This window comes from Streptomyces sp. NPDC048523 (assembly GCF_043199815.1).
Classification (GTDB): Bacteria; Actinomycetota; Actinomycetes; order Streptomycetales; family Streptomycetaceae; genus Streptomyces.
This window is the reverse complement of the sequence record NZ_JBICWQ010000010.1, coordinates 163,276-218,709: the sequence shown is the minus strand read 5'-3', so window position 1 is coordinate 218,709 and position 55,434 is coordinate 163,276. Positions and strand designations below refer to the sequence as shown.

Sequence of the window (55,434 nt, the reverse complement as noted above, 5' to 3'; positions counted from 1 at the left end):
GGTGGTCACACGGGAGCCGGCGACCTTGCTGCGGCAGGAGGCGCCGAACAGCTCCGACGCGGCGGCGCCGGGCTCCGCCGCGCGTGCGTGCGACATGGCTTCGTACGGCAGGTACATCACGAGACAGACGGCTGCGGTCACTGAGGCCAGACTGCGGGACAGGCGCACAAGGGGACCTCCTCGGCCGTGCTGGGGAGGGAATCGCGGGTGAACGCGTAATCCAGCGTGCCCAGTTGTGGCAGGTGCGCGCCCGGCCTGGTGGGCCGAACGGGTGAGGGCCCGCGTCCCGAAGGACACGGGCCCGGCACTTCGCGAGAGGTGCGGTGTCAGGCGCCGATGGCGTGCAGGCCGCCGTCCACGTGGATGATCTCGCCCGTGGTTTTCGGGAACCAGTCGCTCAGCAGGGCGACGATGCCCTTGCCGGCCGGCTCCGGGTCCTTGAGGTCCCACTCCAGCGGGGAGCGGTTGTCCCACACGGCGGCCAGGTCGCTGAAGCCGGGGATGGACTTGGCGGCCATCGAGGCGAGCGGGCCGGCGGAGATGAGGTTGCAGCGGATGTTCTGCTTGCCCAGGTCACGCGCGACGTAGCGGCTGGTGGCCTCCAGGGCGGCCTTCGCCGGGCCCATCCAGTCGTACTGCGGCCAGGCGTACTGGGCGTCGAAGGTGAGGCCGACGACCGAGCCGCCGTTCTGCATCAGCGGCAGGCAGGCCATGGTGAGCGACTTCAGGGAGTACGCCGAGACGTGCATGGCCGTGGCCACGGACTCGAACGGCGTGTTCAGGAAGTTGCCGCCGAGCGCGTCCTGCGGCGCGAAGCCGATGGAGTGCACGACACCGTCGAGGCCGCCGAGCTCCTCGCCGACGAGGTCGGCCAGCCGGCCGAGGTGCTCGTCGTTGGTCACGTCGAGCTCGATGACCTTGGTGGGCTTGGGCAGCTTCCTGGCGATGCGCTCGGTCAGCGTGGGCCGCGGGAACGCGGTCAGGATGATCTCGGCGCCCTGCTCCTGGGCCAGCTTGGCGGCGTGGAAGGCGATGGAGGACTCCATCAGCACACCGGTGATCAGGACGCGCTTGCCCTCGAGAATTCCGCTCATGGTGTTCAGTGACCCATTCCCAGTCCGCCGTCAACGGGGATGACGGCTCCAGTGATGTACGAGGCGTCGTCCGAGGCCAGGAACCGCACCGTGGCGGCGACCTCCTCGGGCTGCGCGTAACGACCGAGCGGCACCTGCTTGACGATGCCCGCGCGCTGCTCGTCGGTGAGCACCTTGGTCATGTCGGTGTCGACGAAGCCGGGCGCGACGACGTTGAAGGTGATGTTGCGCGAGCCCAGCTCACGGGCGAGCGAGCGGGCGAAGCCGACCAGGGCGGCCTTGGAGGCGGCGTAGTTGGACTGGCCGGGGCCGCCGTAGAGGCCCACGACCGAGGAGATCAGGACGACCCGGCCCTTCTTGGCGCGCAGCATGCCGCGATTGGCGCGCTTGACCACGCGGAAGGTGCCGGTGAGGTTGGTGTCGACGACCGAGGTGAAGTCGTCCTCGGACATCCGCATCAGGAGCTGGTCCTTGGTGATGCCGGCGTTGGCGATCAGCACCTCCACCGGACCGTGCTCGGCCTCGATCTCCTTGTAGGCCTGCTCCACCTGCTCGGTGTCGGTGATGTCGCACTTGACGGCCAGGAAGCCGGCCGGCGGCTCCCCCGAGCGGTATGTGATGGCGACCTTGTCGCCGGCCTCGGCGAACGCGCGGGCGATGGCGAGGCCGATGCCCCGGTTGCCTCCGGTGACGAGAACCGAGCGGCTCAACGGATCACCCTTTCCCTTGGGGTCTGACACACCCGCCCGAACACCCTGGATGGCAGGCGGCTTCTCCGAAAACCTATCGGGCCGGTCGCTGTCACGGACATTCGGGCACCGACAGTGGCTTACGGGACTCGCTGTCGGGTCCCTACAGAAAGATGCCGGCAGGGTCCCAAACGTGTGGTCCGGGCACCGGTCGTCGCGACATGATCGGAGCAGCCGTCGCCCACCCTCATGCCGACAGGAAGAGACCCAGGTGCCTCATACCATCGACGAAGCCTTCACAGCGCTTCCCCTACGTGCCCTCGCCGACGCCGCGCTGGCACGCGCGCGTGCGCTCGGCGCCGAGCACGCGGACTTCCGGTTCGAGCGGGTGCGCAGTGCGTCCTGGCGGCTCAGGGACGCCAAGCCGTCCGGGTCCTCGGACACCACCGACCTCGGGTACGCGGTGCGGGTCGTGCACGGCGGCACCTGGGGCTTCGCGTCGGGCGTGGACCTGACACTGGACGCCGCCGCCAAGGTCGCCTCGCAGGCCGTGGCCATGGCGAAGCTCTCCGCCCAGGTGATCCGCGCGGCCGGCTCGGACGAGCGGGTGGAGCTCGCCGACGAGCCCGTGCACGCCGACCGTACCTGGATCTCGTCGTACGAGATCGACCCCTTCTCCGTGCCCGACGAGGAGAAGGCGGCGCTGCTCGCGGACTGGAGCGCGCGACTGCTGGGGGCGAGCGGCGTCAACCATGTCGACGCCTCGCTGCTCACCGTGCACGAGAACAAGTTCTACGCCGACACCGCGGGCACGGTGACCACGCAGCAGCGGGTCCGGCTGCACCCGCAGCTGACCGCCGTGTCGGTCGACGAGTCCAGCGGTGAGTTCGACTCCATGCGGACCATCGCGCCGCCGGTCGGACGCGGCTGGGAGTACCTCACGGGCACCGGCTGGGACTGGGAGAGCGAGCTCGAGCAGATCCCCGAGCTGCTCGCGGAGAAGATGCGGGCGCCGAGTGTCGAGGGGGGCCTGTACGACCTCGTCGTCGACCCGTCCAACCTCTGGCTGACCATCCACGAGTCCATCGGCCACGCCACCGAACTGGACCGCGCCCTCGGCTACGAGGCCGCCTACGCCGGCACCTCCTTCGCGACCTTCGACCAGCTCGGCAAGCTCAGGTACGGCTCCGAGCTGATGAACGTCACCGGCGACCGCACCGCCGAACACGGCCTCGCGACCATCGGCTACGACGACGAGGGCGTCGCGGGCCAGTCCTGGGACCTGGTGAAGGACGGCACCCTCGTCGGCTACCAGCTGGACCGGCGGATCGCGAAGCTGACCGGGTTCGAGCGGTCCAACGGGTGCGCCTACGCCGACTCCCCCGGGCATGTCCCGGTGCAGCGCATGGCCAACGTGTCGCTCCAGCCGGACCCGGCGGGCATGTCGACAGAGGATCTCATCGGCAGCGTGGACCGCGGCATCTATGTCGTCGGCGACCGGTCCTGGTCGATCGACATGCAGCGCTACAACTTCCAGTTCACCGGCCAGCGGTTCTTCAGGATCGAGAACGGGCGGATCACCGGGCAGCTGCGGGACGTCGCCTACCAGGCGACCACCACCGACTTCTGGGGCTCGATGGCCGCGGTGGGCGGCCCGCAGACCTATGTCCTCGGTGGCGCCTTCAACTGCGGCAAGGCCCAGCCGGGCCAGGTCGCCGCCGTGTCGCACGGGTGCCCGTCGGCCCTCTTCAAGGGCGTCAACATTCTGAACACCACGCAGGAGGCCGGTCGATGAGCCCGCGCACCAACAATCCGTACGAGATCGTCGAGCGGGCCCTCTCGCTGTCGCGGGCGGACGGCTGTGTCGTGATCGCCGACGAGCAGTCGACCGCCAACCTGCGCTGGGCGGGCAACGCGCTCACCACGAACGGCGTCACGCGCGGGCGCACGCTCACCGTCGTCGCGACCGTCGACGGCAAGGAGGGCACCGCCTCCGGTGTGGTCTCCCGGTCCGCGGTGACCACGGACGAGCTGGAGCCGCTGGTGCGGGCCGCCGAGGCCGCCGCACGCGGTGCCGGGCCCGCCGAGGACGCCCAGCCGCTGGTCACGGGTGTATCGGAGTCCCCGGACTTCACGGACGCGCCCGCCGAGACCTCCTCGGCCGTCTTCGCCGACTTCGCGCCGGCGCTCGGCGAGTCCTTCGCACGCGCGCGTGCGGGCGGCCGCGAGCTGTACGGCTTCGCCAACCACGAGCTCGTTTCGACGTACCTGGGCACCTCCACGGGGCTGCGGCTGCGTCACGACCAGCCCAACGGCACGCTGGAGCTGAACGCCAAGTCGCCGGACCGTACCCGCTCGGCCTGGGCGGGGCGCTCCACGCGGGACTTCAAGGACGTCGACCCGGCGGCGCTGGACGCCGAGCTCGCCGTACGCCTGGGATGGGCCGAGCGGCGCATCGAGCTGCCCGCCGGGCGGTACGAGACGCTGCTGCCGCCGACCGCGGTCGCCGATCTGCTGATCTACCAGCTGTGGTCGGCGTCGGGGCGGGACGCGGCCGAGGGGCGGACGGTGTTCTCGAAGCCGGGCGGCGGCACCAGGATCGGCGAGACGCTCACCGATCTGCCGCTGACGCTGCGCAGCGACCCGAACGAGCCCGGGCTGGAGACCGCGCCGTTCGTCGTCGCGCACTCCTCCGGCGGCGATCAGTCGGTGTTCGACAACGGCCTTCCGGTCGGGCCGACCGCGTGGATGAGGCAGGGCACGCTGGCGCATCTGACCACCACCCGGCACAGCGCGGGCCTGACCGGGCTGCCCGTCGCCCCGGCGATCGGCAACCTGATCCTGGACGGCGGCCAGGACCTCTCCCTGGAGGAGATGGTCGCGAACACCACGCGCGGGCTGCTGCTGACCTGCCTCTGGTACATCCGCGAGGTCGACCCGGCCACGCTGCTGCTCACCGGGCTGACCCGGGACGGCGTGTACCTCGTCGAGAACGGCGAGGTGACCGGCGAGGTCAACAACTTCCGGTTCAACGAGTCGCCGGTCGGCCTGCTGGGGCGGGCGACGGAGGCGGGGCGGACGGAGAAGACGCTGCCCAGGGAGTGGAGCGACTACTTCACCAGGGCCGCGATGCCGGCGCTGCGGGTGCCGGATTTCAATATGAGTTCTGTCAGTCAGGGCGTATAACCTCGTAGCCGGTAGTCACTCGACTGCCCGAGGACCTTTCGAGGAGATACGAGAACCGTGACGGACATCGTCGACGAGCTGAAGTGGCGGGGGCTGTGGTCCCTGTCCACTGACGAGGACGCTTTGCGCAAGGCGCTCGCGGACGGTCCCGTCACGTTCTATTGCGGTTTCGACCCCACCGCGGCCAGTCTCCACGTCGGTCACCTGGTCCAGGTCCTCACCATGCGCCGGCTCCAGCAGGCGGGCCTTCGCCCGCTGGCGCTGGTGGGCGGGGCGACCGGCCAGATCGGCGACCCCCGCCCCACGGCCGAGCGCACGCTCAACGACCCGGAGACGGTCGCGAACTGGGTGACCCGGCTGCGCGGGCAGATCGAGCCGTTCCTGTCCTTCGAGGGCGAGAACGCCGCAGTGATGGTGAACAACCTGGACTGGACGGCCGGGCTGTCGGCCATCGAGTTCCTGCGGGACATCGGCAAGCACTTCCGCGTCAACAAGATGCTCACCAAGGACTCGGTCGCGCGCCGGCTGGAGTCCCAGGAGGGCATCAGCTACACGGAGTTCAGCTACCAACTGCTGCAGGGCATGGACTTCCTCGAGCTGTACCGGCGGTACGGCTGCACGCTCCAGCAGGGCGGCAGCGACCAGTGGGGCAACCTCACCGCGGGGCTCGACCTGATCCACCGGCTGGAGCCCGGGGCCGAGGTGCACTGCCTGGCCACGCCGCTGATGGTCAAGGCGGACGGCACCAAGTTCGGCAAGACCGAGGGCGGCGCCGTCTGGCTCGACCCGGAGATGACGACGCCGTACGCGTTCTACCAGTTCTGGCTGAACGTGGACGACCGGGACGTCTCGACGTACATGCGCATCCTGTCCTTCAGGTCCCGCGAGGAGTTGGAGGAGCTGGAGAAGCAGACCGAGGAGCGGCCGCAGGCCCGGGCCGCGCAGCGGGCGCTGGCGGAAGAGCTGACGACGCTGGTGCACGGCGCCGACCAGACGGCCGCCGTGATCGCCGCGAGCCGTGCCCTCTTCGGGCAGGGTGAGCTGGCGGAGCTCGACGAGCGGACGCTGACCGCGGCGCTCTCCGAGGTGCCGCACATCCAGGTCACCGAGCTCGGTGCCGTCGTCGACCTGTTCGCCGAGGTCGGCCTCGTGGCCAGCAAGTCGGCCGCGCGGCGGACGGTGAAGGAGGGCGGGGCCTACGTGAACAACGTCAAGGTCGCGGCCGAGGACGCCGTTCCCGCCGAGGAGGACCTGCTGCACGGCCGCTGGCTGGTGCTGCGCCGGGGCAAGAAGAACCTGGCCGCGGTCGAGGTCACGTCGGCCTAGGTCCTGAGCACGGCAGAAGGGGGCGTCTCTCCCGCGAGGAGGGACGCCCCCTTCGCCGTACGGCTCTCAGGTCCGGTGTTTCCGCTTGCCGAGCGTCGCCATGTAGAGCATGTCGCCGACGGCGACGATGATGATCGCGGCGATGAGCTGGAAGGCGTGGCGGCTCCAGTCGATGCCGGAGGTCTCGTCCACTCCGAACCCGCGTGCCATGGCGTTGCCGGCGATGGCGCCGAGCATGCCGAAGATGGTGGTCAGCCAGAGGGGACTGTGCTGCTTGCCGGGGATGATCGCCTTCGCGATCAGGCCCAGCACGAATCCCACGATGATCGCCCACAACCAGCCCATGGCTGCCTCCTCGTACGGCTCTACGTGAGCATTTCGGCCAGTGTCGGTCCGTTCGCACTACGCCGCATGTCGGGTACGGCCGTACGTGCCGGGAGTGAGGCCGTCGGCCCGGGCGGGAGGTGCCCCGGTCTCGTAGGCGGCGCAGGCGCGGCGTACCGTGGAAGGCGGCCGGCCCCGGTACCTCCACCGGGTACGGAGCGGATGTGGAGCCGGGAGCGGTCCGATGCGGGCGGATGGTGGAATGTGATGCGGAAGCAGCATGGCGGCGGCAGCGCCCAGGTGTTCCGGATCACCGGAGCCCGGACGAGCCTTCAGGAGGATGTGCGCGGACGTCAGCGCCGGTACGTCATCTCGATGACGGTCCGTACGATTTCCGTGGTGCTGGCGGCCACGCTCTGGAACGTCGAGCGGCACGTGGCGATCGTCGCGCTGGTGCTGGGGGCGGTTCTGCCCTATATCGCCGTCGTCATCGCCAACGCGGGGCGGGAGAACGCGCCCTCGCTGCCGTCGACCTTCGTGACCGCTCCGGTCCGGACGATGATCTTGCCGCCGCGGGCCGACGACGACTTCGCGGAACCCGTGCCGGAAGGCGGTACGGGCGGATCGGCGTCGGGTGCCCGGGGTGAACCGCGCGAGCGGACGTGACGGGTGTTCTGAGCACCAAGCTCAAGAAAAGCTCAGATCAATCATGTTGTTCCGGTGCCGGGCCAAGGGTTACCCGTGACATACTTCGTACGCGCTCCGCATCCCCCGTCGGAGCGACAGACCGACGCCGGGCAGCTCCCCCCGTGGCTGCTCGGCGTCGCCTTTTTCCCCTCTTGTTCTCCCCGCTTGTGAGACGAATTCCGTGAGTGACGAGACCCCGATCTGCTCCGCCAAGGGCTGCCGCGTCGATGCCGTGTGGGTGCTCGCGTGGAACAACCCGAAGATCCACACGCCGGAGCGGCGCAAGACGTGGCTGGCCTGCGAGGAGCACCGGGAGCACCTGTCGCAGTTCCTCGGGGTGCGGGGTTTCCTCAAGGACGTCGTGAAGTTCGAGGACTGGCAGGCGCCCGAAGGGGCCTAGCCTCCGATCGCGGACATGGGCCGGTCCGGCTGGATGAAGGTCGGGTCGTCCAGGCCCGCGCCGGCCTTCTTGCCCCACATCGCCTCGCGCCAGATCCGGGCGATCTCCTCGTCACCGGCGTCGGAGCGCAGGGCCGCTCGCAGGTCGGTCTCCTCGCGGGCGAACAGGCAGGTGCGTATCTGGCCGTCGGCGGTGAGGCGGGTGCGGTCGCAGGCCGCGCAGAAGGGGCGGGTGACCGAGGCGATGACGCCGACGACATGGGGGCCGCCGTCGACGATCCAGCGTTCCGCGGGGGCCGAGCCCCGGGCCTCCGCCCCCTCCTCGGTGAGCTCGAAGCGGGTGCGCAGGGAGGTCAGGATGTCTCCGGCGGTGATCATGCCGTCGCGTTTCCAGCCGTGCTGGGCGTCCAGGGGCATCTGCTCGATGAAGCGCAGTTCGTAGTCGTGCTCCACCGCCCAGGCCAGCAGGTCGGGGGCCTCGTCGTCGTTCAGCCCCGGCATCAGGACGGAGTTGACCTTGACCGGGGTCAGGCCCGCCTCGCGGGCGGCGTCCAGGCCCTCCAGGACATCCTTGTGGCGGTCGCGGCGGGTGAGGGTCTTGAAGACGTCCGGACGCAGGGTGTCCAGGGAGACGTTGACCCGGTCCAGGCCCGCCGCCTTCAGGGCGTGCGCGGTGCGCTTGAGGCCGATGCCGTTGGTGGTCAGGGACATCTGGGGGCGCGGGGCGAGAGCCGCGACGCGCTCGACGATGCCCACCAGGCCGGGGCGCAGCAGGGGTTCACCGCCGGTGAAGCGGACCTCCTCGATGCCCAGGGAGGTGACGGCGATGTCGATCAGGCGCACGATCTCGTCGTCGGTGAGCAGATCGGGCTTGGCCAGCCACTGCAGGCCCTCCTCGGGCATGCAGTAGGTGCACCGCAGATTGCACCGGTCGGTCAGTGAGACCCGCAGGTCGGTGGCCTGCCGGCCATAGGTGTCGATGAGCACGTGGGCCCCCTCCCTCGTAGCGGATCAGTACCTGCACCATCGTTTTCCGTCACTTGCGAGCCTACGTGACCGCACTGACAACGACAGTGCCCGATCCCACGACGTACGAAGCGACCGCGTCGTAGAGACCTACGACACGGCCGCTTCAGGGGGTGGGTCAGTGGGCGCCGGTGCCGGTCAGGGACCGGACCTCCAGCTCCGCGTACTTGCCCTTGTCCGGCTCCTCCTTGGAGAGGTAGGTGCCGATGATGCCGAGCAGGAAGCCGACCGGGATCGAGATGATGCCCGGGTTCTCCAGCGGGAACCAGTGGAAGTCGACGTCCGGGAACATCGAGGTGGGCTTGCCGGAGACGACCGGCGAGAACAGCACCAGGCCGACCGCCGTGACGAGGCCGCCGTAGATCGACCACAGTGCTCCGCTGGTGGTGAACCGCTTCCAGAAGAGGCTGTAGAGGATCGTCGGGAGGTTCGCGGAGGCGGCGACCGCGAAGGCGAGCGCCACCAGGCCTGCGACGTTCAGGTCGCGGGCGAGGGCGCCCAGCAGGATGGAGACGGCGCCGATGCCGACGGTCGCCCAGCGGGCCGCGCTCATCTCCTGCTTCTCGGTGGCCTGGCCGCGCTTGATGACGTTCGCGTAGATGTCGTGGGCGAAGGAGGACGACGAGGCCAGGGTGAGGCCCGCGACGACCGCGAGGATCGTGGCGAAGGCGACCGCCGAGATGGTGGCCAGCAGGACCGCGCCCCAGTTGGAGTCGACGCCGCCCAGATGCAGTGCCAGCAGTGGCGCGGCCGTGTTGCCCGCCTTGTTGGAGGCGATGATCTCGTCCGGCTTGATGAGGGCCGCGGCGCCGAAGCCGAGGGCGAGGGTCATCAGGTAGAAGGCGCCGATGAGGCCGATGGCCCAGATGACCGACTTACGGGCGGCCTTGGCGGTGGGCACGGTGTAGAAGCGGATCAGGATGTGCGGCAGACCGGCGGTGCCGAGGACCAGGGCGATGCCGAGGGAGATGAAGTCCAGCTTGGTGGTGCCCGTGGCGCCGTACTTCAGGCCCGGCTCCAGGAAGGCCGCCCCCTTGCCGCTGTTGTCGGCGGCGGAGCCGAGCAGGTCGGAGACGTTGAAGTCGAACTTCAGCAGCACCAGGAAGGTCAGCAGCAGCGCGCCCGCGATGAGCAGGACGGCCTTGACCATCTGGACCCAGGTGGTGCCCTTCATGCCGCCGATGGTGACGTACACGATCATCAGGACGCCGACGAGGGCGACCACTCCGATCTTGCCGGCGTCGCTGGTGATGCCGAGGAGCAGGGAGACCAGGACACCCGCGCCCGCCATCTGGGCCAGCAGATAGAAGATCGAGACGACGATGGTGGAGGTGCCGGCCGCCGTACGGACCGGACGCTGGCGCATCCGGTACGCGAGGACGTCACCCATCGTGTAGCGGCCGGAGTTGCGCAGCGGTTCGGCGACCAGGAGCAGGGCGACGAGCCAGGCGACCAGGAAGCCGACGGAGTAGAGGAAGCCGTCGTAGCCGAAGAGGGCGATGGCGCCCGCGATGCCGAGGAAGGACGCGGCGGACATGTAGTCGCCGGAGACGGCGAGGCCGTTCTGGAAACCGGTGAACTGGCGGCCGCCCGCGTAGAAGTCGGCGGCGTCCTTGGTCTGGCGTCCGGCCCAGACCGTGATGACGAGGGTCGCGAGGACGAAGACCGCGAACAGGCTGATGATCAGCCCTCGGTGCTCGCTGGCCTCGCCGGCCGCCAGGGTGATCGCGGGGCTCATGCGCCGCCCTCCATCCGGGACTTGATGGCCTCGGCCTTGGGGTCGAAGCGGGCGGCAGCGGTCCGCGCGTACCACCAGGCGATGAGGAACGTGGTGAGGAACTGGGCGAGGCCCAGGATCAACGCGACGTTGATGTTGCCGAAGACTTTGGTGCCCATGAAGTCGCCCGCGTAGTTGGACAGCAGGACGTACAGCAGGTACCAGGCGATGAAGCCGACGGTCAGCGGAAAGGCGAAGGAGCGGTAGGAGCGGCGCAGTTCACCGAACTCCGCGCTCTCCTGCACCTCGGTGAACTCCTCGGTGGTGGGGAGTTTGTGGGTCTCTTTCGCGGGTGGCGGTGCGTCGGTGGACACGGGGTCTCCTCGCGTAGCGGCTGCGGTTGTGACGGGGATCGGGGGCGAGTGTCCTCGCGTTCCCTGTTCAAGGTCACGGCGCCGCGCCTGGACCGGTTCAACTCACTTTGCTTCTTTCCGAACTCACCTTGGGGAAGTCATTGCTGGCCAGCGGCTTCGAGAGATAGCTTCGGCCTGCACCGCCCGTCATGTACCTGCCCGAGCGACACCTGTGTCTCGGGCCGGTTTCGTTTCCGGATGATGTGGAGACCCCATGTCCCAGCCGCGTTCCAGACGTTCGCGACACCGTCTCGCGCTCGCTGTGCCCGTCGTGCTGTCCCTCACGGCTTCGCTCGGCTTCCTGCCCTCGGCAGCCTCGGCCGCGCCCGCCGCGCAGGCCACGGCTCGTGCCGCGGACGCGACGGACCTGTCGTACGTCGTCAACACCAAGGTGGACCACCGCACGATCGCGTCGGTGAAGAAGGCGATACCGATAGCCGGCGGCACCGTCGTGATCGCGTACGACAAGATCGGCGTGATCGTCGTCCACTCCGCCGCCCCGGACTTCGCCCAGAAGATCCGCAAGGTGCGCGGGGTGCAGTCGGCCGGCGCCACCCGCACCTCGCCGCTGACCCCGGCGGGGACGACGGACGAGGGCGCGGTCCAGGTCCTGTCGGACGCGCAGGCCGCGAAGCTCGCCAAGGCCTCGGCCGCCGCGCCGGACAGCGAGCCCCTCGAGGCCGACCAGTGGGACCTGCGCGCGATAGGCGCCGACAAGGCGGCCCGGATCAACCCCGGCAGCCGCAAGGTGACCGTCGCCGTGATCGACACCGGCGTCGACGACACCCACCCCGACATCGCGCCGAACTTCTCCGCCGCCCAGTCCGCCAACTGCGACGGCGGTGTGCCGAACACCAGCCCGGGCGCCTGGCGGCCGTACACCGCGGACGACTACCACGGCACCCACGTGGCCGGTGAGATCGCCGCGGCCCGCAACGGCATAGGCGTGGCCGGGGTCGCTCCCGGCGTGAAGGTGTCGGCCATCAATGTGACCGACCCGAGCGACGGCCTCTTCTACCCGGAGAGCGTCGTGTGCGCCTTCGTGTTCGCGGCCGACCACGGCGTCGAGATCACCAACAACAGCTACTACGTTGATCCATGGATGTACAACTGCATGGACGACCCGGACCAGCGGGCCATTGTCGATGCGGTCAACAGGGCGCAGCTGTACGCCCAGAGGAAGGGCACGCTGAGCCTGGCCTCGGCCGGCAACTCCAACCACGACCTGGCCTCCGACGCGATCGTCGACACCACGAGCCCCGACGACTCGACTCCGGTGGAGCGGACCGTCGACCCGCACGAGTGCTTCGACGTGCCGACGCAGCTGCCGGGTGTCGTCACGGTCAGTGCGACGGGCGTCAAGAACCTCAAGTCGTACTACTCCTCGTACGGCAAGGGCGTCATCGACATCGCGGCGCCCGGCGGCGACCGGCTCTACCAGATCCCGGACACGCCGTCGCAGAACGGCCGCATCCTGTCGACCCTGCCGAACGGCGAGTACGGCTTCCTGCAGGGCACCTCGATGGCGTCCCCGCACGCCGCGGGCGTCGCCGCGCTGCTGAAGTCGACGCACCCCAAGGCGAGCCCGGCCCAGTTGCAGGCGCTGCTGAAGGCGGAGGCGACCGCCACGAGCTGCCCGGCCTCGTACGACCAGAACGGCGACGGCACGCAGGACGCGGTGTGCGAGGGCGGCACCCGGGCCAACGGGTTCTACGGCTTCGGCATCGTCAACGCGCTGCGCGCGGTCAAGTGACGGGCCGGACCCGAGACTTCGCCCGCCCCGGCGGCACCCGCACGGACCGCTCGCACCGCTCGCACCGCTCGCACCGCTCGCACCGAGAACGAACTGGAGAGATACACACCATGACAGGGCCCCACCCGCGCTATCGGCGCACGCTCGCGATCCCGCTCGGTATGGCCATCGCGACGGCCATGGCCTTCCTGCCGGGCGCCACGGCGTCCGCGACCGGCCTGCCCGGCACCGGCGCCGTCAGCGACGTCCTCGCCGCCGCCGGCACGGACGGGACGGCGCTCAGCTACGTCGTCAACGTCCGCCCCGGGCACGGCCCTTCCGCCCAGGTGAAGAAGGCCGTGGCCAAGGCCGGCGGCACGATCGTGACGTCGTACGACGAGATCGGGGTGATCGTCGTCCACTCGTCGAACCCCGACTTCGCGAAGACCATCCGCAAGGTGCGCGGGGTCGAGTCGGCGGGCAACACGCGCAACGCGCCGCTGCCCGCGCAGTCGACGGCCGACGAGGGGACGCCGAAGGCGCTCAGCTCGGCGCAGCTGGCCGCCGCGCAGGCCGCCGCCGACGCCGGCCAGGACCCGCTGGAGTCGTTGCAGTGGGACCTGCCCGCGATCAAGGCGGACAAGGCGCACGAGAAGTCGCTCGGCAGCAGCAAGGTGACCGTCGGCGTGATCGACACCGGCGTGGACGACACCCACCCGGACCTCGCGCCGAACTTCGACCGGGCCGCGTCGGTCAACTGCGTGAGGGGCAAGCCGGACACGACCGACGGGGCGTGGCGGCCGAGCGCGGCGGAGAGCCCGCACGGCACGCACGTGGCCGGTGAGATCGCGGCCGCCAAGAACGGCGTCGGCATGACAGGCGTGGCGCCCGGTGTGAAGGTGGCGGGCATCAAGGTGTCGACCACCGACGGCTACTTCTACACGGAGGCCGTGGTCTGCGGCTTCATGTGGGCGGCCACGCACGGCGTCGACGTCACCAACAACAGCTATTACACCGACCCGTGGTACTTCAACTGCACCGACGACCCGGACCAGAAGGCCCTCGTCGACGCGGTCGCCCGGGCCTCGCGGTACGCGGAGAAGCGGGGCGTGGTCAACGTGGCCGCGGCCGGCAACGAGAACTACGATTTCGCGGCCGACGAGATCACCGACCCGGCCTCGCCGAACGACGGCACGCCGTCGGACCGGGTGATCGACCCGTCGGAGTGCTTCGACATACCGACCCAGCTTCCGGGGGTGGTGACGGTCGCGTCGACCGGCGCCAAGGGCATCAAGTCGTCCTTCTCCAACTATGGCCTGGGCATCATCGACGTCGCCGCGCCCGGCGGTGACTCGACGGCTTACCAGACGCCCGCGCCGCCCGCGACCAGCGGTCTGATCCTGGGCACGCTGCCCGGCGGCAAGTGGGGCTACATGGCCGGTACGTCGATGGCCTCGCCGCACGCCGCGGCCGTGGCCGCCCTGATCAAGTCGACGCACCCGTACGCCCCGCCGGCCCTGGTGAAGGCGCTGCTGTACGCCGAGGCGGACGCCACGCCGTGCACGGACCCGTACGACATCAACGGCGACGGCAAGGTCGACGCGGTGTGCGAGGGGTCCAAGAACCGCAACGGCTTCTACGGCTGGGGCACGGTGGACGCACTGGACGCGGTGACGAAGTAGCGGTACAGGACGATCAGGGTTCGTCCATATATTGATTGAGTCAATACTGCATAGTGCAGTCATGACTTCAATCAAGTTCGTGGTGCGGGAAGGCGCTCTCCAGGGGCGCCTTCCCGTGCAGGACCTGGCGCGGGCCTGCGTGGGTGAGTGCGCGCTGGCCGCCGCCGAACTCGGGGCGCGCCGGGCTGGGCAAACCAAGGTGCCGGCCGTGCTGGTGGACGACGGTGCGGTCGCCACCGCCTTCCTGAGCGAGCGTCACCTGTCGATCAAGGGGCGCGCGCCGGTCACCTTCGCACCGCTGTCCCGGTTCTGGCGGACGGCGGACGGGTGGGTGCGGACGCACGCGAACTACCCGCACCACCGGGCACGGCTGCTCGACGCGCTGGGGGTACCGGAGGACACGGCGGCCGTCGAAGCGGCCCTCGCCGAGCGGTCCACCCTGGACGTCGAGGAAGCCGTGTACGCGGCCGGGGGTCTGGCCGTCGCCCTGCGCTCTCCCGAGGAGTGGGCCGCACACCCGCAGGCGGCCGAGGTGGCGAAACGGCCGCTGGTCGAACGAGGGCGGCTGGACACGGCACGCGCGCGTACCTTCGCGCCGACCGGCACCTCTCCCCTGCTGCCGGTCGCCGGCCTACGGGTCCTGGACCTGACACGCGTTCTCGCGGGCCCGGTCGCCACCCGCACACTCGCCCTGCTCGGCGCGGACGTCCTGCGCCTTGACGCACCCCAACTGCCCGAACTGCGGGACCAGCACGCCGACACCGGGTTCGGCAAGCGGTCGGCGACGCTCGACCTGGCCACCGACCGGCAGACCTTCGAGGACCTGCTCCAGGCGGCGGACGTGGTCGTCACCGGGTACCGGCCGGGCGCACTGGACCGGTTCGGGCTGTCCGCCGAGGCGCTGGCGGAGCGGCGGCCCGGGGTGGTCGTCGCGCAGTTGTCGGCATGGGGCGCGTACGGGCCCTGGCGTGAACGGCGCGGCTTCGACAGCCTCGTACAGGCCGCCACCGGGATCGCGGTGCTGGAGGGTTCGGCGGAGCAGCCGGGCGCGCTGCCCGCGCAGGCCCTCGACCACGGCACGGGCTACCTGCTGGCGGCAGCCGTGTTGCGGGCGCTGACCGAGCAGTCGCACGAGGGCGGGAGCCGGTTCGTGCGGCTGGCGCTCGCGAGAACGGCCCGGTGGCTGACGGACGGTGTGGACGACATGGGCGACCGCGTCCTGGCCGCGGGAGATGCCGGGAGCGGTTCCTACGATGATCCCGGGCCCTGGTTGTCGGAGACGGACAGCGCGCTCGGGCGGCTGCGGTACGCGCTGTCGCCGGTCTCCTTCGAGGGCGGCCCGACGGACTGGGACCGGCCGCCGGTGCCGTGGGGGACGGACGCTCCGGGCTGGCGTTGACCCGGCCGGAACCGACAGCGCACCGGAAGCGTGTGTATGGGTGGAATGCCGTACCACCACTTGTTTCCCTACAGTTGCCCGGTTCTGTCCGTTGTGGTCAAGATCGTACGGTGACGTTGACCAGATCCCCCTCCGCGGTGACCGACGCGAGCGGCCCCGCACGGCGCCCCGGCACCGGCCGGGCGGTCGCCGTCCTCGCCCTGGCGATGGTGGCCGTGGCGACACCGCTGCTCGGGCCGTCCGCCGCGCTGCACGGCACCGGGGAGGCCGGCGCGCCCGGGGCCGGTGGAGTGGCCCTGCTGCGGGCGGTGCTGTTCGTGGCGTTGTGCGTGCCGCTGGGCGAGCTGTTCGTGGGCCGGCTGGTGCGCTCGGTGCCCGGCACTCCCCCGGACGTTCCTTGCTCCTGGGCTCCCTGGGCGGCCGCCGCCGGGTCCCTCGCCGCGCTGGGCCTGGCGTCGGTCGTGGCGACCGGCAATCTGGTGCCCCACAGCCTTTCCGCGATCGATGTCGGCGGTCTGTACGCGTCGCGGGACGGCAAGTTGGCCCTGTTGGAGGTCAACGCGTTCCTGCTGGCCGGTCTGTGCGCCCGCTCGGGCCGCCCGACCGTCCAGGTGTGGCCCCTGTCCGCCGCGGTAGCGGCGGAGGCTCTGCGCGCGCATCCCGTGACCGAGCACAGCCCGCTGGTCGGCTCCGGGCTGACGCTGGTTCACCTCACGTGCGCGGCGCTGTGGGCGGGCGGACTGCTGCACGTGCTGCGGACGCTGCGCCACTGGGGCCCCGCGGCGCCGGGCGCGGCGCTGCTCGGGCTCTACGCGCGCGTGGCGGCCGTATTGCTCGCCGCCATCTCGGCGACCGGGGTGTGGAGTTCGCTGCGCCGGATGCCGCCCGGCACCATCCTGGAGCAACTGACCGACACGGCCTACGGGCGCACGCTGCTCGCCAAGGTGCTCCTCGTGGCGGTCGTCGCCGTGCTCGCCCTGTGGGCCCGCACCCGGCTGCGCCGCTCTCCCGACCCGCTGACCGCCTGTGCCCCCGCGCGCGTGGAGGTCGTGGCCCTGGGGCTGGTGGTTGTGGTGTCGGGGCTGCTGACGGCGCTGCCGTTGCCGATTCACTGGTGAGGACTGCGCGCCGCCGTCGCGGGTGATGCGGACACCGTCGGACCACCTGCACTCAGGGAGTGGTCGAGCGGATCTCACCGTATGTCGCCATCGGCCCCGGACGCGCTTCGAGGGCTCGTCGTACGCCACTGGCCAGCAGGAACTGCGCGGCGACATACGTGAGCATGATCCAGAACTCGGGTCGTGGTAGCTGGGGCCAGTCGGCGACGCCGGTCGCGATGAGGGTGTCCGAGAGCAGGAAGAGCACGCCGCCGAGTCCTGTCAGGAGGCCGAGCCGGGCGGCGGTGTACGCCATGGTCACGAGCAGGGTGCTGTAGCCGGCGACGGGGATGCGGAGGTCCGTCGGCAGGCCCGGCCACAGGAGGGCGACCGTGGTGACGAGGGAGAGGGCGTAGACGGGGGCCGGGAGGAGGGCACGCGTGCGTGGCGTGCCGTGACGCCGAAAGAGCGCGATGTAGCAGACGTGGCCCGCGGCGAAGCAGGCCATGCCGGCGAGGAAGGCCGGGCCGCTGTCGGACAGCAGGAGGACGTCACCTCCCCAGCCGCACACGAGCGCGATGACGAGGAGGCGTGGTGTGCCTCGGACGGCCGCCCATGCGGCGAGGAGCGGCATGAGCAGGGGCTTGGCGACGACATGGCCGCCAGCGAAGCCGACGGCCAGGGAGACGAGGTCGATGAGAGTGACTGCGGCGAGGCAGGCGAGCAGAAGAGCAGCGAGGGAACGCGCGCGCGGGCCCCGCCCGGAACTCGCGCGTGTGGACGCCCGCCGCTCGGGACGGCCCCCGTCACGCTCCTCCCGCCCGGTGTGCACTCGCCCGCGCCACAGCCGTCCGACGTCGACTCGCCCGCGCTCCTGCCGCCCCACGAGGCCACGCCCGCGCGCCCATAGCCGGAGCCGGGGCCGGGTTCTCACGCGGCCGCGCTCCCTCCGGCCGAAGCCGGTTCCGGTTCCTGTCCCTGGCCCTGTTCCGACACCGGGGCCGATTCCGGCGATCGCGACGGCTGCCACCCCGGCCCGCCGAACACCCGCCCGGCCCGCTCACGCCAACTCCGGGCCTTCCTGACGTCCTTGATGATCGCCACGTACTCATGAGTGGCCACCTTGACCGGGTTGAACGTGTTGATGTTCTTGGTCAACCCGTAGACGGGCCGTTCGGTCTCGGCGACGAACGAGCCGAAGAGCCGGTCCCAGACGATGAGGATGCCGCCGAAGTTGCGGTCCAGGTAGCCGCCCTGGGAGGCGTGGTGGACGCGGTGGTGGGACGGGGTGTTGAAGACGAACTCGAACCAGCGGGGCATCTTGTCGATGCGTTCGGTGTGGATCCAGAACTGGTAGACGAGGTTCGCGGAGGAGCAGAAGGCGAGCGCGGCCGGGTGGACTCCGGCGGCGACGAGGGGGACGTAGAACGGCCAGACGGTCAGGGTCGTCCAGGGCTGGCGCAGCGCGGTGGTGAGGTTGAACTTCCGGCTGGAGTGGTGGACGACGTGACAGGCCCACAGGATGCGGATGACGTGGTGGCCGCGGTGGGACCAGTAGTAGAAGAAGTCCTGCCCGAGCAGCATCAGGGGGACCGTCCACCACAGGACGGGTACGCGCAGCGGGGTGAACTCGTACAGGGCGGTGTAGACGGCGACGATCGGGATCTTCCAGAGGAAGTCGAAGAAGAGGCTGCCGAGTCCCATGCCGATGCTGGTGGCGGCGTCCTTCGTCTCGTAGCCGGCCGCGTCCTCGTCGGGATGGACGCGGACGCTGATCATCTCTATGACGGTGAGCAGCACGAAGGCGGGTATGGACCAGACCACGACATCGGGGAGGTTCGGCATGCGTGCACCGTAGAACCGCCGGTCGGGCGGGGCTAGACGTTGTTACCCACAAGTATTACCGGTGGTACGCGCTTGCTTCTTGGCGATCTCCACCAAGGGGCTGCCGGCGGGCGGTGACGCCAGTTACCACGCCGGGGCGTCAGCGGACCCCCGCCGCCCCCAGCAACACCCCCACCCCGTACGTGACCCCCATCGCCAGCAACCCGCCCACCACGTTCCGCACCACCGCGCGCCCCGCATGCGCCGCACCCAGCCGCGCGCTGCTCCACCCGGTCAGCACCAACGCCGCCACCACCGACACCACGGTCACCGGCACCCGCCACCCCGCCGGCGGCAGCACGATGGCCAGCAGCGGCAGCAACGCCCCCGCGGTGAACGCCAGGAAGCTCGCCCAGGCCGCATGCCAGGGGTTGGTCAGTTCGTCCGGGTCGATGCCGAGCTCCACGCGTGCGTGAGCCCGCAGCGCGTCACGTTCCGTCAGTTGTTCCGCCGCCTCGTGGGCCACGTCACGGGACAGACCCCTGTCCTCCAGAAGCCCCGTCAACTCCTCCAGCTCCGCCTCCGGCCGTTCGCGAAGTTCCCGTTTCTCCACGGCCAGTGCGGCCATCTCGGAGTCGCGCTGGGTCGACACGGACACGTACTCCCCGGCCGCCATGGACATCGAGCCGGCCAACAGGCCCGCCAGACCCGCCGTCAGCAGGGCCGCGCGGTCGCTCGTCGCGCCGGCCACGCCGACGACGAGGCCCGCCGTGGAGACGATGCCGTCGTTCGCGCCGAGAACGGCCGCGCGCAGCCAGTTGAGGCGGGCGCCGAGCCCACCGCCGTGTGCCTCGTCGTGCGCCGGTGCGCTCGCACCCTCTTCGGTCATCCCCGGAGGATCGCACCCCGGTCGTCGCGAGCCCTGTACCGACGCCGCGGTGAGGGACTGTCAGTCGTGGCCCGTATCCTCGTGAACCATGCTCGAAGACCAGACGACCGCAGCGTCCTCCCCCACAGCGTGGCCGGCCGCGTATCCGCAGGGATACGCGGTCGTCGACGTGGAGACCACCGGCCTGGCCCGCGACGACCGGATAATCTCCGCGGCCGTCTACCGACTGGACGCGCGCGGCGAGGTCGAGGACCACTGGTACACGCTGGTCAATCCGGAGCGCGACCCGGGCCCCGTGTGGATCCACGGGCTGACGAGCGAGACACTCGAAGGCGCCCCGCTCTTCCCGGACATCGCCGACGAGTTCTCGGCCCGCCTCGACGGGCGCGTGCTCGTCGCGCACAACGCCGTCTTCGACTGGCAGATGATCGCCCGCGAGTACGCGCGCGCGGGCCGGTTGGCGCCGGTGAGTCAGCGGCTGTGCACCATCGTCCTGTCGAAGGAGCTCGGCCTGCCGCTGCCCAACCACAAACTGGAGTCGCTGGCCGCCCACTTCGGCGTCGTACAGCAGCGGGCGCATCATGCCCTCGACGACGCGCGTGTGCTCGCGGAGGCGTTCCGGCCGAGCCTGCGGGCCGCCGCCGCGCGAAGCGTGCGGCTGCCGCTGCACGAGTGCCGGCCGCTGACCGAGTGGACGGACCGGGCGGTGCCGCGGCAGTCGGCGGGCTACAGCGGTTACCGTCCGACCAGTTGGCGGCCCGCGCGCAGGCGGCCCGCGTGCCCCTACCCCAACCCGGGGCGGTACGAGGACGGCAAACCGCTCAAACAGGGCATGCGGATCGCCTTCTCCGGTGACACCTCGACCGAGCGGGACCTCCTGGAGGACCGGGCGATCGAGGCCGGGCTGCATGTCGCCACCAGCATGTCCCGGCTGACCAGTCTGCTCGTCACCAACGACCCGGACTCGAACACGTCCAAGGTGGTCAAGGCCCGGCAGTTCGGCACACCGGTCGTCGACGAGGCGGCCTTCGGGCAGCTTCTCCGGGACGTGGAGCCGGCGTCGGAGGGATGACCGTACGGACCTGTACGGGCCGGGGCCGCTGTATCGGCGGTGGGGGCCGGTGCGCCGGGTCGGTCAGGCGATGGCGATGCCGTCCAGCTTTCCGGCCTTGGCCTCCTCCACCAGCGAGGCGAACTGGTCGGCGCTCATCTGGACGCGCTGGCCGAAGTCGTCGGTGAGCAGGACGCGGCGGTCCGCGGGGGCACTCGGGTCGACGAACAACTGGGGGCAGCCGCAGTCGCACTCGCCACAGAAGGTCGCCAGCGGTTCCAGTGCGTTGGTGTCACTCATCGTGAACTGCCTTTCACGGGGAGACCGGACGGTCGGATGGGTGCCGCCCGCCAGGTGTGCGGGCGTGGCCAAGGCATACCCCGCGTGCAGGACGCGACGCGCTCGCGTGCGGACCGGCGGGAGCGCGGTCCGGCCGGCCGTGCGCCGATGCGCACCCGATGCTTCCTCTCGCTCGGGAGCAGGAGGAACCAACTCATCCAGGGTTACGAGCGCTTGAGGTGGTCGCAGAGGCGGGCGGCGCGGTCGGGAAAGTGCAGGACGGTGAGCGTGGTGACGCCGGTGGCGCGGATGAGGCCGAGGAGCTCGAACCGGGCCCGGCCGGCGAGCTCGCGCTCCTGCCGGGCGGCGGCCGCAGACCCGTCATCCCCGGCCTCTCCTCACCGCCGACCCCGTCCCGTCCCCGCCTGCCGACGCGACGGGCGTACGACGGCACGAGGAGGCCCGACGGGTTCGCCACCCCTCGGTGTCGGTCAGACGGCGGAGCCGACCTTGTCCACGATGCCGACCTTGCCCTCCGCGCGGGCACAGTGCGCGCCGCAGAACCAGTGACCGTCCACCTCGACGCCCTGGCCGATGATCTGCACCCGGCAGTGCTCGCAGATGGGTGCCATGCGGTGGATCGCGCAGGCGAACGAGTCGAAGACGTGGCGTGCCCCGTCCCGGGTCTCGACGGTGAACGCCAGGTCGTAGTCGTTCCCACACACTTCGCAACGTGTCATAAGCCGAATCGTCAGGGGCCGGCCCGGCACTCGCAAGCCGACAGCGCTCCATCGGGTGGGCATCGTCGGCCGGGCCCGACCCACACCCCTGTGCGAGCCCCCCGTCGTCCGAGTTGTACGGTCGTGGGGTGTACCGCTTCCTGTTGTCCCGGCAGTGGGTGATCCTCACGCTGGTCGCCCTCCTCCTCATCCCCACGATGATCAGGCTGGGCATCTGGCAGATGCACCGCTACGAGTTGCGCACCGCCCGCAACCAGCTGGTCTCCGAGGCACTGTCCGCGAAGCCGGTGCCCGTGGAGCGGATGACCTCGCCCGGACACACGGTCACCACGCACGACCGGTACCGCAGCGTGACCGCGAAGGGGCACTTCGACGCCGGCGACGAGGTCGTGGTCCGGCGTCGCACCAACTCCGACGACGAGGTCGGCTACCACGTCCTGACCCCCTTCGTCCTCGACGACGGCAAGGTGCTGCTGGTCAACCGGGGCTGGATCCCCGCGAACGGTCCCAGCCAGACCGTGTTCCCGAAGATCCCCGCTCCCCCGAAGGGCGAGGTCACCGTCACCGGACGGCTGATGCCCGACGAGACGACCGCGGCGAGCGGTATCAAGAACCTCAAGGGGCTGCCCGACCGGCAGATCATGCTGATCAACAGCGAGCAGGAGGCCAGGCGGCTGGGTGCCACGGTGCTCGGCGGCTACATCGCCCAGACGGCACCCGAGCCGAAGGGTGACAGCCCGGAACTGATGGGCGCCGATCCCGGCAAGGAGGACGCCGCGCTGAACTACGCCTACGCCATCCAGTGGTGGCTGTTCTCCGTGGGCGTTCCGATCGGGTGGGTCGTCCTGGTGCGGCGCGAACTCCGCGACCGCCGGGAGAAGGCGGAGCAGGAAGGCGCGACGGACGCGGAGCCGGCCGCGGTGTGACACCCCGGCCCCGCTAGCCCGCCCCTGACAGCACCAATCACGGCATCACCCTCCGCCCCACCGCGGCATGCCCCACTGCCTCACCCGCCCTCGCGGTCGCGCCAATACACAAACGTCCGCTCCGGCTCGGGCAGCAGCTCCCACGGGTGTGGGGTCATGTGGCGGCCGATGCGCCGGAACACAGGGGCCGCGTCGGTCGGGCGGTGCGTGCGGGCCAGTGCGAAGGCCAGGATGTTGAGGTCGGCGACGACCTCGGCGTGCGGTGGGGCCGCGGTGTGGAACCAGTCGGTCAGGGCCCACTCGATCTCCGCGCGGGCCCGGGGTTCGTTCCAGTGGCTGTCGGCCCCGAGGGGCATCTGCCGCTGCCGGTGGGCGACGAGTTCGACGCGGGCCGCCACGGGAAGCAGGGCGAGCGGTGAACCGTACGGGGCACGGGCGGCGGCCTGACCTGCGAAGTCCATCATGTCGGCGACCGAGCCCTGTCCGCGCGGGGACAGACAGCTCAGCAGCCGGTGGTAGGCGCCCCGGTGCCACGGGGCCCGCGTGACGGCCTCCGTCCACACGGGCACGGTGTCCCGGGCCGGCACGGCGAGGGAGTGCATCAGCCCGAGCAGGGCCAGCCAGGGCGTCGGATCGTCGGGGCAGACCTCGGCGGCGCGCAGACAGGCCCGCTCCGCCTCCTGGACGGCGGCCCATCCGTCGCCCCGTCCGTCGGCCCGTCCGTCGACCGAGGCCCGCCGCGCGCAGCGGACACAGGCCCACAGCACCAGCGCGTCCCCGTCACCAGGGCGTTCGCCGATCCACCGCCGGCAGACCGAGACGGGCAACCCGTCCGCCAGTACGGACATCCGGTGCCACCGGCGGTCCCAGTCCCTCCCCGTGTCCCCCAGGAGGTCGGCGACCGGCTGCCAGAGCGGACGGCTCGAACCGGCGCCGAGGCCGTGCAGCTGAAGGGTGGGCCGGAGTTCCGTCAGCGTCGCGTGCAGCGCGTCGTCGTCGAGGGCGGGGTGGACCAGGAGGGCGGTGCGGCGTCTGAACATCTCGGTCCCGAAAGGTGAGAGGGGCGGGCGGTGTGCCCGCCCCGTGATCCACGACAGAGAACGTCAGCAGCACCGCCCCTGCGGGTGAGCCTCCCGGTGCCGGGTGCGCAGCACCTCGTACTCCCGTCTGGTGGGGACCGGCGCGAGCGGATGGTGGCGCAGATGCCGCTCGCGGTAGCGGTCGTACTCCGCCTCCCCGGTCAGCTCCCGCAGGTACCACCGGACGGCCCCCGCCCACCGCCGCGCCGTCACCGTCACCGTCACGCGCGCACCCCCACCAGCTCCTCACCGGCCCGCTCGGGCACGTCGATCCGCGACTCGACGTACGGCGCCTCGGTGGTCGGCAGCGTCCCCGGCGCCCGGACCGCCCGCACGCACACCACCCCCGCGTTGACGATGACGACCGCGACCAGCAGCAGGAACAGGGCGATCAGCACCCCGTCGACCGTGGAGTTGGTGACCACCGTGTGCATGTCGTCGAGCGTCTTGGCGGGCGCGAGAACCTGGCCCGCGTCGATGCCGTCCGCGTACTTGGCCCGCTGGGCGAAGAACCCGACCCGCGGATCGTCGGAGAAGATCTTCTGCCAGCCCGCGGTGAAGGTGATCGCGACCACCCAGGCCAGCGGGACCCCGGTGACCCACGCCCAGCGCAGCTTCCCGGACTTGACGAGGACCGTGGTGCACACGGCCAGCGCGATCGCGGCCAGCAACTGGTTCGCGATGCCGAAGAGCGGGAAGAGCTGGTTGATTCCGCCCAGGGGGTCGGTGGCGCCGGTGTAGAGGAAGTAGCCCCAGGCCGCCACCACGAGGGCGCTGCACAGCCAGATGCCCGGCTTCCAGTTGACCCGGCCGACCGGCTTCCACACGTTGCCGAGCATGTCCTGCAGCATGAAGCGGCCGACACGCGTGCCCGCGTCCACTGTTGTCAGGATGAACAGCGCCTCGAACATGATCGCGAAGTGGTACCAGAAGGCCTTCATGGCGGTGCCCCCGAACACCCCGGAGAAGATCTCCGACATGCCGACCGCGAGGGTCGGGGCGCCTCCGGAACGGGCGATCAGCGACTGTTCCTCGACCGCCTTGGCGGCCTGCGTCAGCTGGTCCGGCGTGATGGTGAAGCCGAGGCCCGCCACGGCGTGCGACGCCGACTGGGCCGTCGCGCCCAGCAGTCCCGCCGGGGCGTTCATCGCGTAGTACAGGCCTGGCTCCAGGGTCGCCGCCGCGATGAGCGCCATGATCGCCACGAACGACTCCATCAGCATGGCGCCGTACCCGATGAGGCGGACCTGCGACTCCTTGCGGATCAGCTTCGGCGTCGTACCGGAGGAGACCAGCGCGTGGAAGCCGGACAGCGCGCCGCAGGCGATGGTGATGAACAGGAAGGGGAACAGGGAACCCGCGAACACCGGCCCGGCGCCCGAGGTCGCGAAGTCGCTCACCGCGTCCGCGCGCAGCACCGGGGCGGCGACCACGACACCCACCGCGAGCAGCGCGATCGTGCCGATCTTCATGAAGGTGGAGAGGTAGTCGCGGGGGGCCAGGAGCATCCAGACGGGGAGGACGGAGGCCACGAAGCCGTAGCCGACCAGGCAGAAGACCAGGGTCGTCGGGCTGAGGGTGAAGGTGGAGGCCAGCGAGGAGTTCTGGACCCAGCTGCCGCCGACGATCGCGAGCAGCAGCAGCGCGACGCCGATGAAGCTGGTCTCCACGACCCGGCCGGGGCGGATGCGGTGCATCCAGAAGCCCATGAACAGGGCGATCGGGACGGTCATGGCGACGGAGAAGGTGCCCCACGGGGAGTGCGCGAGGGCGTTGACCACGACCAGGGCCAGCACGCCCAGCAGAATGATCATGATGGCGAAGACCGCGACCAGCGCGGCCGCCCCGCCCAGCCGGCCGATCTCGTCCCGGGCCAGCTGCCCGAGCGACGTGCCGTCCCGGCGCATGGACAGGAAGAGGACCACCATGTCCTGCACCGCCCCCGCGAAGATCACTCCCGCGACGATCCACAGGGTGCCGGGCAGGTAGCCCATCTGGGCCGCCAGCACCGGGCCGACCAGCGGTCCGGCGCCCGCGATCGCCGCGAAGTGGTGGCCGAGGAGGACCCGCTTGTCGGTGGGGTGGAAGTCGACGCCGTCCTCCAGGCGTTCGGCCGGGGTGGCACGGCGGTCATCGGGTTCGAGGACCCGGCGGGAGATGAAGCGGGAGTAGAAGCGGTAGGCGATCGCGTACGACCCGAGCGCGGCGACGACCAGCCAGACCGCGGAGATCTTCTCGCCCCGGGCCAGCGCGAGCACGCCCCAGGCGACCGCGCCGAGCAGCGCGACGACGGCCCACAAGAGGATCGACCGAGGTGACATACGTGACTTTTCAGGCGCCTCTCGGGCAGGCTGAAGGACGGTCTCGGGCATGGCGGCTCCTCACCGGAAACGGTGGAACGGAAACGGTGGAACAGGGCGAACAACAGAAGGCTCAGCGGCGATGTCGCTCCGACAGCGCATACGCGGCGAGCAGGCACAGACCGCACCCCGGCACCCAGGCGAGCTGGTACCAGTAGAAGAACGGCGTGCCCGCCAGGCGCGGCTGCGCACCGGCGTACATCGGGACCCACAGCAGGCCCGCGGCGGGGGCGAGAAGCAGTACGGCGATCGCGACGCGCCGTAGCCGGTGATGACCGGTCCGTGCCATGACCTGCGCTCCTCTCCCCATCGCTGTCGGTCTGTGCAAGAGTTGCCCACCTCCCGCGGACGGTTGACAGCGAATTCCGGGGAGATTTCCCGCCGGTGTCCGTCATCCGAACCGGCGGCCCGCGCAACTTAAGCGCGAGGGCACAGACACACCAAGGACGGTGACCATGGCCGACAGCGCCATGACCGCGACGTTCCTCGCCGTGATCGGCGGAGCGTCGCTGCTCGCCGTGACCGCGCGCCGGCTGCGCCCCAGCGACCGGTTGCCGTCCCTGGAGGGCTGGGCGCTGGCCGACCGCAGCCTCGGCCCGGTGTGGACCTGGCTGCTGCTGGGCGGCACGATCTTCACCGCGTACACCTTCACCGCCGTGCCGGGACTGGCGTACGGCAACGGCGGGGCCGCGTTCTTCGCGGTGCCATACACGGTGATCGTGTGCCCCATCGCCTTCGTGCTGCTCAGCCGCCTGGGCGAGGTGGCCCGGCGGCACGGCTACATCACCGCCGCCGACTTCGTGCGCGGCCGCTACGGTTCGCCGCCGCTGGCCCTGGTGGTCGCGCTGACCGGGATTCTGGCGACCATGCCGTATCTGGCGCTCCAGCTGCTCGGGATACGGGCGGTGCTGACGGCCGGGGGCGTGTATCCGCGGGGCGCGACCGGCGACCTGGTGATGGTGGCGCTGTTCGCGGGGCTCGCGGTGGCCACCTACCGGCACGGGCTGCGGGCGCCCACCGTGATCTCGGCGCTCAAGGCGGTCGCCGTCTTCGTCTCGCTCACCGCCGTCACCTGGCTGGTCCTGGAGCGGCTCGGCGGTCCTGGCGCGGTGTTCGACGGGGCCGCCGAACGCCTGGGCGGACCGGCCCTGCTCCTCTCCCCGCAGCAGCAGCCCGCCTACGCCACCCTCGCCCTCGGCTCCGCCCTCGCCCTGCTGATGTACCCGCACGTCCTGACCGCCGGGTTCGCCGCCGACGGCCCGCGCACCCTGCGCAAGGTCGCCGTGGCCCTGCCCGCCTGGACGGCGCTGCTCGCCCTCTTCGGGTTCCTCGGCATCGCGGCGCTCGCGGCGGGCGTCCAGGCACCGGAGGGCGGTGCCGAGACCGCCGTACCGATGCTGGTGGACCGGTTGATGCCGGGGCCGCTGGCCGGGCTGGTGTTCGGCGCGATCACCGTGGGGGCGCTGGTGCCGGCCGCGGTGATGTCGATCGCGGCGGCCACCAGCTTCGTGCGCAACGTGTACGTCGAGTACGTGCACCCCACGGCCACGCCCAAGCGGCAGGTGCGGATCGCCAAGGCGGTGTCGCTGACGGCGAAGGTGGGCGCGGTGGCGTTCGTGTTCGGGCTGCGCGACCAGGACGCCGTCAACCTCCAGCTCCTCGGCGGGGTCTGGATCCTGCAGATCTTCCCGGCCGTCGCCGTGGGCCTGTTCACCGGGCGGCTGCATCCGCGGGCGCTGCTCGCCGGGTGGGGCGCGGGCATGCTGGCCGGCACCTTCCTCGTCGTCCGCGAGGGCTTCTCCTCGCTCGGCAGCGGGCCCTTCCAGGTCTACGCCGGTCTCGTCGCCCTCCTGCTCAATCTGACCGTCGCCCTGGCCGGAACCGCGGCCCTCGAACGGCTCGGCGTCCCGCGCGGCGCCGACTCGACCGACCTACCGTCGCGCCTGACCGTCAGGCGGCGCCCCGAGACGGGAGCGAACAACCCGTGAGACAGCATCTGAGAGCCGGCACCCCCGTGCCCGCCCCGCTCACCCCCGCGGCGGCCGACCCGGCCGAACTGGAGCGCGAGGCCGGTGTGGCCCACCTTTTCGAGCTGCACTACGCCTCCATGCTCCGCCTCGCCGTGCTGCTCGGCGCCGACGACCCGGAGAACGTGGTCGCCGAGGCCTACTACCAGATCTACCGGAAGTGGCGGCGCCTCAGGGACACCGAGGCCGCGGAGGCCTATCTGCGCTCCACCGTCTGCAATCTGACGCGGATGCGGATACGCCACCTCCAGGTGGCCCGCAAGCACGTGGAGAATCCCCCGACGAGAGCGGACGAGCTCGTCGCCTCCGCCGAGAGCACCGCGCTCCTCCACGACGACCAGCGCGTCCTCATCGACGCGCTCCAGCAACTGCCCGCCCGGCAGCGCGAGGCGCTGGTGCTGCGGCACTGGCTCGGGCTGAAGGAGAGCGAGATCGCCTCGGCGATGGGCATCTCCTGCGGTTCCGTCAAGACCCACACGGCGCGCGGCCTGGCCGCCCTGACCCAGGCGATGGAGGCCCGGCGATGATGAACGACGCGAGTCCGGACCGCACCGAGCGGGAACTCCAGGAGGCCCTCGCCGCGCTGGCGGGCAAGGTGCACGCGGCGCCCGACGCCTACCGCACGGCACGCGGCGAGTGGCTGCGCCGGGAACGCCGCCGCCGGCTCGTCCTCACCGTCCTCATCGCGGTCGTGTTCGCGCTGGCCACGCTGATCGGACTGTGGGTGCTGAACCAGACTCCCGCGCACCCGGGAGTGATCTTCTCGGGCACGGCGGCGTCACTCCCCCGGCCGCACCCCTGATTGCCCCCGCGACCGGCCGGGAAGCGCCACTGCGTGCACCCCCGAACCCCACCGGTCACCCGGATCCCCCGTATCGAGGACTACGCCCTCATCGGCGACGAACAGACCGCCGCCCTGGTCGGCACGGACGGCTCCGTGGACTGGTTGTGCCTGCCCCGCTTCGATTCGGGGGCCTGCTTCGCCAGACTGCTCGGGGACGAGGAGAACGGCCACTGGCGGATCGCCCCGAAGCACGCGGACCGGTGCACGAGACGCGCGTACCGCCCCGGCACCCTCGTCCTGGACACCGAGTGGGAGACCGACGAGGGCGCGGTGCGCGTCACCGACCTGATGCCGCAGCGCGACGTCGCCCCCGACGTCGTACGCGTCGTGGAGGGGCTCACCGGCCGGGTCACCGTGCGCAGCACGCTGCGGCTGCGCTTCGAGTACGGCTCGATCGTGCCGTGGGTGCGCAGGTCCGACGGGCAGCGGGTGGCCGTCGCGGGACCCGACGCCACCTGGCTGCGCAGCGAACCCCCGGTCCACACCTGGGGCGAGCACTTCGCGACGCACTCGGAGTTCACCGTCGAGGCCGGCGAGAAGGTCGCCTTCGTCCTCACCTGGCACCCCTCGCACGAGCCGCGCCCCCCGCTGACCGACCCCTTCGAGACGCTCGAGAGCAGCGTGGCCGACTGGCAGGCGTGGTCGGCGCGCTGCCGCTACGACGGTCCGCACCGGGATGCCGTGGTCCGTTCCCTGATCACTCTGAAGGCGCTCACCTACCGACCGACCGGCGGCATCGTCGCCGCGGCCACGACCTCGCTGCCGGAGGAGATGGGCGGCGTGCGCAACTGGGACTACCGCTACTGCTGGCTGCGGGACTCCACGCTCACCCTGGGTGCCCTCGTCCAGTGCGGCTACCTGGAGGAGGCCGAGGCCTGGCGGGACTGGCTGCTGCGCGCGGTCGCCGGCGACCCCGCGGACCTCCAGATCATGTACGGCGTCGCGGGCGAACGGCGGCTGCCCGAGTTCGAGTTGCCGTGGCTGTCCGGTTTCGGCGGCTCCCGGCCGGTACGCATCGGCAACGAGGCCGTGAAACAGCTCCAGCTGGACGTGTACGGCGAGGTCATGGACTCGCTGTCGCTGGCCCGTAGGGCGGGCCTGCCCGCCAAACCGCACATGTGGTCCCTGCAGAGCGTCCTGCTGGACTTCCTCCGGTCCTCCTGGCGGCAGCCGGACGAGGGACTGTGGGAGGTGCGCGGCGGCCGCCGCGACTTCGTCCACTCGAAGGTGATGGTGTGGGTCGCCGCCGACCGCGCCGTGCGCGCCCTGGAGGCCTTCCCGGAGCTGCGGGGCGACCTGGACGGCTGGCGCGCGCTGCGCGACGAGGTGCACCACGAGGTCTGCGAGAAGGGCTACGACCCCGAACGCAACACCTTCACCCAGTACTACGGCTCACGCGAACTCGACGCGTCCCTGCTGCTGATCCCCCGCGCCGGCTTCCTGCCCGCCGACGATCCCCGTGTCGTCGGCACCATCGACGCGATCCGCACGGAGCTGGAGCACAACGGACTGGTACGGCGGTACAGCGCCGCGGAGACCCCCGTCGACGGGCTGCCCGGCGGCGAGGGCACGTTCTTGGTGTGCTCGTTCTGGCTCGCCGACGCCCTGCACATGACGGGCCGTACGAAGGAGGCGCGGGACCTCTTCGAACGGCTGCTGGGGCTGGCCAACGACGTGGGGCTGCTGTCCGAGGAGTACGACCCCGTGTCCGGCGCCCAGCTCGGCAACTTCCCGCAGGCGTTCAGCCACATCGGGCTGGTGAACACCGCCCTCACCCTGTTCGGGGGCGAGGAGGCAGGATAGGACCATGGATCTTGGACTGAAGGACCGTGTGTACGTCGTCACCGGAGCGACCCGTGGACTCGGCAACGCGGCCGCGCGTTCGCTGGTCGCGGACGGGGCGAAGGTCGTGGTGACCGGGCGGGACGAGAAGGGCGCGCTCGCCGCGGCGGCGGAGTTGGGGCCGGACGCGGTGGGGGTGGCCGTCGACAACGCCGACGCCTCGGCGCCGGAGCGGTTGATCGCCACCGCGCGGGAGCACTTCGGGGGCTTCCACGGGGTGCTGATCAGCGTGGGCGGGCCCCCGCCCGGTTTCGTCGCCGACAACACGGACGAGCAGTGGCAGTCCGCGTTCGAGTCCGTGTTCCTGGGGGCGGTCCGGCTGGCTCGGGCGGCCGCGGCGGAGCTGGAAGCCGGGGGTGTCATCGGGTTCGTGCTCTCCGCGTCCGTGCACGAGCCGATCCCGGGGCTGACCATTTCGAACGGGCTGCGGCCCGGCCTCGCCGGGTTCGCGAAGTCCCTCGCCGATGAGCTGGGGCCGCGCGGGATCCGGGTGGTGGGGCTGCTGCCGTCGCGTATCGACACGGATCGCGTGCGCGAGCTGGACGGGATGTCGGCCGATCCGGAGGCCACTCGGACCGCGAACGAGTCCCGGATTCCGTTGCGGCGGTACGGGACGCCCGAGGAGTTCGGGCGGGTGGCGGCCTTCCTCCTGTCGCGGGCCGCTTCCTATCTGACCGGGGTCATGCTGCCCGTCGACGGGGGCATGCGGCACGGGTTCTAGTTGCGGGCGGCTTCTAGTTGCGGGCTGCGGGCCCTCAACTGACCCTTTCCGCCTTGTGCTTGACACCGGTCATGCGGACCTCGGCCGGCAGTGACGCGAGGCCTGCCGAAGTGCGGGCGTGGTCCAGGGCCCCGGCCGTCAGGTGATGCAGGGCCGTTCCCGGGTCCACGTGGGGTTCCAGCAGGAGTCGCACGCGGGCCCCGGGAGCGTCCGGGCGGCCGGTCAGGTGGGCGTGGGCCCGCTGGACGCCGTCCAACTCGGCTGCGTCGCCTTCGAGTACGGCCTCCAGGGCCCGCCCCCTCAGCAGCGCGCCCTCGCCGTCGCCGGTGTTGACCCGGACCTCCGCGAGCCGGCGCCTGCGCAGTACCGCCGTCAGCCACCACAGGGTCAGCAGCACGACGAGTGCCAGTGCGGCGATGACCGTGGGCCACCACCAGCCCTCGCCGTCCCAGCGGGTGCGCTCCGCGTCGCTCAGCAGGACATCCTTCCTGCCGTCGTGGATCCACCAGGAGGGCGGGTCGAGGCCGAGGCCCACGGCGAGTACCGAGCCGCCGACGACGAGCAGGACCAGGCCCACCAGGGCGAGCAGTACGCGGTTGACGGTCCTGAGCATCGGCCTCAGCCCTTCTTCCGGGTCGTCCGCGTCACGTGCACCGACAGGGCGGGGGGCCGGGCCAGGCCCAGTCCCCTGATCGCCTCGGTGAGGGTCGCGTCCAGGTCGTCGCGTACGTCGTCCAGTTCACGGAAGTGGGACACCGCGCGGACGTCGGCCTTCGTCCGCTTCACCCGTACACGTGCGGACTGGACGCCTGCCACCTCCATGGCCCGGTCGCGCAGGACCATGGCGGCCGCGTCCCGGTGGAGGCCGGCGCGGACGTCGGGGTGGGTGCGGCGCATCGGGAGGACGCGGCGCAGACCCGGTGTGGCGGCCAGGACGATCAGCCACAGGCCCAGGGCCGCGGCCACACCGGCGCCGATCAGGACCCAGGTGTCGTCCAGGGGGCGTGCGGCGAGCTGCCGGGAGAGTTCGCGGCGCCAGTGCATGGCCGGCCGATGGGCCCGGACGGCCGCGATGTCGTACAGGAAGATGCCCGCGCCGAGCAGGAGCAGCAGCGCGACGAGGGCGGCCGGAACCCTGCGCGCCGACCAGAAGCGCCGTTCACCGCCGCCCGTCCCGGCGTCCGGGACGTGCGGTGGTCCGTACGCGGCCTGGTCGCGCCGGTCCGGTTCCGCCGCCCGCTCGATGACCGGCAGTCGTCGTGTGGTGCCTTCCGAGCCCTGGGGCTCGCTCATCGCGTCCTCCCCTGTGCCGCGCCGTACGGCTGTGCCGGATACAGCCGCTCCACCTGGACGGCGACCTCCGACACCTCCATGCCCACCAACGCGACTACCCGCTCGACCACGTGCTGACGCACCTGACGGCATCGCGCGCCGATGTCGCAGGGGTAGTCGAGTTCGAGGTGCATACGGATCCGGGCGTTTCCGTGGTGGACCAGGACGGTGGCGTAGGGGGGTTCCGCCGCGGCGGGGAGTTTTCCGAGCGCCTCGCGGGCCGCCTGTCCCGCGACCTTCGCGACCACCCGGTCGGCGATCCTCGTCGCCCCTCGGTCACCGGGGGGAACGGCGGTCGTGGTGAGGGGTCCGCTGAGCGCGTCCGCCGCGCCGGCCTCGCTGCTCACGGACGTCATCGCCGCCGGTCGCGACGCTCGTCACGGGTGCGGAAGAGATCGCCGATCTCCAGGTCCCCCTCCAGGAACCGGCCGACGACGAAGCCGATGGCGCCCAGCGCCGCCACCAGCAGGAAGGCGCCGAACCCGCCGAAATACCCCGCGAAGCCCAGCGCCATGCCGGCGATCATGCCGACCACGGCCATGCTCATCGTGCGCTCCCTAAAGGTCCCTCAAGCTGTGGGCGGGCTACTGGAGCCGGGACTCCGGCTCCTCGTCCTCCTCGTCGGGCAGCTTCACATCGCTCACCGCGACATTGACCTCGACGACCTCCAGGCCGGTCATCCGCTCCACCGCGGCGATGACGTTCTCCCGCACCGCCTTGGCCACGTCCGCGATCGAGACGCCGTAGTCGACGACGATCTCCAGGTCGAGCGCGGTCTGCACCTCGCCGACCTCGACCTTGACCCCGCGGGTGGCGGACTTCGAACCGCCGGGCACCCGGTCCCGTACCGCCCCGAAGGTGCGGCTCAGCCCGCTGCCCATGGCGTGGACGCCCAGGACGTCCCGTGCCGCGAGTCCGGCGATCTTCTCCACGACCCCGTCGGCGATGGTGGTCCGCCCACGGTTCGCCGGGTCGCCGCCGCCGCGCCTGGTGGTCTTGTGAAGCTGCGCCTGCGGCTCCACCTCGGTGCTCTGCGTCATGTCGGTCATCGTCGTCACCCCTTTCGGTCGTCCTCCTTCGACCACCGTAAGCGCGGTGGCGCGATCGCGCGCCGGAGATGCGGCAGGCTGGAGGAATGACGGCGGAGCAGTGGGCACGGACGGTGCGGCATCAGCTGCGGCTGGGCAGACTGCTGCCCCTGGGCGGGCCGCGCGACGGAGCGTGGATCTCCGAGGAGGCGGCCCGGACGGTGCTGCGGGCCGCCGCCGAGGGCCTTCGGGGCGTACGGCTGGGCACGGTGCGCCTCGGGCTCGCCCGTCCGGAGGACACGCACGAGCCCGCCGTCCCGGCCCCGCCGAGCGCGCTGCCGCCCGGCCCGCTGCGGCTCGCGGCCGAGTTCGAGGCCACGCCCGCACAACCGCTGCCGGTGACGGCGGAGCTGCTGCGCACGGCACTCGCCGGGGCGGCTAAGGAGCTGCTGGGGCTGGAGATCGGCGAGGTGGACCTGCGGGTGACGGCCCTGCTGGACGAGGACGCGGAACGCTCCCCCGTACGGGCGCCCGAGCCGCCGCGTCCCGCGGAGGCGGGGCCGGGCGACGAGACCCTGGCCGGGGTCGCCGCGCTGGCGGTGCCCGGTGTGGTCGGGCTGACCGGTCTGCTGGGGCGGCCCGTGCACATCGAGGACCGGGAGAGCGGGGACGGCTCGCTGCCGCGCCGCCACGTCCGCGTCGAACTGGCGGTGGGCGCGGACCGCCGGGCCCTGGACGTGGCCCGGGAGGTCCGCGCCGCCGTGGGAGCGGCACTGTCGGACGCTCCGACGGTGGCCGTCCTGGTGACGGCCCTCGTCTAGATCCACTCGCCGACCGGATCTACTCGCCGACTCCGGCGAGGTCCCGCAGGCGTCGGGTCTGGGCCGCGCGCTCGGCTCCGCGCTGCTCGTCGTAGGTGCGGTCCTGGGCGCCGCGCAGCAGCGCCTTGGTCTCGATGACCGCGTCGCGGGGGGCGGACAGGAGTGCGGCCGCCAGGTCCTTCACGGCGCCGTCGAGCTGGTCCACAGGTACGGCGAGGTTGGCGAGGCCGGTGTTCACCGCCTCCTCGGCCGTGACAAAGCGCCCGGTGGCGCAGATCTCCAGCGCCCGGGCGTATCCGACGAGGCCCACCAGGGGGTGGGTGCCGGTGAGGTCGGGAACCAGGCCAAGGCTGGTCTCGCGCATGGCGAACTGCACGTCGTCGGCGACGACGCGCAGGTCACAGGCGAGGGCCAGCTGGAAGCCCGCCCCGATGGCATGCCCCTGGACGGCGGCGATGGACACGACGTCACTGCGCCGCCACCAGGTGAAGCCCTCCTGGAACTGGGCGATGGCGGCGTCGAGTTCGGCGTCACCACTGCGGGCGAGGTCGATGAACGACGGCTCGCCCTCGATCCCCTCGGGCGTGAACATCTGCCGGTCGAGCCCCGCGGAGAAGGACTTGCCCTCGCCACGCAGCACCACGACCCGGACGGAGCCCGGCACCAGCCGGCCGGCCTCGGCGAGCGCCCGCCACAGAGCGGGGCTCTGCGCGTTGCGCTTGGCGGGGTTGGTCAGCGTCACCGTGGCGAGGGTGTCCTCGACGGTGAGCCGTACGCCGTCCTTGTCGAGCAGGGGAACGAGTTCCTGGCTGTCCTGGCTGGACGTCGCCATGGGGCGCCTCCGATGAGTGCGGTCATCCTCCGTGCCGCAGGACGGCACAGCTAAGTGACTGCACAGTAACCACCCGGTCGGTCAACCGACCGACCGGGTGGCCACCATCGAAGCCGATGGGCCGCCCGGCTCAGGACGACGCGGCCTTCTTGCCCCGCGTCGCCCCGCCACGTCCACGGAGCGTGACGCCCGATTCGCTGAGCATCCGGTGCACAAAGCCATACGAGCGGCCGGTTTCCTCGGCCAGCGCCCGAATGCTCGCACCGGAGTCGTACTTCTTCTTCAGGTCTGCCGCGAGCTTGTCGCGCGCGACGCCGGTTACCCGGCTGCCCTTCTTCAGAGTCTCGGCCACCCGGTCCTCCTCATGGGAAGTGCGCTCTGGTCCTCTCATGATCACCCCTCCGAGCGTTCATGGCCACCCATTCGGCAAGGTCCGTAAGACATGGTTTTGACGACAGGAGCGGGTCCCCACATGCGGAATCTGTGATTCCACCCGGGCGCGTTCGTACCGCCGAACGGGTTCCTTTGTGAAGTGCCAGGTCAGAGACGTGCGACGGCCGAGCCCTTGTCGATAAAGGACTCGGCCGTGAAATCGATGTAGGACACACCTCGGTACGAGGAGATCTCACACAGATGGTGGATCACCGGTGGGCCGAATGATCCATACGCCGTTGATCACGCCATGGATCACGCTTTCGATCAAGCGGCGCTCACTCAGGCGAGGGCGACGAGATCCGCGTAATCGGCGCCCCACAGGTCCTCGACGCCGTCCGGCAGCAGGATGATCCGCTCCGGCTGGAGCGCCTCGACGGCGCCCTCGTCGTGGGTGACCAGGACGACAGCGCCCTTGTAGGTGCGCAGCGCGCCGAGGATCTCCTCGCGGCTGGCCGGGTCGAGGTTGTTGGTGGGCTCGTCGAGGAGCAGGACGTTCGCCGAGGAGACGACCAGGGTGGCGAGCGCGAGCCGGGTCTTCTCGCCGCCGGACAGGACGCCGGCCGGCTTGTCGACGTCGTCGCCGGAGAACAGGAACGAGCCGAGCGTCTTGCGCACCTCGACGAGGTCGAGGTCGGGGGCCGCCGAGCGCATGTTCTCCAGGACCGTGCGCTCCGGGTCGAGGGTCTCGTGCTCCTGGGCGTAGTAGCCGAGCTTGAGGCCGTGGCCCGGCACGACCGCGCCGGTGTCGGGCTGCTCGGTCCCGGCGAGCAGGCGCAGCAGGGTCGTCTTGCCCGCGCCGTTGAGGCCCAGGATGACCACGCGGGAGCCCTTGTCGATGGCCAGGTCGACGTCGGTGAAGATCTCCAGTGAGCCGTACGACTTCGACAGGCCCTCCGCCATGAGCGGGGTCTTGCCGCAGGGCGCGGGCTCGGGGAAGCGCAGCTTGGCGACCTTGTCCTGCTGGCGCACCGCGTCGAGGCCGGCGAGCAGCCGGTCGGCGCGCTTGGCCATGTTCTGCGCGGCGACCGTCTTGGTGGCCTTGGCGCGCATCTTGTCGGCCTGCGAGTGCAGGGCGGCGGCCTTCTTCTCGGCGTTCTGCCGCTCGCGCTTGCGGCGCTTCTCGTCGGCCTCGCGCTGCTGCTGGTAGAGCTTCCAGCCCATGTTGTAGACGTCGATCTGGGCGCGGTTGGCGTCCAGGTAGAACACCTTGTTGACGACCGTCTCGACGAGGTCGACGTCGTGGGAGATCACGATGAAGCCGCCGCGGTAGGTCTTGAGATAGTCGCGCAGCCAGATGATCGAGTCGGCGTCGAGGTGGTTGGTCGGCTCGTCGAGGAGCAGGGTGTCGGCGTCGGAGAACAGGATCCGGGCCAGTTCGATACGGCGGCGCTGACCACCGGAGAGGGTGTGCAGCGGCTGGCCGAGCACCCGGTCGGGGAGGTTCAGCGCGGCGGCGATGGTGGCGGCCTCGGCCTCGGCGGAGTACCCGCCCTTGGTGAGGAACTCCGTCTCCTGGCGCTCGTACTGCCGCAGCGCCTTCTCGCGGGTGGCGCCCTGGCCGTTGGCGATGCGCTGTTCGTTGTCGCGCATCTTCTTCAGCAGGACGTCGAGGCCGCGCGCGGAGAGGATGCGGTCGCGGGCGAGCACGTCGAGGTCGCCGGTGCGGGGGTCCTGGGGGAGGTAGCCGACCTCGCCGGAGCGGGTGATCTGGCCGGCGGCGGGGATGCCCTCGCCGGCCAGGCACTTGGTGAGGGTGGTCTTCCCCGCGCCGTTGCGGCCGACCAGGCCGATGCGGTCGCCCTTGGCGACACGGAAGGTGGCGGACTCGATGAGGACTCGGGCGCCGGCGCGCAGCTCGATACCGGAGGCGGAGATCACGGACAGACTCCAGGGCGGATTCGGGATTGACGGGTGGGCGGCTGAGGACGTTCCCGCCGTCTAATGCGCGAGGAGAATGGCCATGGGCCAAGTCTAACGGGGGCGTGCAAGCACTTTTTCTGGGTTCGGGTGTTCGGTTGGTCTCGCTCCGGGTATCCGGTCGGTCCCGTCGAGGATGCCCCGCGGGGGGCCGGTGAGCGCAGAGGGCGGTGTCCGCATGCAGTTCGACGACGACGCCAGTTTGGACACCTCCGAGGTGCAGGACGTGCGCGGCAGCCGCATCCCGGGCGGCAGGGCGACCATCGGGGGCGGCATCGGCGGAGTGATCGTCCTGCTCCTCGGGCTGTTCCTCGGCGTCGGTCCCGACCAGCTCGGGCTCACCGACGGCGGCGGACAGCCCGCGGCCACGGCCTCCGGCCTCTCCGAGGTCCAGCGGAGCTGCCGGACCGGGCAGGACGCGAACACGCGCGACGACTGCCGGATCGTGGCGGTGGTCAACAGCGTGCAGGACTACTGGGACCAGGAGTTCGAGCGGCGTGGCGCCACGTACACCCGCTCCTCCACGTACTTCTTCGGTGAGCAGGTCGGCACCGCGTGCGGGTCGGCGACCTCGGCGGTCGGGCCGTTCTACTGCCCGGGCGACCGGAGGGTCTATCTCGATCTGGGGTTCTTCGACGAGCTGCGGTCGAAGTTCGGGGCCAGTGGCGGGCCGTTCGCGCAGGCGTACGTGGTGGCGCACGAGTACGGACATCACGTGCAGGACCTGATGGGCACGCTGAGCCGGTCGCAGGACGGGCGGACCGGCGCGGACAGCAACGCGGTGCGGGTGGAGCTCCAGGCGGACTGCTACGCCGGGGTGTGGGCCCGTCACGCGACCACGACGAAGGACGAGTCGACGGGGCGGCCGCTCATCACGCGTCTCACGGACGCGGACATCACCGACGGCCTGGACGCGGCGGCGGCCGTGGGCGACGACCGGATCCAGGAGCGGTTCCAGGGGCGGGTGACACCGGAGTCGTGGACCCACGGGTCGGCGCAGCAGCGGCAGAGCTGGTTCCGGCAGGGCTACGAGTCCGGCGACATGGCACGCTGCGACACCTTCCGCTGAGGCCTTTGCCTGCTGACAGGCCGTTGTCAGTGGCCGCTGCGAGACTGGACGCCAGAGGGGATTCGCGGCTTCTGGCCAGTCTCGTCACAAGGGAGTGATCGGCATGGCAGGCACGAGCGGTGGGCGACCGAGCGTCTACCCGGCACTGCTGTACGCGGACGCGAAGGCGGCGATCAGGCAGCTGACGGAGGCCTTCGGCTTCACCGAGCTCGCGGTGTACGAGGGCGAGGACGGCCTGGTGACCCACGCGGAGCTGGTGCAGGGCAACGGCGCGGTGATGCTCGGTTCGAAGGGCACCGGCAGCGCCTACGACAAGCTGATGAAGGACGCGGGCCCGGTGGGGGTGTACATCGTCGTGGACGACGTCGACGCGCACCACCGCCGCGCCGTGGAGCACGGCGCGGAGATCCTGATGCCCCCGACGGACCAGGACTACGGCTCCCGTGACTACATGGCCCGGGACGCCGAGGGCAATGTGTGGAGCTTCGGGACGTACGCGCCGGAGATACGCGCCTGACTCACCCTCCGGTGTGCACCTGGAAGGCGGCGCGGCGGACGGCCTTGGCGAGGGCCGGGTCGGGGTGCGCGGCGGCGAGGGCGACCAGGACCTGCACGGTGCGCGGGTGGCCCACCGCCCGCACCTCGTCGAGCAGTTGAGGGACGGTCGGCTGGAGCGCGGACTCCAGGTGCCGCACCAGCATTGGGGCCTCGCCGTGGTCGGCGACGGCGGCCGCGGTGTCGACCCACAGCCAGGTGGCCTCCTGCCGGGTGAGGACCTCGTGGGCGTCCTCGGGGTCGATCCCGTCGTGCTCGGCCAGCCACAGCAGGGCGTACGGCCGCAGGGTGGGCTCGTCGGCCACGGAGCGCACGTCGGGCTCGGCGGGGGCGCCGACCACCCGCAGGGCCTCGAAGGCGAGGCCGCGCAGCAGGGCGTCGTCGCCACGGGCGGCGTCGAGCAGCTCGGTGACGGCGCTGCCCACGGGGCGGGCGGCGAGCCAGGCGCGGTACTCGGCGCGGGCCGCGTTGGGCCGCAGCTGGGCGCAGCCGCGCAGCATCTCCTCGGCGGCGACCTCGATGTTGCCGGCCGGGCTCTGCGCGGCGACGCAGATCTGCTCCAGCTTGACCCACACCGCCCAGTTGCCGAGGGGGGTGAGGGTGGCCTGGCCGTCGCCGTAGGTCAGGGCGCCGACGGAGGCGAGGGCGCGCAGGGCCCAGTCGAGGAGGGGGGCGAGGGGGGCGTCCTGGGTGTTCGCCGCCTCGGGCTCCTCCACGGGCTCCGGCTGCGGGCCGTAGGGGATCTCGCAGCGCTCGGTGCGCAGTTCGGTGACGCGCTGCTCCAGGAGGTCCAGGAGCTGTTCGACGGGCACGGGGCCGGCGGAGAGCTGCAGGAAGGAGAGCACCTGGGGCATGGCCGAGACGACCTCGGCGACGGCGGCGGGCTCGCGGTCGCCGGGCTCCGGGAAGGCGAGCGACCAGGCGTCGAAGAGGGCGACCCAGCCGCGCAGTACGGCACTGTCGTCGCGGTCCCAGGCGCGCAGCCGCCAGCCCGGGCGGGCGCTGTCCCCGTGCACCTCGACGAGGCCGGCGAGGCGGGCGGTGTCCCAGTCGGCGCGGACCTGAGCCACGGTCAGACCCAGGTCGGCGGCCGCGAGAGCGGCGGATTCGTCGGAGAGGGTGCCGTTGCCGTCGGAGCCCGCACCGTCCCTGCCGGGGCCCAGGGCGCCGTCGGCCCAGAGCGCCACGCGGGCCGCGTCGGCAAGACCGGAGCGCGCCATTCTGGCCAGTACCGCCGGGGCCGGTGTGCCCTCCGGGGGGCGCGGCGCGGGGCGGCGTGGGCGCCGTTGGTTCACTGCTGTGGGGGCGGCGGCCAGGGGTCGCGGGCGGACGAGTCGGAGCCTGGAGTCGCGCGGGATACGGGACGTCACGGGTGCAGTCTTCCGGTTGACGGTCCGAAAACCCAAACGGAATGTCACCGCGGGCGCCGGGGAGGGCCGGCGCCGGGGCCACGCGGAGGGGCATACACCGAGATCAGGCCAGTGGTACGGGCTTAAACGGAACCTGTGGGGCGGGGGCGCCCGGAGGTCACATCAGGGGGGTGAGGAAACGGCGCAGTGTCTCTTCGTAGGCGCTCGGGTCGGCGTTCCACATCGCCGCGTGGGGGGCCTGGCGGACCGTGTGGAGGGTGATCCGGTCGGGGTGGGTGGCGGCGAGACGGCGGGAGAGGTCCCAGGGGGCGAGCGGGTCGTCCGGGCCGTGGAAGATCAGGGTGGGCGGTGGGGGCCGGTCGGGGCCGACGTCTTCGGTCCGGTGCTCGGTCCTGTTCTCCTGGTTCGCGTACAGGCCGGTGCGGCCCTGTGCCGCGCGCACCGCGAGCGGCAGGAGGACGCCGGGGGTGTGGCGGGCCGTGGCGAGGGCGCGCAGGGTCCGCTCCCAGCTGAGGACCGGGGAGTCCAGGACGAGCCCCTTGACGTGGTTGCGCAGGCCCGAGCGGGCGGCGGCGCGCAGGGCCATGGTGGCGCCGGTGGACCAACCGTGCAGCACGAGTTGGCGGGCGCCGTTGTCGACGGCGTAGCGCATCGCCGCGTCCAGGTCGCGCCACTCGGTCTCGCCGAAGTGGTTCAGGCCGTCCGGCGGGCGGGGCGCGCCGGTGTCGCCGCGGTGGGCGGGGGTGAGGACCGGGAAGCGGTGGCGGTGCAGGAACTCCATGATGTTCAGGGCGTGTTCGCGGGTCGCACCGAGGCCGTGCACCGCGATGACCCAGGTGTCCCTCGCGCCGGGCACGAACCAGGCGGGCAGGGAGCCGAGTTCGCCGGGGATGTCGATGTCGGTGTGGTCGAGGCCGAGGGCGGACTTCGGGTCACCGACGTGCGTGGTCGGGGTGAGCCAGACCTTGTCGCCGGGTTTCAGGGTGCCGTGGGTGACGCGTTCCAGGCGGCGGACGACGGTGTCGGCGGAGTGCGGTTCCGTGGCGAGGACGGGGCCCACGACGGCGTGGGAGGCGTCGCCGGCGAGGCCGTAGGTGCCGGGGCGGAGGGCGGCGAGGTCGCGGGTGAGGGCGATGCGGCCGGCTGCGGTGGAGTGGACGGTGAGCCGGGGTTCGCCGGGCAGCGGGCGGCCCGCGGGCGCCTTCAGTCCGGCGTCGCTGGCGATCCTCCCGACGACGATTCCGGCTGCGCCGGCCGCCAGGGCTGCGGTGACGGCAGCGGCCGTCGCTTTGACAGTGCGCACGTCTTCAGTGTCGCGGGGGAGGCGGGGTGGGGCCAGTGGGCGGGTGCCTGTGCGGGTGTGGGTTCGGTGGGGGCTGGCGTTCTGCGCAGTTCCCCGCGCCCCTGAACGCCTGCGGCGGCCCGGGTGGGCGTCCTGGCACAGGTGACTGCAACCCCCTGGGGGCGCGGGGAACTGCGCGACCAGCCCCCACCGGCCCGCACCCGCCCGACAACCTCACCCGCCCCCCGTAGGCGCACCCGCCCCCTAACCCCGCTGCCCATACCCCCGCAACCGCTCCCCCGCCTCCTCGACCTGTCGCTCCGTCAGGATGTTCGGGGTCAGGCCCGGTACCGACCGGGCCGTCAGCCACAGGTGGCACATCCATTCCAGCTGGGCCGTGCGGTCGTAGGCCTGGGTGAGGGTGGAGCCGTAGGTGATCGTGCCGTGGTTCTGGAGGAGGCAGGCGGAGCGGTCGGCGAGGGCGTGGAGCATGTTCTCGGCCAACTCGTCGGTGCCGTAGGTGGCGTAGGGGGCGACCCGGACGGGACCGCCGAGGGCGCCGGTCATGTAGTGGATCGGGGGGAGTTCGGACACGAGCGTGGAGACGGCCGTGGCGTGCACCGCGTGGGTGTGCACGATCGCGCGGGCGTCGGTACTGCGGTAGACCGCCAGGTGCATGGGGAGTTCACTCGTGGGGACCAGGGTGCCCAGGACCTGACGGCCCTCCAGGTCGACGCCGGTCACGTCGTCCGGGGTGAGGCGGTCGTAGGGGACGCCGGACGGGGTGACCAGGACCGTGTCCCCTACGCGTACCGAGACGTTGCCGGAGGTGCCGACGACCAGTCCGTCGGTGACCGTCCGGCGGGCCGTGTCGACCAACTCGCCCCACGCGTCCGCCTCGCCCGATGATTTCTGCCGTTCCTCAGCCATGCCGTGATCCTGCCAGGCGGGGCGCCGGAGGGCGCGTTTCCGGGCGTGCGCCCCTCTTTGTCCCGTGATCGCAAGGCTGCCCGGCACCGAACCCGCGCCGTGGCCCTGTCCGTGGTCATGCTCAGCGCGGGAGGCATGGCGTTCGCCCGGTCGGGCCCCGGCCGGTCTGGCAGCAGGCCTTGGTCAAGGGCGCCAGGTTCGTCTACCGGCATCCTGCGCAGGCCGCGTACTTCGTGCGCAACGGCGGTGCCTGGTCCGCGGACGGCTGGCCCCTGCCGCCGGCGCTGGACATTGCATACAACCCGTGTGCGAGGCGAAGCGGCTGACCGGGCGCCGGCCGGTGATCTACACAGCGGCGCCTTCGCCGCAATCACGCGCTGTGGGTGGCCAGTCTGCCGGGTGACCAAAATCTCTTCAACGGGTCGGCTCGACAGCTCAACAGGTTCGCCGCCGGGGCGTAGCCGTGGGGCGTACGGGTCGTGCGGGGGCCGCGGGGTTCGACGCGGGGACAGCAGAAGATTCCGGTCACCGTGCGGCCCGCCCCAGTTCACCTTCCGTTCATCCAGGTTACCTACGTTCAATCTGCCAATGACCTCGAACGATTGCCTGGGTAAATGGAAAACTTCTCGCTGATCCTCGCGATTGTGGTCGTCACCGCACTCGCGTTCGATTTCACGAACGGTTTTCACGACACCGCCAACGCGATGGCCACCACCATCTCGACCGGTGCGCTCAAGCCCAAGGTCGCGGTGGCCATGTCCGCCGTGCTGAACCTTGTGGGCGCCTTTCTCTCGGTGGAGGTCGCCAACACGATCTCCAAGGGTCTCGTCGACGAGACCGGCATCCGTCCCGAGGTCATCTTCGCCGCCCTGGTCGGCGCGATCCTCTGGAACCTGCTGACCTGGCTGGTGGGTCTGCCCTCCAGTTCCTCCCACGCCCTGATGGGCGGTCTGATCGGCGCCACCATCGCCTCGGCGGGCATGGGCGCGGTGCACGGCGACGCGCTCGTCACCAAGGTCCTCATCCCCGCCGTCGCCGCCCCGATCGTCGCGGGCGTCGCCGCCATGCTGGCCACCCGGCTCTCCTACACGCTGGGCAAGAAGGCCGACGGCAAGGCCGCCGCGAAGGGCTACCGCACCGGACAGATCGCCTCGGCCGGCCTGGTCTCGCTGGCCCACGGCACCAACGACGCGCAGAAGACGATGGGCATCATCACCCTCGCCCTCGTCGCCGGCGGCGTCGTCGCCCCCGACTCCGACCCGCCCACCTGGGTCATCCTCTCCGCGGGTCTCGCCATCGCGCTCGGCACCTACCTCGGCGGCTGGCGCATCATCCGCACCATGGGCAAGGGCCTGACCGACCTTCAGCCGCAGCAGGGCTTCGCCGCACAGACCAGCGCGGCCACCGTCATCCTGGCCTCGTCCCACCTCGGGTTCTCCCTCTCCACCACGCACTCCGTCTCCGGTTCGGTGATGGGCGCGGGCCTCGGCCGCAAGGGCGGGGTCGTCCGCTGGTCGACGGCCACGCGGATGTTCGTGGCCTGGGGCCTGACGCTCCCGGCGGCGGCCCTGGTGGGCGCCCTGGCCGAGTCGGTCACGAACCTCGGCGACTGGGGTACGGCGCTCGTGGCGGTCTTCCTCGTCGCCTCCAGCGCGGCGATCTGGAAGATCTCGCGGCGCGAGGTCGTGGACGCGTCCAACGTCAACCACACCGACGAGCCGGCCGGCGTGGTGACCACGGCGATCGCCGTCGTGACCCCGCCGCCCACCGGCACCGTGACCGAGGGCCTCACCGCCACGATCCCGGCTCCGGCCCCCGCCCCGGCCGCCGCGACGGAACCGGCCCCGCCGGCCGCCGTCTGAGCCCCCCTCCTAAGGAAGCCTCACCATGAAGATCGACTGGGAAGCACTCGGCTCCGTCTTCGGCGTCAGCCTCGTCGTCACCGTGGGCCTGGTGGCCCTGTTCACCCTCGGCATCATGGGCCTGTCCCGCCAGGAGCGGGCCACGGCCCAGGGCGGCTCGGCCACGCTCGCGGTCACCGGCGCCTACGCCTGCTTCGCGGCGTGCGCGGCGGCGGTGGCGTACGGGATCTCTCTGATCGTGGCCTGATCGTGGCCTGACGGCCCCCCGCCACTCGACGGCCGGGCGGGCACGGAACTTCCAGTTCCGTGCCCGCCCGGCCGTCTTTCATGACCGGCGATGTGGGGTTCTGCACACTCTCCCGCCGCAGGTCAACAACAAGTTGACGGGTCTCGAAGGCCCGTGGTGGACTGCCGGAGCCATTTACGGCGGCAGAAGAGGAAGCCGGTGCGAATCCGGCGCGGTCCCGCCACTGTCACCGGGGTAGACAACCCCGGGAGCCAGGAACTCTCGCCGCCGGACTCGTCGAACCAGGGCGTGGACACCCTGAGTGAGGACATGACGCGATGCTCGCCTGCCGATCCACCAGCGGTACCCGGTACGTGAACGACCCTGCGATCGGCTGACCCGATGCGTGCCGATCGCGTTTTCGCGTACGGCGCCGCCGCCGGTCTGATCGGTGACCTTCTGCTCGGTGACCCCCGTCGCGGGCATCCGGTCGCCGCGTTCGGGCGGGCCGCCGGGGCCGTGGAACGGGTGCTGTGGCGGGACCACCGGGGGTGGGGCGCGCTGCACACCGCCGTGTGCGTGGGCGGTGCGGTGGCGCTCGGCGCCGTCGCGGAGCGGGCCGTACGACCGTCCCGCACCGCCTCCGTCGTGCTCACCGGGGCCGCCACCTGGGCTGTCGTGGGCGGGACGTCCCTCGTACGGGAGGCCCGGGTCGTCGGGCGGGCGCTGGAGGCGGGGGACGTCGAGGCGGCCCGGGAGCGGCTGCCCCATCTGTGCGGGCGGGATCCGCAGGCCCTCGACGCCGACGGGATCGCCCGGGCGGTCGTGGAGTCCGTGGCCGAGAACACCTCCGACGCCGTCGTGGGGGCGCTGGTGTGGGGTGCCGTCGGCGGGGTGCCGGGGCTGCTCGCGTTCCGGGCCGTGAACACGCTGGACGCCATGGTGGGGCACAAGTCGCCCCGGTACCGGCGTTTCGGGTGGGCTTCCGCCCGGCTCGACGACCTCGCCGGGTGGCCGGGGGCGCGTCTCACCGCCGTACTCGCCGCCGTGGCCGGAGACGATCCCCGGGGTGCCGTGCGGGCCTGGCGGGAGGATGCGCACAGGCATCCGAGCCCCAACGCCGGGCCCGTCGAAGCCTCGTTCGCGGGGGCGCTGGGTGTCCGGCTCGGGGGGATCCTCTCGTACGCGGGGCGGGTCGAACACCGGCCGCTGCTCCATCAGAAGGGGCGCGCCGTCGCCGTGTACGACATCGAGCGCGCCGCACGGCTGTCGCGGCGCGTCGGGCTGCTCGCGCTCGGCGTCGGTGTCGCCGCGCGGGCCTTCGTGAAGGGGCGCAGCGCATGAGTGGCGGAGGGCTTCTCGTCGCCGGTACCACCTCCGACGCCGGCAAGAGTGTCGTCACCGCGGGGATCTGCCGGTGGCTGGTGCGACAGGGGGTCAAGGTCGCGCCGTTCAAGGCGCAGAACATGTCCCTCAACTCGTTCGTGACGCGGGAGGGCGCGGAGATCGGGCGGGCCCAGGCCATGCAGGCGCAGGCCTGCCGCATCGAGCCGACCGCGCTGATGAATCCCGTGCTGCTCAAGCCCGGTGGCGAGCAGAGCAGTCAGGTCGTGCTGCTCGGGAAGCCGGTCGGTGAACTGAGCGCCCGGGGCTATCACGGCGGGCGGCAGCAGCGGCTCCTCGGGACCGTGCTCGACTGTCTCGCCGAGTTGCGGGGCACGTATGACGCGGTGATCTGTGAGGGGGCCGGGAGCCCGGCCGAGATCAACCTGCGGCGGACCGACATCGTCAACATGGGGATCGCCCGCAACGCCGGGCTGCCCGTGCTGGTCGTGGGCGACATCGACCGCGGGGGCGTCTTCGCCTCCTTCTTCGGGACCGTCGCGCTGCTCTCGGAAGAGGACCAGAAGCTCGTCGCCGGGTTCCTCGTGAACAAGTTCCGGGGGGATGTCAGCCTCCTGGAACCCGGGCTCGACATGCTCCACGGACTCACCGGGCGGCACACCTACGGCGTGCTGCCCTTCCGGCACGGCCTCGGGATCGACGAGGAGGACGGGCTGCGGGTGTCCCTGCGGGGGACGGTCCGGGAGTCGAACACGGCTGCTCCCCTCGGGGAGGACGTGCTGCGGGTCGCCGTGTGCGCGATCCCGCTGATGTCCAACTTCACGGACGTCGACGCCCTGGCCGCCGAACCCGGTGTCGTGGTGCGGTTCGTGGACCGGCCCGAGGAACTGGCCGACGCCGACCTCGTCGTGATTCCGGGAACCCGTGGGACCGTCAAGGCACTTCAGTGGCTGCGGGAGCGGGGCCTCGCGGCGGCCATCGGGCGCAGGGTCGCCGAACAGCGGCCCGTCCTCGGCATCTGCGGCGGGTTCCAGATCCTCGGCGAGCACATCGAGGACGAGGTCGAATCGCGCGCCGGCGCGGTCGACGGTCTAGGTGTGCTGCCCGTGCGGGTGCGGTTCGCGCGGGAGAAGACCCTCACCCGGCCGGTGGGGGAAGCCCTCGGGGAGCCGGTCGAGGGGTACGAGATCCACCACGGGGTCGCCGACGTCGGCGGAGGCGTCCCCTTCCTCGACGGCTGCCGCGTGGACCAGACCTGGGGCACGCACTGGCACGGCTCGCTGGAGTCGGACGGCTTCCGGCGGGCCTTCCTGCGGGAGGTGGCGGCCGCCGCGGGCCGCCGGTTCGTGCCGGCCCCCGACACGTCGTTCGCCGCGCTGCGCGAGGAGCAGCTGGACCGGCTCGGCGACCTGATCGAACAGCACGCGGACACGGACGCGCTGTGGCGGCTCATCGAGTCCGGCGCGCCGCAAGGACTGCCTTTCATTCCACCGGGAGCGCCCGCATGAGCACAGTGTTGTTGTTGTCCACCGCCGACACGGACCTGTTGGCGGCCCGGGCCGCTTCCGGCGCCTCGTACCGGATCGGGAACCCGACCCGGGTCGATGTCGCGCAGGAGCTGCCGGCGCTGATCGAGGGCGCGGACATCGCCGTCGTACGGCTGCTCGGCGGCAAGCGGGCCTGGGAGGACGGACTCGCCGCGCTCAAGGCTTCGGGCATCCCCACCGTGCTGCTGGGCGGAGAGGCCGTTCCCGACGCCGAGTTGATGGCCGAGTCGTCCGTGCCCGCTGGTGTGGTCGCGGAGGCGCTCAAGTACCTCGTCGAGGGCGGGCCCGCCAACCTGGAGGAACTCGCCCGGTTCCTGTCCGACACCGTGCTGCTGACCGGCGAGGGATTCGTCGAGCCGCAGAAGATGCCGGAGTACGGCGTCCACGGCGACCGTCCTTTCGTGGAAGGCCGCCCCACCGTCGGCGTGCTCTTCTACCGGGCCCACGAGCTGAGCGGCAACACCGGCTTCGTGGACACCCTGTGCGAGGCGATCGAGGCTAAGGGCGCCAACGCCCTGCCCGTGTACTGCGGTTCACTGCGCGGGGCGGACCCCGCGCTCTACGAGATCCTCGCCCGGGCCGACGCACTCGTCGCCACCGTCCTCGCCGCCGGCGGCACCCACGCCTCGCAGGCCTCGGCCGGCGGTGACGAGGAGGCCTGGGACATCGGGGCGCTGGCCGACCTCGACGTGCCCGTGCTGCAAGGGCTCTGCCTGACAACGTCCAGGGCGGTCTGGGACGAGTCCGACGCGGCCCTGTCCCCCATGGACGCGGCCATGCAGGTGGCGATCCCGGAGTTCGACGGACGGCTGATCACCGTGCCGTTCTCCTTCAAGGAGCAGGGCCCCGATGACGTCCCGGTGTACGTGGCCGACCCGGAGCGGGCCGCACGGGTCGCCGGGATCGCCGTACGGCACGCGGAGTTGAGGCACAAGCCGAACGCCGAGAAGAAGCTCGCGCTGGTCTTCACCGCGTATCCGACCAAGCACTCCCGGGTCGGCAACGCTGTGGGCCTGGACACGCCCGCCTCTGCGGTACGGGTGCTGGACGCGCTGCGGGATGCCGGGTACGTCGTCGAGGGGTATCCCGACAACGGCGACGAGCTCATCCACCGGCTCATCGAGGCCGGCGGTCACGATGTCGAGTGGCTCACCGAGGACCAGTTGGCCTCCGCGCCCGCGCGGGTGCCGCTCGCCGACTACCGGGCCTGGTTCGACAAGCTGGACCCGGTGCTCCGCCAGGCCATGCTGGACGCGTGGGGCGAGCCGCCGGGCTCCCTCTACGTCGACGGGGACGACATCGTGCTGGCCTCCCTCCAGTTCGGGAACGTCGTCGTGATGATCCAGCCGCCGCGCGGTTTCGGGGAGAACCCGATCGCGATCTACCACGACCCGGACATGCCGCCGTCGCACCACTACATGGCCGCGTACCGGTGGCTGGACCACTCTTTCGGCGCCGACGCGGTCGTCCACATGGGCAAGCACGGCACGATGGAGTGGCTGCCGGGCAAGGGCCTCGGCCTGAGCGGGGGCTGTGCTCCGGACGCGGTGCTCGGTGAACTGCCGCTGATCTACCCCTTCATCGTCAACGACCCCGGCGAGGGCACCCAGGCCAAGCGGCGCGGCCACGCCACCGTCGTCGACCACCTGGTGCCGCCGATGGCGCGGGCCGACACCTACGGGGACCTCGCCAAGCTGGAGCAGCTGCTCGACGAGTACGCGCTCGTCTCCGACCTCGATCCGACCAAGGCCCCGGCCGTGCGCGCCCAGATCTGGACGCTGGTCAAGGCGGCCGAGCTCCACCACGACCTGCATGTCGACGAGCAGCCGGACGACACGGCGTTCGACGAGTTCGTCATGCATATCGACGGCTATCTGTGCGAGATCAAGGACGTGCAGATCCGCGACGGGCTGCACATCCTCGGGGGCGGCCCGGTCGACGAGGCCCGCGTCAACCTCGTGCTGGCCGTGCTGCGCGCCTCGCAGGTGTGGGGCGGCCAGGCGAACGCCCTGCCGGGGCTGCGCGCCTCCTTCGCGGCTCATTTCGGGCTGGTGGAGAAGGAGTTGCTCGCCGAGCCGGGGGCGCCGCTGAAGGTTCCGGTGGAGCTGTCCGACCTCGTCGAGGGTCCCGCGCGGACGGCCGCCGACGCGATCGACCTGCTGGAGCAGCTGTGCCGGCGGGTCGCGGAGGGCATGGAGGCCGTGTCCTGGGACGCGGCGGCCGTACCCGGTCTGGTCCGTGACGTCCTCGGCACCGAACTCCCGGAGGCCGTCGCGGTGTTGGAGTTCGCCTGCACGGAGGTCGTGCCCCGGCTGGCCCGTACGACCGACGAGATCGGGCACATCCTCAAGGCCCTGGACGGCGGTTACGTCCCGGCGGGGCCTTCCGGCTCCCCGACCCGTGGTCTCGTCAACGTCCTGCCGACCGGCCGGAACTTCTACTCCGTCGACCCCAAGGCCATCCCGTCCAGGCTGAGTTGGGAGGTCGGACAGGCGCTCGCCGACTCCCTGGTGCAGCGGTACCTGGCCGACACCGGTGAGTACCCCAAGTCGGTGGGGCTGACCGTCTGGGGCACGTCGGCCATGCGCACGCAGGGCGACGACATCGCCGAGATCCTGTCGCTCCTCGGCTGCCGTCCCGTGTGGGACGACGCCTCGCGGCGGGTCACCGGCTTCGAGGTGATCGGCCTGGCGGAGCTCGGGCGGCCCCGCATCGACGTGACCGTCCGGATCTCCGGGTTCTTCCGGGACGCGTTCCCGCACGTCGTCGGGCTGATCGACGACGCCGTCCGCACGGTGGCGGAACTGGACGAGCCCGCCGACCGGAACTTCGTGAAGGCGCACGCCGACGAGGACACCGTCGAGCACGGTGACCGGCGGCGCGCGACCGCCCGGATCTTCGGGTCCAAGCCGGGGGCGTACGGTGCCGGGCTTCTGCCGCTGATCGACGCCCGCAACTGGCGCTCGGACGCCGACCTCGCCGAGGTGTACGCGGTGTGGGGCGGCTACGCCTACGGGCGCGGACTCGACGGGCGGGCGGCACGCGGGGACATGGAGACGGCGTTCAAGCGGATCAACGTCGCCGCGAAGAACGTCGACACCCGCGAGCACGACCTGGTCGACGCGGACGACTACTTCCAGTACCACGGCGGCATGGTCGCGATGGTGCGCCACCTCACGGGCGCCAACCCCGAGGCGTACGTGGGCGATTCGGCCACGCCCGACCAGGTGAAGACGCGGACGCTGGGCGAGGAGACCCACCGGGTCTTCCGGGCCCGGGTGGTCAACCCGCGCTGGATGGCGGCGATGCGGCGGCACGGCTACAAGGGCGCCTTCGAGATGGCGGCGACCGTCGACTACCTCTTCGGCTACGACGCCACGGCGGGCGTGGTCGACGACTGGATGTACGAGAAGCTCAGCGCGGAGTACGTCTTCGACGCGGAGAACCGGGACTTCATGAAGAAGTCCAACCCCTGGGCGCTGCGGGGCATCACGGAACGGCTCCTGGAGGCCGCCGACCGTGGCCTGTGGGCCGAGCCGGACGCGGACACGCTGGAGCGGCTGCGGGCCACGTACCTGGAGCTCGAGGGCGACTTGGAGGGTGACGAGAAGTGAGTACCCCGTTTCCGTTCACGGCCGTCGTCGGCCAGGAGGACCTGCGGCTCGCGCTGCTGCTGAACGCCGTCTCACCGGCGGTCGGCGGAGTGCTGGTGCGCGGCGAGAAGGGCACCGCCAAGTCGACGGCGGTGCGCGCGCTCTCGGCTCTGCTGCCCGAGGTCGCGGTCGTCCCCGGCTGCCGTTTCTCCTGTGACCCCGCCGCGCCGGACCCGTCCTGCCCGGACGGCCCGCACGAGCCCGGCAACGGCGGCACGCGCCCCTCCCGCATGGTCGAACTCCCCGTCGGCGCCTCCGAGGACCGGCTCGTCGGCGCCCTGGACATCGAGCGGGCGCTCGCGGAGGGTGTGAAGGCCTTCGAGCCGGGCCTGCTCGCCGACGCGCACCGCGGGATCCTCTACGTCGACGAGGTCAACCTCCTCCACGACCACCTGGTCGACCTGCTCCTCGACGCCGCCGCGATGGGGGCGTCGTACGTGGAGCGCGAGGGCGTCTCCGTGCGGCACGCCTCGAAGTTCCTGCTGGTCGGCACCATGAACCCCGAAGAGGGCGAGCTGCGGCCGCAGTTGCTCGACCGGTTCGGGCTGACCGTCGAGGTCGCGGCCTCACGGGAGCCGGACCAGCGGGTGGAGGTCGTGCGGCGGCGCCTCGCCTACGACGACGACCCGGCCGGGTTCGCGGCCCGTTGGGCGGACGAGGAGGCCTCCGTACGGCAACGCATCGTCGCCGCGCAGGAGTTGTTGCCGTCGGTGCGGCTGGGCGACGGGGCGCTCCGGCAGATCGCGGCGACCTGTGCCGCGTTCGAGGTGGACGGCATGCGGGCCGACATCGTGATGGCGCGCACGGCGACCGCACTCGCGGCGTGGGCCGGGCGGACCGAGGTGCTCGCCGAGGACGTACGGCAGGCCGCGCTGCTCGCGCTGCCGCACCGCAGGCGCCGTAACCCCTTTGACGCGCCGGGACTCGACGAGGACAAGCTCGACGAGACGCTGGAGGAGTTCAGCGGGTCCGGGGACTCGGGGGACTCCGGGGACTCCGGGGACGATGACGAGCCGGACCCGGACGGGCCCGGTGGGGGTGGTGGGCAGCCGCCCTCCTCCGACGGGCCCGAGGCCGACGGGGATTCCGGTGCGCAGCCGGAGGCCGGGGACGGCGGTGAGCCGCAAGCATCCGGGGCCGGTTCCGGGGAGCAGGCCGCCGCACGGGCTGCCGAGCCGTTCCGCACCAAGATGCTCAGCGTGCCCGGGCTCGGCGACGGCGCTGCCGGGCGGCGGTCGCGGGCGCGGACCGAGCACGGGCGGACGACCGGTGCGCGGCGGCCCCAAGGGGCTTTGACCAAGCTGCACCTGGCGGCCACCGTGCAGGCGGCCGCCCCGCATCAGCGGGCGCGGGGGCGGTCGGGGCGCGGGCTCGTGGTCCGGCGGGACGATCTGCGGCAGGCGACGCGCGAGGGGCGCGAGGGCAATCTCGTGCTGTTCGTCGTCGACGCCTCCGGGTCGATGGCGGCCCGGCAGCGGATGAGCGCGGTGAAGGGGGCCGTGCTGTCGCTCCTCCTCGACGCGTATCAGCGGCGGGACAAGGTGGGCCTGGTGACGTTCCGGGGTTCGGCGGCGGAGGTCGCGTTGCCGCCGACGTCGTCAGTGGACGCGGCGGCGGCCCGGCTGGAGACGCTGCCGACCGGTGGGCGTACTCCGCTCGCGGCGGGGTTGCTGCGGGCCCATGAGGTGCTGCGGGTGGAGCGGCTGCGGGATCCCGCGCGGCGGGCGCTGGTCGTGGTGGTGACGGACGGGCGGGCCACCGGAGGGCCCGAGCCGGTCGCCCTGGCGGGGCGGGCGGCTCGGCTGTTCGCCGCGGAGGGCGTGGCCTCGGTCGTCGTGGACTGCGAGTCCGGGCCCGTACGGCTGGGGCTGGCCGGGCAGCTCGCCGGCGAACTGGGCGGTACCGCGGTGACGTTGGACGAGTTGCGGGCCGACTCGATCGCCGGACTGGTGAAGGACGTACAGAGGAGGGCCGCGTAATGCCGCAGGGACAGCCGAGTGTGGTGCCGGACGACGGGCTGACGACTCGTCAGCGTCGTAATCGGCCGTTGGTGGTCGTGCACACCGGGGTGGGCAAGGGCAAGTCGACCGCCGCCTTCGGGCTCGCCCTGCGGGCCTGGAACCAGGGGTGGCCCATCGGGGTGTTCCAGTTCGTCAAGTCGGCGAAGTGGAAGGTCGGCGAGGAGAACGCGCTGCGGGTGCTGGGGGCGTCCGGCGAGGGCGGGACCGTCGACTGGCACAAGATGGGCGAGGGCTGGTCCTGGGTGCAGCGCGATGCCCAGATGGACAACGAGGAGAAGGCCCGGGAGGGCTGGGAGCAGGTCAAGCGGGACCTCGCCGCCGAGACGTACAAGCTGTATGTGCTCGACGAGTTCGCCTACCCGATGCACTGGGGGTGGGTGGACACGGACGAGGTTCTCGACGTGCTCGGGAATCGGCCCGGGACCCAGCACGTGGTCATCACGGGGCGCAACGCGCCCGACAAGCTCGTCGACTTCGCCGATCTCGTGACCGACATGTCCAAGGTGAAGCACCCCATGGACGCCGGGCAGAAGGGGCAGAGGGGCATCGAGTGGTGACGTCTTCCGTCCCTCGGCTGGTCATCGCCGCGCCGTCGTCCGGCAGCGGGAAGACCACCGTTGCCACGGGGTTGATGGCCGCGTTCGCCGCGCGGGGGCTCGCCGTGTCTCCGCACAAGGTGGGGCCGGACTACATCGATCCCGGGTATCACGCGCTCGCGAGCGGGCGGGTGGGGCGGAATCTCGACGCGTACCTGTGCGGTCCCGAGCTGGTGGCTCCGCTGTTCCTGCACGGGGCGCGCGGGTGTGACATCGCCGTCGTGGAGGGGGTGATGGGGATGTTCGACGGGGCCGCGGGGGAAGGGGAGCTGGCGTCCACGGCGCATGTGGCGAAACTGTTGCGGGCGCCGGTGGTGCTGGTCGTCGACGCCTCGTCGCAGTCCCGGTCCGTCGCCGCGCTGGTGCACGGGTTCGCGTCGTGGGATCCCGAGGTGCGGGTGGGGGGCGTGATCCTCAACAAGGTCGCGTCCGATCGTCATGAGGCGTTGCTGCGGGAGGCGCTGGAGTCGGCCGGGGTGCCGGTGTTCGGGGTGCTGCGGCGGGCGGCTCAGGTGGATACGCCTTCCCGGCATCTGGGGTTGGTGCCGGTTGCGGAGCGGCGGGGGGAGGCGGTGGACGCCGTTGCCGCGATGGCGGAACAGGTCAGTGCCGGGTGTGATCTCGATGGGCTGGTTTCGCTGGCGCGGGGTGCGGGGGCGTTGTCGTGTCCGGCGTGGGATGCGGCTGAGGTGGTGGCTTCCTCGCCCCCGCCGCCCCTACCCTTCCCATCCCCAGGGGCTGCCGCCGCTTCGACCCCGCTCCCAGGGGGCTCCGCCCCCTGGACCCCCGCTCCTCAAACGCCGGAGGGGCTGAATTCACGCCCGCAGCCAGGCACTCCCGTCATCGCGGTCGCCGGCGGACCCGCGTTCACCTTCTCCTACGCCGAGCACTCCGAACTGCTCGCCGCCGCAGGAGCCGAGGTCGTCACCTTCGACCCGCTGCGGGACGAGCAACTGCCCGACGGGACCGTCGGCCTGGTCATCGGGGGCGGTTTCCCTGAGGTCTACGCCGCCGAGCTGTCCGCCAACGAACCGTTGCGGAAAGCCGTCGCGGCCCTCGCGGAGACCGGCGCTCCCGTCGCCGCCGAGTGTGCCGGGCTGCTGTATCTGTGCCGTGAGCTCGACGGGCAGCCGATGTGCGGGGTGCTCGACGCCTCGGCGCGGATGGAGGAGAGGCTCACCCTCGGGTATCGCGACGCCGTCGCCGTGAGCGACAGTTCGCTCGCCGTCGCCGGGACGCGGATGCGGGGGCACGAGTTCCA

The 55,434-nt window shown here is 71.5% G+C and carries 54 protein-coding genes and 1 riboswitch (2 of these 55 cut by a window edge); of the genes, 27 read left to right on the top strand and 27 right to left on the bottom strand.

Translation table 11 applies throughout. The features are described from left to right. The 3 genes from ACGFWE_RS37675 to fabG all read right to left on the bottom strand — a co-directional run. Positions 1-168, bottom strand: the start of a protein-coding gene (locus ACGFWE_RS37675) for a hypothetical protein (RefSeq protein WP_352390409.1). It extends 186 nt beyond the left edge of the window; only the first 168 of its 354 coding nucleotides appear in the window; it begins with the start codon at positions 166-168; its stop codon lies beyond the left edge, outside the window. Positions 169-326: 158 nt separating this feature from the next. Then, positions 327-1,094 carry an enoyl-ACP reductase FabI gene (gene fabI / locus ACGFWE_RS37670; protein WP_352390410.1) on the bottom strand — a complete coding sequence of 256 codons (768 nt, stop codon included), beginning with the start codon at positions 1,092-1,094 and terminating at the stop codon, positions 327-329. Positions 1,095-1,099: 5 nt separating this feature from the next. Next, entirely contained in the window at positions 1,100-1,804 is a 705-nt protein-coding gene (gene fabG / locus ACGFWE_RS37665; RefSeq protein WP_352390411.1) for a 3-oxoacyl-[acyl-carrier-protein] reductase, read from the bottom strand. Between the two features lie 250 nt (positions 1,805-2,054). On the opposite strand from fabG, the gene ACGFWE_RS37660 reads away from it, so the two are divergent. From ACGFWE_RS37660 to tyrS, 3 genes are read left to right on the top strand one after another with little or no spacing between them, the layout of a single operon-like run. After that, positions 2,055-3,578 carry a TldD/PmbA family protein gene (locus tag ACGFWE_RS37660; RefSeq protein ID WP_393604667.1) on the top strand — a complete coding sequence of 508 codons (1,524 nt, stop codon included), beginning with the start codon at positions 2,055-2,057 and terminating at the stop codon, positions 3,576-3,578. After that, a complete protein-coding gene (locus tag ACGFWE_RS37655; RefSeq protein ID WP_393604665.1) occupies positions 3,575-4,969 on the top strand; it encodes a metallopeptidase TldD-related protein in 1,395 nt (464 codons plus the stop codon). Before ACGFWE_RS37660 ends, ACGFWE_RS37655 begins: the two co-directional genes overlap by 4 nt. Before the next feature lie 57 nt (positions 4,970-5,026). Then, entirely contained in the window at positions 5,027-6,295 is a 1,269-nt protein-coding gene (tyrS, locus tag ACGFWE_RS37650) for a tyrosine--tRNA ligase (protein ID WP_352390414.1), read from the top strand. 66 nt (positions 6,296-6,361) lie between these two features. Here the strand turns inward: tyrS and ACGFWE_RS37645 are convergent, their stop codons facing one another. After that, a complete protein-coding gene (locus tag ACGFWE_RS37645; protein WP_352390415.1) occupies positions 6,362-6,640 on the bottom strand; it encodes a GlsB/YeaQ/YmgE family stress response membrane protein in 279 nt (92 codons plus the stop codon). A gap of 246 nt (positions 6,641-6,886) precedes the next feature. On the opposite strand from ACGFWE_RS37645, the gene ACGFWE_RS37640 reads away from it, so the two are divergent. After that, a complete protein-coding gene (locus ACGFWE_RS37640; protein WP_352390416.1) occupies positions 6,887-7,285 on the top strand; it encodes a DUF3099 domain-containing protein in 399 nt (132 codons plus the stop codon). A gap of 202 nt (positions 7,286-7,487) precedes the next feature. Further along, positions 7,488-7,706 carry a hypothetical protein gene (locus tag ACGFWE_RS37635; protein ID WP_123759849.1) on the top strand — a complete coding sequence of 73 codons (219 nt, stop codon included), beginning with the start codon at positions 7,488-7,490 and terminating at the stop codon, positions 7,704-7,706. Here ACGFWE_RS37635 and moaA read toward each other — a convergent pair. From moaA to ACGFWE_RS37620, 3 genes are all read right to left on the bottom strand, one after another. Beyond that, positions 7,703-8,692 carry a GTP 3',8-cyclase MoaA gene (gene moaA / locus ACGFWE_RS37630; RefSeq protein WP_352390417.1) on the bottom strand — a complete coding sequence of 330 codons (990 nt, stop codon included), beginning with the start codon at positions 8,690-8,692 and terminating at the stop codon, positions 7,703-7,705. The two genes, ACGFWE_RS37635 and moaA, sit on opposite strands and share 4 nt — an antisense overlap. A 157-nt stretch (positions 8,693-8,849) precedes the next feature. Continuing rightward, positions 8,850-10,469, bottom strand: coding sequence for a cation acetate symporter (locus ACGFWE_RS37625; RefSeq protein WP_393604661.1), 1,620 nt, complete (start codon positions 10,467-10,469; stop codon positions 8,850-8,852). Further along, positions 10,466-10,822, bottom strand: coding sequence for a DUF485 domain-containing protein (locus ACGFWE_RS37620; protein WP_352390419.1), 357 nt, complete (start codon positions 10,820-10,822; stop codon positions 10,466-10,468). Before ACGFWE_RS37620 ends, ACGFWE_RS37625 begins: the two co-directional genes overlap by 4 nt. A 253-nt stretch (positions 10,823-11,075) precedes the next feature. Here ACGFWE_RS37620 and ACGFWE_RS37615 point away from each other — a divergent pair, with 253 nt between their 5' ends. The 4 genes from ACGFWE_RS37615 (at position 11,076) to ACGFWE_RS37600 (ending at position 16,792) form a co-directional block, all read left to right on the top strand. Further along, a complete protein-coding gene (locus tag ACGFWE_RS37615; protein ID WP_352390420.1) occupies positions 11,076-12,614 on the top strand; it encodes a S8 family serine peptidase in 1,539 nt (512 codons plus the stop codon). 110 nt (positions 12,615-12,724) lie between these two features. Next, positions 12,725-14,275, top strand: a complete 1,551-nt coding sequence (locus ACGFWE_RS37610; protein WP_393604659.1) for a S8 family serine peptidase — start codon at positions 12,725-12,727, stop codon at positions 14,273-14,275. Between the two features lie 61 nt (positions 14,276-14,336). Beyond that, positions 14,337-15,674 (top strand): CoA transferase, encoded by a 1,338-nt coding sequence (locus ACGFWE_RS37605; protein ID WP_393604657.1) that lies wholly within the window; start codon positions 14,337-14,339, stop codon positions 15,672-15,674. Between the two features lie 110 nt (positions 15,675-15,784). Beyond that, the gene (locus tag ACGFWE_RS37600; protein WP_352390423.1) at positions 15,785-16,792 is read left to right on the top strand and encodes a CopD family protein; all 1,008 of its coding nucleotides are present in this window, start codon (positions 15,785-15,787) and stop codon (positions 16,790-16,792) included. Positions 16,793-16,844: 52 nt separating this feature from the next. On the opposite strand, the gene ACGFWE_RS37595 is transcribed toward ACGFWE_RS37600, so the two are convergent. The 3 genes from ACGFWE_RS37595 to ACGFWE_RS37585 form a co-directional block, all read right to left on the bottom strand. After that, positions 16,845-17,498, bottom strand: a complete 654-nt coding sequence (locus ACGFWE_RS37595; RefSeq protein WP_393604692.1) for a lysoplasmalogenase — start codon at positions 17,496-17,498, stop codon at positions 16,845-16,847. Positions 17,499-17,701: 203 nt separating this feature from the next. Continuing rightward, the gene (locus ACGFWE_RS37590; protein WP_352390424.1) at positions 17,702-18,616 is read right to left on the bottom strand and encodes a sterol desaturase family protein; all 915 of its coding nucleotides are present in this window, start codon (positions 18,614-18,616) and stop codon (positions 17,702-17,704) included. 139 nt (positions 18,617-18,755) lie between these two features. Next, complete coding sequence (locus tag ACGFWE_RS37585; RefSeq protein ID WP_393604655.1) at positions 18,756-19,484, bottom strand: VIT family protein; 729 nt, start codon at positions 19,482-19,484, stop codon at positions 18,756-18,758. Between the two features lie 88 nt (positions 19,485-19,572). On the opposite strand from ACGFWE_RS37585, the gene ACGFWE_RS37580 reads away from it, so the two are divergent. After that, positions 19,573-20,556: a DEDDh family exonuclease gene (locus ACGFWE_RS37580; protein WP_352390426.1), complete on the top strand. Its 984-nt coding sequence runs from the start codon at positions 19,573-19,575 to the stop codon at positions 20,554-20,556. 63 nt (positions 20,557-20,619) lie between these two features. Here ACGFWE_RS37580 and ACGFWE_RS37575 read toward each other — a convergent pair whose 3' ends face one another. Beyond that, positions 20,620-20,835, bottom strand: a complete 216-nt coding sequence (locus tag ACGFWE_RS37575) for a hypothetical protein (protein ID WP_352390427.1) — start codon at positions 20,833-20,835, stop codon at positions 20,620-20,622. A gap of 470 nt (positions 20,836-21,305) precedes the next feature. Next, on the bottom strand, positions 21,306-21,554 hold the full coding sequence (locus ACGFWE_RS37570) for a hypothetical protein (RefSeq protein WP_352390428.1): 249 nt from the start codon (positions 21,552-21,554) through the stop codon (positions 21,306-21,308). Positions 21,555-21,682: 128 nt separating this feature from the next. Here ACGFWE_RS37570 and ACGFWE_RS37565 point away from each other — a divergent pair, with 128 nt between their 5' ends. Further along, the gene (locus ACGFWE_RS37565) at positions 21,683-22,480 is read left to right on the top strand and encodes an SURF1 family protein (protein ID WP_393604652.1); all 798 of its coding nucleotides are present in this window, start codon (positions 21,683-21,685) and stop codon (positions 22,478-22,480) included. Between the two features lie 80 nt (positions 22,481-22,560). Here ACGFWE_RS37565 and ACGFWE_RS37560 read toward each other — a convergent pair whose 3' ends face one another. From ACGFWE_RS37560 to ACGFWE_RS37545, 4 genes are all read right to left on the bottom strand, one after another. Continuing rightward, complete coding sequence (locus tag ACGFWE_RS37560; protein WP_393604650.1) at positions 22,561-23,520, bottom strand: hypothetical protein; 960 nt, start codon at positions 23,518-23,520, stop codon at positions 22,561-22,563. Positions 23,521-23,583: 63 nt separating this feature from the next. Then, a complete protein-coding gene (locus ACGFWE_RS37555; protein WP_352390431.1) occupies positions 23,584-23,784 on the bottom strand; it encodes a YbdD/YjiX family protein in 201 nt (66 codons plus the stop codon). After that, positions 23,781-25,880, bottom strand: a complete 2,100-nt coding sequence (locus ACGFWE_RS37550; RefSeq protein ID WP_393604648.1) for a carbon starvation CstA family protein — start codon at positions 25,878-25,880, stop codon at positions 23,781-23,783. The genes ACGFWE_RS37555 and ACGFWE_RS37550 overlap by 4 nt, the downstream gene beginning before the upstream one ends. A 112-nt stretch (positions 25,881-25,992) precedes the next feature. Continuing rightward, on the bottom strand, positions 25,993-26,208 hold the full coding sequence (locus ACGFWE_RS37545; RefSeq protein ID WP_352390433.1) for a DUF3311 domain-containing protein: 216 nt from the start codon (positions 26,206-26,208) through the stop codon (positions 25,993-25,995). A 166-nt stretch (positions 26,209-26,374) separates the two neighbouring features. Here ACGFWE_RS37545 and ACGFWE_RS37540 point away from each other — a divergent pair, with 166 nt between their 5' ends. Genes ACGFWE_RS37540 through ACGFWE_RS37520 form a run of 5 tightly spaced genes read left to right on the top strand, consistent with a single transcriptional unit; the run spans position 26,375 to position 31,353 of the window. Continuing rightward, positions 26,375-27,907 (top strand): sodium:solute symporter, encoded by a 1,533-nt coding sequence (locus ACGFWE_RS37540; protein WP_393604646.1) that lies wholly within the window; start codon positions 26,375-26,377, stop codon positions 27,905-27,907. Then, the gene (locus tag ACGFWE_RS37535) at positions 27,904-28,473 is read left to right on the top strand and encodes a sigma-70 family RNA polymerase sigma factor (protein WP_352390435.1); all 570 of its coding nucleotides are present in this window, start codon (positions 27,904-27,906) and stop codon (positions 28,471-28,473) included. The genes ACGFWE_RS37540 and ACGFWE_RS37535 overlap by 4 nt, the downstream gene beginning before the upstream one ends. After that, entirely contained in the window at positions 28,473-28,748 is a 276-nt protein-coding gene (locus tag ACGFWE_RS37530) for a hypothetical protein (protein WP_352390591.1), read from the top strand. The genes ACGFWE_RS37535 and ACGFWE_RS37530 overlap by 1 nt, the downstream gene beginning before the upstream one ends. A gap of 33 nt (positions 28,749-28,781) precedes the next feature. Beyond that, positions 28,782-30,593 carry a glycoside hydrolase family 15 protein gene (locus ACGFWE_RS37525; protein WP_393604644.1) on the top strand — a complete coding sequence of 604 codons (1,812 nt, stop codon included), beginning with the start codon at positions 28,782-28,784 and terminating at the stop codon, positions 30,591-30,593. Positions 30,594-30,597: 4 nt separating this feature from the next. After that, positions 30,598-31,353, top strand: a complete 756-nt coding sequence (locus ACGFWE_RS37520; protein ID WP_393604642.1) for an SDR family oxidoreductase — start codon at positions 30,598-30,600, stop codon at positions 31,351-31,353. A 34-nt stretch (positions 31,354-31,387) separates the two neighbouring features. Here ACGFWE_RS37520 and amaP read toward each other — a convergent pair whose 3' ends face one another. Genes amaP through ACGFWE_RS37495 form a run of 5 tightly spaced genes read right to left on the bottom strand, consistent with a single transcriptional unit; the run spans position 31,388 to position 33,734 of the window. Continuing rightward, positions 31,388-31,966: an alkaline shock response membrane anchor protein AmaP gene (gene amaP / locus ACGFWE_RS37515; RefSeq protein ID WP_393604640.1), complete on the bottom strand. Its 579-nt coding sequence runs from the start codon at positions 31,964-31,966 to the stop codon at positions 31,388-31,390. 5 nt (positions 31,967-31,971) lie between these two features. After that, entirely contained in the window at positions 31,972-32,646 is a 675-nt protein-coding gene (locus ACGFWE_RS37510; RefSeq protein ID WP_393604638.1) for a DUF6286 domain-containing protein, read from the bottom strand. Continuing rightward, positions 32,643-33,041 (bottom strand): hypothetical protein, encoded by a 399-nt coding sequence (locus ACGFWE_RS37505; RefSeq protein ID WP_352390440.1) that lies wholly within the window; start codon positions 33,039-33,041, stop codon positions 32,643-32,645. The genes ACGFWE_RS37510 and ACGFWE_RS37505 overlap by 4 nt, the downstream gene beginning before the upstream one ends. Further along, entirely contained in the window at positions 33,038-33,232 is a 195-nt protein-coding gene (locus tag ACGFWE_RS37500; RefSeq protein WP_059206289.1) for a hypothetical protein, read from the bottom strand. Before ACGFWE_RS37500 ends, ACGFWE_RS37505 begins: the two co-directional genes overlap by 4 nt. A gap of 37 nt (positions 33,233-33,269) precedes the next feature. After that, positions 33,270-33,734 (bottom strand): Asp23/Gls24 family envelope stress response protein, encoded by a 465-nt coding sequence (locus ACGFWE_RS37495; protein ID WP_352390441.1) that lies wholly within the window; start codon positions 33,732-33,734, stop codon positions 33,270-33,272. An 86-nt stretch (positions 33,735-33,820) separates the two neighbouring features. On the opposite strand from ACGFWE_RS37495, the gene ACGFWE_RS37490 reads away from it, so the two are divergent. Further along, a complete protein-coding gene (locus ACGFWE_RS37490; RefSeq protein ID WP_352390442.1) occupies positions 33,821-34,534 on the top strand; it encodes a nucleopolyhedrovirus P10 family protein in 714 nt (237 codons plus the stop codon). A 19-nt stretch (positions 34,535-34,553) separates the two neighbouring features. Here ACGFWE_RS37490 and ACGFWE_RS37485 read toward each other — a convergent pair whose 3' ends face one another. The 3 genes from ACGFWE_RS37485 to ACGFWE_RS37475 form a co-directional block, all read right to left on the bottom strand. Further along, on the bottom strand, positions 34,554-35,366 hold the full coding sequence (locus ACGFWE_RS37485) for an enoyl-CoA hydratase/isomerase family protein (RefSeq protein WP_352390443.1): 813 nt from the start codon (positions 35,364-35,366) through the stop codon (positions 34,554-34,556). 130 nt (positions 35,367-35,496) lie between these two features. Then, a complete protein-coding gene (locus ACGFWE_RS37480; protein ID WP_280887789.1) occupies positions 35,497-35,718 on the bottom strand; it encodes a helix-turn-helix domain-containing protein in 222 nt (73 codons plus the stop codon). 362 nt (positions 35,719-36,080) lie between these two features. Further along, entirely contained in the window at positions 36,081-37,679 is a 1,599-nt protein-coding gene (locus ACGFWE_RS37475; RefSeq protein WP_352390444.1) for an ABC-F family ATP-binding cassette domain-containing protein, read from the bottom strand. Positions 37,680-37,896: 217 nt separating this feature from the next. Here ACGFWE_RS37475 and ACGFWE_RS37470 point away from each other — a divergent pair, with 217 nt between their 5' ends. Beyond that, on the top strand, positions 37,897-38,787 hold the full coding sequence (locus ACGFWE_RS37470; protein WP_393604634.1) for a neutral zinc metallopeptidase: 891 nt from the start codon (positions 37,897-37,899) through the stop codon (positions 38,785-38,787). A 103-nt stretch (positions 38,788-38,890) separates the two neighbouring features. Then, the gene (locus ACGFWE_RS37465) at positions 38,891-39,304 is read left to right on the top strand and encodes a VOC family protein (protein ID WP_393604632.1); all 414 of its coding nucleotides are present in this window, start codon (positions 38,891-38,893) and stop codon (positions 39,302-39,304) included. Position 39,305: 1 nt separating this feature from the next. Here ACGFWE_RS37465 and ACGFWE_RS37460 read toward each other — a convergent pair whose 3' ends face one another. The 3 genes from ACGFWE_RS37460 to ACGFWE_RS37450 all read right to left on the bottom strand — a co-directional run bounded on the left by ACGFWE_RS37460 (position 39,306) and on the right by ACGFWE_RS37450 (position 42,924). After that, the gene (locus tag ACGFWE_RS37460) at positions 39,306-40,712 is read right to left on the bottom strand and encodes a hypothetical protein (protein ID WP_393604631.1); all 1,407 of its coding nucleotides are present in this window, start codon (positions 40,710-40,712) and stop codon (positions 39,306-39,308) included. 157 nt (positions 40,713-40,869) lie between these two features. Continuing rightward, on the bottom strand, positions 40,870-42,015 hold the full coding sequence (locus ACGFWE_RS37455; RefSeq protein ID WP_393604629.1) for an alpha/beta hydrolase: 1,146 nt from the start codon (positions 42,013-42,015) through the stop codon (positions 40,870-40,872). A gap of 243 nt (positions 42,016-42,258) precedes the next feature. Beyond that, positions 42,259-42,924 carry a class II aldolase/adducin family protein gene (locus tag ACGFWE_RS37450; protein WP_393604627.1) on the bottom strand — a complete coding sequence of 222 codons (666 nt, stop codon included), beginning with the start codon at positions 42,922-42,924 and terminating at the stop codon, positions 42,259-42,261. A 614-nt stretch (positions 42,925-43,538) separates the two neighbouring features. Between ACGFWE_RS37450 and ACGFWE_RS37445 the strand changes: the two genes are divergently transcribed. The 8 genes from ACGFWE_RS37445 to ACGFWE_RS37410 form a co-directional block, all read left to right on the top strand. Continuing rightward, the gene (locus tag ACGFWE_RS37445) at positions 43,539-44,786 is read left to right on the top strand and encodes an anion permease (RefSeq protein WP_393604625.1); all 1,248 of its coding nucleotides are present in this window, start codon (positions 43,539-43,541) and stop codon (positions 44,784-44,786) included. Between the two features lie 25 nt (positions 44,787-44,811). Next, positions 44,812-45,033, top strand: coding sequence for a hypothetical protein (locus tag ACGFWE_RS37440; RefSeq protein WP_352390451.1), 222 nt, complete (start codon positions 44,812-44,814; stop codon positions 45,031-45,033). Between the two features lie 140 nt (positions 45,034-45,173). Next, positions 45,174-45,317: riboswitch (cobalamin riboswitch) on the top strand. A 97-nt stretch (positions 45,318-45,414) separates the two neighbouring features. After that, positions 45,415-46,356: a cobalamin biosynthesis protein gene (locus ACGFWE_RS37435; RefSeq protein ID WP_352390452.1), complete on the top strand. Its 942-nt coding sequence runs from the start codon at positions 45,415-45,417 to the stop codon at positions 46,354-46,356. After that, a complete protein-coding gene (locus ACGFWE_RS37430) occupies positions 46,353-47,864 on the top strand; it encodes a cobyric acid synthase (protein WP_352390453.1) in 1,512 nt (503 codons plus the stop codon). Before ACGFWE_RS37435 ends, ACGFWE_RS37430 begins: the two co-directional genes overlap by 4 nt. After that, on the top strand, positions 47,861-51,517 hold the full coding sequence (gene cobN, locus ACGFWE_RS37425; protein WP_393604622.1) for a cobaltochelatase subunit CobN: 3,657 nt from the start codon (positions 47,861-47,863) through the stop codon (positions 51,515-51,517). The genes ACGFWE_RS37430 and cobN overlap by 4 nt, the downstream gene beginning before the upstream one ends. After that, positions 51,514-53,535 (top strand): putative cobaltochelatase, encoded by a 2,022-nt coding sequence (locus ACGFWE_RS37420; RefSeq protein WP_393604620.1) that lies wholly within the window; start codon positions 51,514-51,516, stop codon positions 53,533-53,535. The genes cobN and ACGFWE_RS37420 overlap by 4 nt, the downstream gene beginning before the upstream one ends. Then, positions 53,535-54,134: a cob(I)yrinic acid a,c-diamide adenosyltransferase gene (gene cobO / locus ACGFWE_RS37415; RefSeq protein WP_352390456.1), complete on the top strand. Its 600-nt coding sequence runs from the start codon at positions 53,535-53,537 to the stop codon at positions 54,132-54,134. Before ACGFWE_RS37420 ends, cobO begins: the two co-directional genes overlap by 1 nt. After that, positions 54,131-55,434 carry the 5' portion of a cobyrinate a,c-diamide synthase gene (locus ACGFWE_RS37410; protein WP_393604618.1) on the top strand. It continues 175 nt past the right edge of the window, so only the first 1,304 of its 1,479 coding nucleotides appear in the window; the start codon lies at positions 54,131-54,133; its stop codon lies beyond the right edge, outside the window. The genes cobO and ACGFWE_RS37410 overlap by 4 nt, the downstream gene beginning before the upstream one ends.

Bases quoted from the DNA above. Each gene is read 5' to 3' on its own strand.
- fabI (WP_352390410.1), bottom strand. From the start codon at position 1,094: ATGAGCGGAATTCTCGAGGGCAAGCGCGTCCTGATCACCGGTGTGCTG.
- ACGFWE_RS37655 (WP_393604665.1), top strand. From the start codon at position 3,575: ATGAGCCCGCGCACCAACAATCCGTACGAGATCGTCGAGCGGGCCCTC.
- ACGFWE_RS37645 (WP_352390415.1), bottom strand. From the start codon at position 6,640: ATGGGCTGGTTGTGGGCGATCATCGTGGGATTCGTGCTGGGCCTGATC.
- ACGFWE_RS37640 (WP_352390416.1), top strand. From the start codon at position 6,887: ATGCGGAAGCAGCATGGCGGCGGCAGCGCCCAGGTGTTCCGGATCACC.
- ACGFWE_RS37625 (WP_393604661.1), bottom strand. From the start codon at position 10,469: ATGAGCCCCGCGATCACCCTGGCGGCCGGCGAGGCCAGCGAGCACCGA.
- ACGFWE_RS37615 (WP_352390420.1), top strand. From the start codon at position 11,076: ATGTCCCAGCCGCGTTCCAGACGTTCGCGACACCGTCTCGCGCTCGCT.
- ACGFWE_RS37610 (WP_393604659.1), top strand. From the start codon at position 12,725: ATGACAGGGCCCCACCCGCGCTATCGGCGCACGCTCGCGATCCCGCTC.
- ACGFWE_RS37605 (WP_393604657.1), top strand. From the start codon at position 14,337: ATGACTTCAATCAAGTTCGTGGTGCGGGAAGGCGCTCTCCAGGGGCGC.
- ACGFWE_RS37590 (WP_352390424.1), bottom strand. From the start codon at position 18,616: ATGCCGAACCTCCCCGATGTCGTGGTCTGGTCCATACCCGCCTTCGTG.
- ACGFWE_RS37585 (WP_393604655.1), bottom strand. From the start codon at position 19,484: ATGACCGAAGAGGGTGCGAGCGCACCGGCGCACGACGAGGCACACGGC.
- ACGFWE_RS37580 (WP_352390426.1), top strand. From the start codon at position 19,573: ATGCTCGAAGACCAGACGACCGCAGCGTCCTCCCCCACAGCGTGGCCG.
- ACGFWE_RS37575 (WP_352390427.1), bottom strand. From the start codon at position 20,835: ATGAGTGACACCAACGCACTGGAACCGCTGGCGACCTTCTGTGGCGAG.
- ACGFWE_RS37570 (WP_352390428.1), bottom strand. From the start codon at position 21,554: ATGACACGTTGCGAAGTGTGTGGGAACGACTACGACCTGGCGTTCACC.
- ACGFWE_RS37560 (WP_393604650.1), bottom strand. From the start codon at position 23,520: ATGTTCAGACGCCGCACCGCCCTCCTGGTCCACCCCGCCCTCGACGAC.
- ACGFWE_RS37550 (WP_393604648.1), bottom strand. From the start codon at position 25,880: ATGTCACCTCGGTCGATCCTCTTGTGGGCCGTCGTCGCGCTGCTCGGC.
- ACGFWE_RS37545 (WP_352390433.1), bottom strand. From the start codon at position 26,208: ATGGCACGGACCGGTCATCACCGGCTACGGCGCGTCGCGATCGCCGTA.
- ACGFWE_RS37540 (WP_393604646.1), top strand. From the start codon at position 26,375: ATGGCCGACAGCGCCATGACCGCGACGTTCCTCGCCGTGATCGGCGGA.
- ACGFWE_RS37530 (WP_352390591.1), top strand. From the start codon at position 28,473: ATGAACGACGCGAGTCCGGACCGCACCGAGCGGGAACTCCAGGAGGCC.
- ACGFWE_RS37520 (WP_393604642.1), top strand. From the start codon at position 30,598: ATGGATCTTGGACTGAAGGACCGTGTGTACGTCGTCACCGGAGCGACC.
- amaP (WP_393604640.1), bottom strand. From the start codon at position 31,966: ATGCTCAGGACCGTCAACCGCGTACTGCTCGCCCTGGTGGGCCTGGTC.
- ACGFWE_RS37510 (WP_393604638.1), bottom strand. From the start codon at position 32,646: ATGAGCGAGCCCCAGGGCTCGGAAGGCACCACACGACGACTGCCGGTC.
- ACGFWE_RS37505 (WP_352390440.1), bottom strand. From the start codon at position 33,041: ATGACGTCCGTGAGCAGCGAGGCCGGCGCGGCGGACGCGCTCAGCGGA.
- ACGFWE_RS37500 (WP_059206289.1), bottom strand. From the start codon at position 33,232: ATGAGCATGGCCGTGGTCGGCATGATCGCCGGCATGGCGCTGGGCTTC.
- ACGFWE_RS37495 (WP_352390441.1), bottom strand. From the start codon at position 33,734: ATGACCGACATGACGCAGAGCACCGAGGTGGAGCCGCAGGCGCAGCTT.
- ACGFWE_RS37490 (WP_352390442.1), top strand. From the start codon at position 33,821: ATGACGGCGGAGCAGTGGGCACGGACGGTGCGGCATCAGCTGCGGCTG.
- ACGFWE_RS37485 (WP_352390443.1), bottom strand. From the start codon at position 35,366: ATGGCGACGTCCAGCCAGGACAGCCAGGAACTCGTTCCCCTGCTCGAC.
- ACGFWE_RS37470 (WP_393604634.1), top strand. From the start codon at position 37,897: ATGCAGTTCGACGACGACGCCAGTTTGGACACCTCCGAGGTGCAGGAC.
- ACGFWE_RS37465 (WP_393604632.1), top strand. From the start codon at position 38,891: ATGGCAGGCACGAGCGGTGGGCGACCGAGCGTCTACCCGGCACTGCTG.
- ACGFWE_RS37450 (WP_393604627.1), bottom strand. From the start codon at position 42,924: ATGGCTGAGGAACGGCAGAAATCATCGGGCGAGGCGGACGCGTGGGGC.
- ACGFWE_RS37445 (WP_393604625.1), top strand. From the start codon at position 43,539: ATGGAAAACTTCTCGCTGATCCTCGCGATTGTGGTCGTCACCGCACTC.
- ACGFWE_RS37440 (WP_352390451.1), top strand. From the start codon at position 44,812: ATGAAGATCGACTGGGAAGCACTCGGCTCCGTCTTCGGCGTCAGCCTC.
- ACGFWE_RS37435 (WP_352390452.1), top strand. From the start codon at position 45,415: ATGCGTGCCGATCGCGTTTTCGCGTACGGCGCCGCCGCCGGTCTGATC.
- ACGFWE_RS37430 (WP_352390453.1), top strand. From the start codon at position 46,353: ATGAGTGGCGGAGGGCTTCTCGTCGCCGGTACCACCTCCGACGCCGGC.
- cobN (WP_393604622.1), top strand. From the start codon at position 47,861: ATGAGCACAGTGTTGTTGTTGTCCACCGCCGACACGGACCTGTTGGCG.
- cobO (WP_352390456.1), top strand. From the start codon at position 53,535: ATGCCGCAGGGACAGCCGAGTGTGGTGCCGGACGACGGGCTGACGACT.